Annotated in this window: 47 protein-coding genes and 1 pseudogene (1 of these 48 cut by a window edge); 15 read left to right on the forward strand and 33 right to left on the reverse strand. The window is 68.6% G+C overall.

Annotated elements, in window-relative coordinates:
• Positions 1-1,592 carry the 3' portion of a mechanosensitive ion channel domain-containing protein gene (locus KBZ08_RS09915; RefSeq protein ID WP_254972654.1) on the forward strand. 160 nt of this gene lie to the left of the window's left edge, so only the last 1,592 of its 1,752 coding nucleotides appear in the window; its start codon lies beyond the left edge, outside the window; its stop codon occupies positions 1,590-1,592.
• A gap of 40 nt (positions 1,593-1,632) precedes the next feature.
• Complete coding sequence (locus tag KBZ08_RS09920; RefSeq protein WP_254972656.1) at positions 1,633-2,493, forward strand: dienelactone hydrolase family protein; 861 nt, start codon at positions 1,633-1,635, stop codon at positions 2,491-2,493.
• Between the two features lie 15 nt (positions 2,494-2,508).
• Here the strand turns inward: KBZ08_RS09920 and glmM are convergent, their stop codons facing one another.
• Both glmM and KBZ08_RS09930 read right to left on the reverse strand, forming a co-directional pair.
• Positions 2,509-3,909, reverse strand: a complete 1,401-nt coding sequence (gene glmM / locus KBZ08_RS09925; protein ID WP_254972658.1) for a phosphoglucosamine mutase — start codon at positions 3,907-3,909, stop codon at positions 2,509-2,511.
• 72 nt (positions 3,910-3,981) lie between these two features.
• Positions 3,982-4,206: a hypothetical protein gene (locus KBZ08_RS09930; RefSeq protein WP_254972660.1), complete on the reverse strand. Its 225-nt coding sequence runs from the start codon at positions 4,204-4,206 to the stop codon at positions 3,982-3,984.
• A 53-nt stretch (positions 4,207-4,259) separates the two neighbouring features.
• Here KBZ08_RS09930 and KBZ08_RS09935 point away from each other — a divergent pair, with 53 nt between their 5' ends.
• Positions 4,260-6,299 carry a lytic transglycosylase domain-containing protein gene (locus KBZ08_RS09935; protein ID WP_254972662.1) on the forward strand — a complete coding sequence of 680 codons (2,040 nt, stop codon included), beginning with the start codon at positions 4,260-4,262 and terminating at the stop codon, positions 6,297-6,299.
• Between the two features lies 1 nt (position 6,300).
• Here KBZ08_RS09935 and KBZ08_RS09940 read toward each other — a convergent pair whose 3' ends face one another.
• Both KBZ08_RS09940 and KBZ08_RS09945 read right to left on the reverse strand, forming a co-directional pair.
• Complete coding sequence (locus tag KBZ08_RS09940) at positions 6,301-6,768, reverse strand: hypothetical protein (protein WP_254972664.1); 468 nt, start codon at positions 6,766-6,768, stop codon at positions 6,301-6,303.
• On the reverse strand, positions 6,765-7,175 hold the full coding sequence (locus KBZ08_RS09945) for an NIL domain-containing protein (RefSeq protein ID WP_106220860.1): 411 nt from the start codon (positions 7,173-7,175) through the stop codon (positions 6,765-6,767). Before KBZ08_RS09945 ends, KBZ08_RS09940 begins: the two co-directional genes overlap by 4 nt.
• A 146-nt stretch (positions 7,176-7,321) precedes the next feature.
• On the opposite strand from KBZ08_RS09945, the gene KBZ08_RS09950 reads away from it, so the two are divergent.
• From KBZ08_RS09950 to KBZ08_RS09960, 3 genes are read left to right on the forward strand one after another with little or no spacing between them, the layout of a single operon-like run.
• Entirely contained in the window at positions 7,322-7,906 is a 585-nt protein-coding gene (locus KBZ08_RS09950) for a thioredoxin domain-containing protein (protein ID WP_254972666.1), read from the forward strand.
• A 39-nt stretch (positions 7,907-7,945) separates the two neighbouring features.
• The gene (gene thyX / locus KBZ08_RS09955; protein WP_106220862.1) at positions 7,946-8,671 is read left to right on the forward strand and encodes an FAD-dependent thymidylate synthase; all 726 of its coding nucleotides are present in this window, start codon (positions 7,946-7,948) and stop codon (positions 8,669-8,671) included.
• A gap of 5 nt (positions 8,672-8,676) precedes the next feature.
• Positions 8,677-9,807: a transporter substrate-binding domain-containing protein gene (locus KBZ08_RS09960; protein WP_254972669.1), complete on the forward strand. Its 1,131-nt coding sequence runs from the start codon at positions 8,677-8,679 to the stop codon at positions 9,805-9,807.
• Here the strand turns inward: KBZ08_RS09960 and KBZ08_RS09965 are convergent.
• The 8 genes from KBZ08_RS09965 to KBZ08_RS10000 all read right to left on the reverse strand — a co-directional run bounded on the left by KBZ08_RS09965 (position 9,755) and on the right by KBZ08_RS10000 (position 15,519).
• The gene (locus tag KBZ08_RS09965; protein WP_254972671.1) at positions 9,755-10,486 is read right to left on the reverse strand and encodes a triacylglycerol lipase; all 732 of its coding nucleotides are present in this window, start codon (positions 10,484-10,486) and stop codon (positions 9,755-9,757) included. The two genes, KBZ08_RS09960 and KBZ08_RS09965, sit on opposite strands and share 53 nt — an antisense overlap.
• A 31-nt stretch (positions 10,487-10,517) precedes the next feature.
• Positions 10,518-11,027 carry a VOC family protein gene (locus tag KBZ08_RS09970; protein WP_254972673.1) on the reverse strand — a complete coding sequence of 170 codons (510 nt, stop codon included), beginning with the start codon at positions 11,025-11,027 and terminating at the stop codon, positions 10,518-10,520.
• A 170-nt stretch (positions 11,028-11,197) separates the two neighbouring features.
• A complete protein-coding gene (locus KBZ08_RS09975; RefSeq protein ID WP_254972674.1) occupies positions 11,198-11,773 on the reverse strand; it encodes an antibiotic biosynthesis monooxygenase in 576 nt (191 codons plus the stop codon).
• Entirely contained in the window at positions 11,770-12,693 is a 924-nt protein-coding gene (locus tag KBZ08_RS09980; RefSeq protein WP_254972676.1) for an SMP-30/gluconolactonase/LRE family protein, read from the reverse strand. Before KBZ08_RS09980 ends, KBZ08_RS09975 begins: the two co-directional genes overlap by 4 nt.
• A gap of 125 nt (positions 12,694-12,818) precedes the next feature.
• A complete protein-coding gene (locus KBZ08_RS09985) occupies positions 12,819-13,646 on the reverse strand; it encodes a helix-turn-helix transcriptional regulator (protein ID WP_254972678.1) in 828 nt (275 codons plus the stop codon).
• Positions 13,647-13,852: 206 nt separating this feature from the next.
• Positions 13,853-14,608, reverse strand: a complete 756-nt coding sequence (locus tag KBZ08_RS09990; protein WP_254972680.1) for a class I SAM-dependent methyltransferase — start codon at positions 14,606-14,608, stop codon at positions 13,853-13,855.
• Between the two features lie 10 nt (positions 14,609-14,618).
• A complete protein-coding gene (locus tag KBZ08_RS09995) occupies positions 14,619-14,864 on the reverse strand; it encodes a hypothetical protein (protein WP_254972682.1) in 246 nt (81 codons plus the stop codon).
• A 226-nt stretch (positions 14,865-15,090) separates the two neighbouring features.
• The gene (locus tag KBZ08_RS10000; RefSeq protein WP_254972683.1) at positions 15,091-15,519 is read right to left on the reverse strand and encodes a cupin domain-containing protein; all 429 of its coding nucleotides are present in this window, start codon (positions 15,517-15,519) and stop codon (positions 15,091-15,093) included.
• An 86-nt stretch (positions 15,520-15,605) separates the two neighbouring features.
• Here KBZ08_RS10000 and KBZ08_RS16520 point away from each other — a divergent pair, with 86 nt between their 5' ends.
• Both KBZ08_RS16520 and KBZ08_RS10010 read left to right on the forward strand, forming a co-directional pair.
• Entirely contained in the window at positions 15,606-16,298 is a 693-nt protein-coding gene (locus tag KBZ08_RS16520) for a response regulator transcription factor (RefSeq protein ID WP_254972685.1), read from the forward strand.
• 122 nt (positions 16,299-16,420) lie between these two features.
• Positions 16,421-18,904: a glycoside hydrolase family 9 protein gene (locus KBZ08_RS10010; protein WP_254972687.1), complete on the forward strand. Its 2,484-nt coding sequence runs from the start codon at positions 16,421-16,423 to the stop codon at positions 18,902-18,904.
• Here the strand turns inward: KBZ08_RS10010 and KBZ08_RS10015 are convergent.
• Entirely contained in the window at positions 18,868-19,731 is an 864-nt protein-coding gene (locus tag KBZ08_RS10015) for a CPBP family intramembrane glutamic endopeptidase (RefSeq protein ID WP_254972688.1), read from the reverse strand. The genes KBZ08_RS10010 and KBZ08_RS10015 overlap by 37 nt on opposite strands.
• Before the next feature lie 120 nt (positions 19,732-19,851).
• On the opposite strand from KBZ08_RS10015, the gene KBZ08_RS10020 reads away from it, so the two are divergent.
• From KBZ08_RS10020 to KBZ08_RS10040, 5 genes are all read left to right on the forward strand, one after another.
• Positions 19,852-20,421, forward strand: a complete 570-nt coding sequence (locus tag KBZ08_RS10020; RefSeq protein WP_254972689.1) for a hypothetical protein — start codon at positions 19,852-19,854, stop codon at positions 20,419-20,421.
• Positions 20,422-21,224: 803 nt separating this feature from the next.
• Positions 21,225-22,850, forward strand: coding sequence for a hypothetical protein (locus KBZ08_RS10025; protein WP_254972691.1), 1,626 nt, complete (start codon positions 21,225-21,227; stop codon positions 22,848-22,850).
• Between the two features lie 229 nt (positions 22,851-23,079).
• Positions 23,080-24,486, forward strand: coding sequence for an HlyD family secretion protein (locus KBZ08_RS10030; RefSeq protein ID WP_254972692.1), 1,407 nt, complete (start codon positions 23,080-23,082; stop codon positions 24,484-24,486).
• Positions 24,483-25,751: an ABC transporter permease gene (locus KBZ08_RS10035; protein WP_254972693.1), complete on the forward strand. Its 1,269-nt coding sequence runs from the start codon at positions 24,483-24,485 to the stop codon at positions 25,749-25,751. The genes KBZ08_RS10030 and KBZ08_RS10035 overlap by 4 nt, the downstream gene beginning before the upstream one ends.
• A 3-nt stretch (positions 25,752-25,754) precedes the next feature.
• Complete coding sequence (locus KBZ08_RS10040) at positions 25,755-26,456, forward strand: ABC transporter ATP-binding protein (protein WP_254972694.1); 702 nt, start codon at positions 25,755-25,757, stop codon at positions 26,454-26,456.
• Positions 26,457-26,610: 154 nt separating this feature from the next.
• Here KBZ08_RS10040 and KBZ08_RS10045 read toward each other — a convergent pair whose 3' ends face one another.
• The 6 genes from KBZ08_RS10045 to KBZ08_RS10070 all read right to left on the reverse strand — a co-directional run bounded on the left by KBZ08_RS10045 (position 26,611) and on the right by KBZ08_RS10070 (position 31,185).
• A complete protein-coding gene (locus KBZ08_RS10045; protein WP_315861253.1) occupies positions 26,611-26,997 on the reverse strand; it encodes a cupin domain-containing protein in 387 nt (128 codons plus the stop codon).
• A gap of 108 nt (positions 26,998-27,105) precedes the next feature.
• Complete coding sequence (locus tag KBZ08_RS10050; RefSeq protein WP_254972698.1) at positions 27,106-27,531, reverse strand: GNAT family N-acetyltransferase; 426 nt, start codon at positions 27,529-27,531, stop codon at positions 27,106-27,108.
• 62 nt (positions 27,532-27,593) lie between these two features.
• Positions 27,594-28,280, reverse strand: a complete 687-nt coding sequence (locus tag KBZ08_RS10055; protein WP_254972700.1) for an SAM-dependent methyltransferase — start codon at positions 28,278-28,280, stop codon at positions 27,594-27,596.
• 15 nt (positions 28,281-28,295) lie between these two features.
• Positions 28,296-28,967 (reverse strand): ATP-binding cassette domain-containing protein, encoded by a 672-nt coding sequence (locus tag KBZ08_RS10060; protein ID WP_254972704.1) that lies wholly within the window; start codon positions 28,965-28,967, stop codon positions 28,296-28,298.
• Between the two features lie 14 nt (positions 28,968-28,981).
• Positions 28,982-30,130, reverse strand: coding sequence for an ABC transporter permease DevC (devC, locus tag KBZ08_RS10065; RefSeq protein WP_254972706.1), 1,149 nt, complete (start codon positions 30,128-30,130; stop codon positions 28,982-28,984).
• On the reverse strand, positions 30,127-31,185 hold the full coding sequence (locus KBZ08_RS10070) for an HlyD family efflux transporter periplasmic adaptor subunit (RefSeq protein WP_254972707.1): 1,059 nt from the start codon (positions 31,183-31,185) through the stop codon (positions 30,127-30,129). The genes devC and KBZ08_RS10070 overlap by 4 nt, the downstream gene beginning before the upstream one ends.
• Before the next feature lie 62 nt (positions 31,186-31,247).
• On the opposite strand from KBZ08_RS10070, the gene KBZ08_RS10075 reads away from it, so the two are divergent.
• Entirely contained in the window at positions 31,248-31,913 is a 666-nt protein-coding gene (locus KBZ08_RS10075; RefSeq protein WP_254972709.1) for a TetR/AcrR family transcriptional regulator, read from the forward strand.
• 25 nt (positions 31,914-31,938) lie between these two features.
• On the opposite strand, the gene KBZ08_RS10080 is transcribed toward KBZ08_RS10075, so the two are convergent.
• The 7 genes and pseudogenes from KBZ08_RS10080 to KBZ08_RS10110 form a co-directional block, all read right to left on the reverse strand.
• On the reverse strand, positions 31,939-32,331 hold the full coding sequence (locus KBZ08_RS10080; RefSeq protein WP_254972711.1) for a type II toxin-antitoxin system VapC family toxin: 393 nt from the start codon (positions 32,329-32,331) through the stop codon (positions 31,939-31,941).
• A complete protein-coding gene (locus KBZ08_RS10085; protein ID WP_254972713.1) occupies positions 32,331-32,585 on the reverse strand; it encodes a type II toxin-antitoxin system Phd/YefM family antitoxin in 255 nt (84 codons plus the stop codon). The genes KBZ08_RS10080 and KBZ08_RS10085 overlap by 1 nt, the downstream gene beginning before the upstream one ends.
• A gap of 49 nt (positions 32,586-32,634) precedes the next feature.
• Positions 32,635-32,991 (reverse strand): nucleotidyltransferase domain-containing protein, encoded by a 357-nt coding sequence (locus tag KBZ08_RS10090; RefSeq protein WP_254972715.1) that lies wholly within the window; start codon positions 32,989-32,991, stop codon positions 32,635-32,637.
• A 23-nt stretch (positions 32,992-33,014) separates the two neighbouring features.
• Positions 33,015-33,428, reverse strand: coding sequence for a GFA family protein (locus tag KBZ08_RS10095; protein ID WP_254972717.1), 414 nt, complete (start codon positions 33,426-33,428; stop codon positions 33,015-33,017).
• Positions 33,425-33,853 (reverse strand): hypothetical protein, encoded by a 429-nt coding sequence (locus tag KBZ08_RS10100; protein ID WP_254972719.1) that lies wholly within the window; start codon positions 33,851-33,853, stop codon positions 33,425-33,427. Before KBZ08_RS10100 ends, KBZ08_RS10095 begins: the two co-directional genes overlap by 4 nt.
• Positions 33,843-34,070, reverse strand: a pseudogene (locus tag KBZ08_RS10105) (4-oxalocrotonate tautomerase family protein); the annotation flags it as partial. The gene KBZ08_RS10100 and the pseudogene KBZ08_RS10105, both read right to left, overlap by 11 nt.
• A gap of 333 nt (positions 34,071-34,403) precedes the next feature.
• Positions 34,404-34,631, reverse strand: coding sequence for a type II toxin-antitoxin system Phd/YefM family antitoxin (locus KBZ08_RS10110; RefSeq protein WP_219904189.1), 228 nt, complete (start codon positions 34,629-34,631; stop codon positions 34,404-34,406).
• A gap of 134 nt (positions 34,632-34,765) precedes the next feature.
• Between KBZ08_RS10110 and KBZ08_RS10115 the strand changes: the two genes are divergently transcribed.
• On the forward strand, positions 34,766-36,235 hold the full coding sequence (locus KBZ08_RS10115) for an MFS transporter (protein WP_254972722.1): 1,470 nt from the start codon (positions 34,766-34,768) through the stop codon (positions 36,233-36,235).
• On the opposite strand, the gene KBZ08_RS10120 is transcribed toward KBZ08_RS10115, so the two are convergent.
• From KBZ08_RS10120 to KBZ08_RS10145, 7 genes are all read right to left on the reverse strand, one after another.
• Positions 36,229-36,855, reverse strand: a complete 627-nt coding sequence (locus KBZ08_RS10120; protein WP_254972724.1) for a DUF429 domain-containing protein — start codon at positions 36,853-36,855, stop codon at positions 36,229-36,231. The two genes, KBZ08_RS10115 and KBZ08_RS10120, sit on opposite strands and share 7 nt — an antisense overlap.
• A 14-nt stretch (positions 36,856-36,869) precedes the next feature.
• On the reverse strand, positions 36,870-37,478 hold the full coding sequence (locus KBZ08_RS10125; protein ID WP_254972726.1) for a class I SAM-dependent methyltransferase: 609 nt from the start codon (positions 37,476-37,478) through the stop codon (positions 36,870-36,872).
• A gap of 74 nt (positions 37,479-37,552) precedes the next feature.
• Positions 37,553-38,044, reverse strand: a complete 492-nt coding sequence (locus KBZ08_RS10130) for an ATP-binding protein (RefSeq protein WP_254972728.1) — start codon at positions 38,042-38,044, stop codon at positions 37,553-37,555.
• A gap of 349 nt (positions 38,045-38,393) precedes the next feature.
• Positions 38,394-38,987: a DUF429 domain-containing protein gene (locus KBZ08_RS16640; protein WP_396122403.1), complete on the reverse strand. Its 594-nt coding sequence runs from the start codon at positions 38,985-38,987 to the stop codon at positions 38,394-38,396.
• A 68-nt stretch (positions 38,988-39,055) separates the two neighbouring features.
• Positions 39,056-39,559 carry a gamma-glutamylcyclotransferase family protein gene (locus tag KBZ08_RS10135; protein ID WP_254972729.1) on the reverse strand — a complete coding sequence of 168 codons (504 nt, stop codon included), beginning with the start codon at positions 39,557-39,559 and terminating at the stop codon, positions 39,056-39,058.
• Between the two features lie 424 nt (positions 39,560-39,983).
• A complete protein-coding gene (locus KBZ08_RS10140) occupies positions 39,984-41,186 on the reverse strand; it encodes an aminotransferase class V-fold PLP-dependent enzyme (protein WP_254972732.1) in 1,203 nt (400 codons plus the stop codon).
• 371 nt (positions 41,187-41,557) lie between these two features.
• Positions 41,558-42,493: an alpha/beta hydrolase gene (locus KBZ08_RS10145; protein WP_254972733.1), complete on the reverse strand. Its 936-nt coding sequence runs from the start codon at positions 42,491-42,493 to the stop codon at positions 41,558-41,560.
• Positions 42,494-42,963 lie beyond the last annotated feature (470 nt).

Consider the following 42,963-nt stretch of genomic DNA (forward strand, 5'->3'; position numbering starts at 1 on the left):
ACGCCGCGGTCGACACCGGCGATGCCGGCAGCTTCCGCCTCGGCACGGTGCGGATCCTGGGGGTGCCCGTGATCACCGTGGCCTCACCGGCGGTGGATGCCGGCAGCGGCTCCGGGCCGGAGGCCGCCGAGCGGGCCCGGGTGATCGAGGGCAACCTCAGCCAGCTGTACGAGCCCCGCAATCCCTGCACGCCCGGGGAACGGCTCGGTGAGGCGCTGCTGGATCACCTCAGCCTCGAGGGGACGACGGCCGCCTGCGACCCCAACCATCTGGGGCTGCAGGGGCGGCCGGAGGCCCTGAGGGTGGTGGTCCTTCAGGAGCCGGGTGGAGATCGGCGGCTGGCGGCCGTCGTGCCCGGCCGCGCCAGCCCCTTCCCCCTGCTCACGGTCACCGAGCAGGACGCCCAGTTCAACGGCCTGACGGCCGAGGCGCTGGCCAAGCGCTGGCGCGGCCTGCTGGAACGTCGCCTGCGCAGCGCCCGACGGGTGTTCGGGGAGGAGCAGATCAACGATCGGCTGCGGATCAGCCTGGTCTCCCTGACCGTCCTGGCCCTGCTCATGGCGGTGGTGGTGGTGCTCTGGCAGCGGAGCCACCGGCTCCTGCCGCGCCTGCAGCGTCGCTGTGCGGAGGGTTCCGGACGCCTCGATCCCCTGGCGCTCCAGGCCACCCAGGCCTTCAGCCGGCTGCTGGCGGCACTGGTGCTGCTGCTGGGGGTCGCCATGGGGGCGGTGCTGCTGCTGGCCTGGCCCGGCCAGATCCCGGCCGCCATCGATGTGCTGATGCAGCCGCTGGTGGTGCTGATGAAGGCGCTGCTGCTGCTGGCCCTGGCCGCGGTGCTGCGGGGCCTGGTGGGGCTGCTGCTGACCCAGTGGGCCAGCCACCCGGCGGTGCGCAGCGATCACCGCGCCCGTCGTCGGCAGCGCTACCTCAGCCTGCTGCGGGTGCTGCGGCGGCTGGTGAACCTGGCCTGCCTGCTGCTGTTCGCCCTCTGGACCGTCCGCGGCATCCCTGTCCTGCGGGATCTGTCCACCAATGCCGTGCTGGCCAGCGGCGCCGTGCTGGGCGCCCTGGCGCTCGTGTTCCAGGGGTTGCTGCGGGACTTCGTCGCCGGGCTGGTGCTGCTGCTCGACGATCGTTATGCCATCGGCGACTGGGTGGAGATCACCGGGCGCACAGGGGAGGTGGTGGACGTGGGCGTGCTGAGCACCGAACTGCGCGCCGCCGACCAGCGGGTGGTGGTGGTGCCCAACAGCCACTGCGAGCAGGTGGTGAACCACACCAAGCTGCGCTCGGGAGCGGAAGTGACCCTGCTGCTGTCGCGCCGCCTCACCGATCTGGGGGGCGCCATGGCCGTGGTCGCCGAGGAACTGGCCGCCTTCGGCAGCGATCCGCACTGGGCCGCCCGCCTGCTGGAGCCCCCCCGCCTGCTGGGCATCGAGGCGATGACGGCGGACGACCTGCAGGTGAAGGCCCTGCTGATCACCCAGGCAGGCCAGCAGGGGGAGGCCCGGCGGGCCCTGCTGGGGCGGCTGGTGGAACGGCTGCAGGGCTGGCCCCAGCAGCCCGGCGAGCCGCCGGGATCCGCTTTCTAAGCTGATGCCCCTTCCCATGCCCGCACGGGCTCCCCGGCCGATGGATCCCTTCGCTGTCCCTCCCGGCCCCGGGCTTCGCTTCGGCCGCCGGGAGCTGCTGCTGGGCGCGGCAAGTGCCGGCTTCGCCCTGGCGGTGCGGCCCGTCGCCGCCTCCACCGTCACCACCTCCGCCGAGGGGCTCGACGCCGGCTGGGTGTCGGTGCCGGCGGCTGATGGGGACGTGAAGGCCTACCGGGCCCGCCCGGCCAAGGGCTCAGGCTTCCCGGTGGTGCTGGTGGTGCAGGAGATCTTCGGCGTCCATGCCTACATCCAGGACGTCTGCCGCCGCCTGGCCCAGCTGGGGTACCTGGCCATCGCCCCGAGCCTGTTCGATCGCCAGGGCGATGTCACCGTGCTGCCCGACATCCCTTCGATCCTGCCGCTGGTGGCCACGGTGCCCGATGCCCAGGTGATGGCCGATCTCGATGCCACCGCCGCCTGGGCGGCCGCCAGCGGCGACGGCGATGTCTCCCGGCTCGGCATCACCGGCTTCTGCTGGGGCGGGCGGATCACCTGGCTCTATGCCGCCCACAACCCGAAACTGAAGGCCGGGGTGGCCTGGTACGGCCGCCTGGTGGGCCAGGCCACCGACCTGCAGCCCCTCTATCCGATCGATGTGATCCCCCGGCTCAAGGCGCCGGTGCTGGGGCTCTATGCCGGCGAGGACGACGGCATTCCGATGGCGTCGGTGGAGCGGATGCAGGCGGCCCTGAAGGCGGCCGGCAGCCCCAGCCGCATCGAGGTGTTCCCGGGCCTGCCCCACGGCTTCCATGCCGACTACCGCCCGACGTATCGCCAGGCCGCCGCCGCCGCCGGCTGGACGCAGCTGCAGGCCTGGTTCCGCGCCAACGGCGTGGTCTGAGGGCAGGCGGGGAGGTCAGGCCCGGTTGAGGTGCTCCTCGGCGGCGGCCGCCAGGGACTCACTCCAGTGGTCGACCTGGCTCTGCTCGGCCGCCTCCACCATCACCCGCAGCAGGGGTTCGGTGCCGCTGGCCCGCACCAGCACCCGGCCATGGCCCTCCATGGCCGCCTCCGCCTCAGCCACCGCCAGCCGCAGCGGTTCGCACTGCTGCCACTGCTGGCGCCGCTGCCGGTCGGGCACGGTCACGTTCACCAGGCGCTGGGGGTAGGGCTGGAAGCTGCCGTCCATCCATTCGGCCAGCTTCAGACCACCGCCCTGGATCAGGGTGGCCACCTGCAGGGCGGTGAGCAGGCCGTCACCGCTCATGCCGTGGCGGGCCGAGAGGATGTGGCCGGATTGCTCGCCCCCCAGGCCGGCCCCGAGGGCCTCCATGGCGGCGTGCACGTGCTGGTCGCCCACATCGGTGCGCTCCAGCACCCCGCCGCTGGCCTGCCAGGCCCGCTCGAAGCCCAGGTTCGACATCACCGTGGCCACCAGGCGATCGTCGGGCAGCTGGCCCTCGCGACGCAGGGCCGAACCCCACAGATAGAGGGTGTGGTCGCCGTCTACCACCCGGCCGCGGCCGTCCACCGCCAGCATCCGGTCGGCGTCGCCGTCGAAGGCGAAGCCCATGTCGGCGCCGCTCTCCAGCACCGCCCGCCTGAGGGGCTCCAGGTGGGTGCTGCCGCAGCCCTGGTTGATGCGCTCGCCATCCGGCTCGCCGTGCAGCACCAGCACCTCGGCCCCCAGGGAGCGGAACAGCTCCTCACCGCAGGCGGTGGCTGAACCCCAGCAGAGGTCGAGCACGAGGCGGCAGCCGTCGAGCCGCTGGCCGCCGGTGCTGGCCCGCAGCGCGTCGACGTAGGCCGCCAGCAGGTCGGGCCGCGCCACCTCCCGGCCGCTGCCCGCCAGCGGCGGCGGGGCGGTGCGGCCCTGGAGTCCCGCCTCGATCGCCTGCTGGCGGGCCGCCACCAGCTTGGCGCCGCTGGCTCCGAACACCTTGATGCCGTTGTCGTGGGGGGGGTTGTGGCTGGCCGACACCATCAGCCCCCCGGCGGCCCCCTCACGCCGGATCGTGCCCGGCACCGCCGGGGTGGGGCACAGCCCCAGCTGCCACACCTCGCGGCCGGCGGCCATCAGGCCGGCGCTGAGGGCCGCCACCAGCATCGGCCCGCTGCGGCGCGAGTCCGTGCCGATCACCACCGGCCCGTCGGCCTGGAGCACCACCCCGGTCCAGTAGCCCACCTGCAGGGCCAGGGCCGGGGTGACGCTGGTGCCGACGCGGCCGCGGATGCCGTCGGTGCCGAAGCGGGCCACGCCGTCGGTCAGGGGGGCCCCGAGGGGGAACCCCGCCGCCTGCGAAGCCGCTTTACCCATGCCGCTGCCATCACTGGGGAGCAGGCTACGCGCCGTGCCCGGTGACACCACCGCCGCCGCAGCCGGCGGGGCTCAGCGCCAGCGGGGCGGCCACCAGCGCCAGCGCAGCAGCTCAAGGGTGGCCCAGAGCAGCAGCAGGCCCACGCACCAGCCCGGCAGCAGCCGCAGGGGCCAGAGCGGCCGCAGCAGCAGGCTGAGCAGGGCCACCGCGCTCACCACCACGGCGCGGCGGCGCTGGCCGGCCCCGGGCAGGCGGTCGAACAGCGGCGGCAGGGCGGGGAGGGAGGGCAGTCGCACCGGGGGCGGCGCAGGCGGATGCCCAGAATGCCCCGGACGCCGTCCCCCGGCCATTGGCCCGACTCCCGCTGCTGCTGTCCCTCTCCTGTCTGGGCACCGGCCTGGCACTGGTGGGGGGCCGGGCCCTGCTGGCGCGCCAGCCGGCGCTCACCCCCGCTACCCCCACCGACCGGCTGGAGTGGCTGCAGCACTGGGATGCCGATCCCTGGCGGCGCCGGGAGGCCAGCCTGCTGCTGGCGGCCCGCAGCAAGGATCCCCAGGCGCAGCGCCAGTGGCTGCGGGGCCAGGGCTGGGGTCCCGACCCCCTGGCCGCCCTGGTGCTGAAGCAGGACGCCCTCGCCGCCGCGGCCCTCGACCGCCCCGATACCGCCCAGGCCCTGTGGCGCCAGCTGCAGCGGCGCTTCCCGGGTGATCCGGCCAGCGCCGATGCCCTCTACGCCCTCGGCGGTGACGATCCGGGCAAGCGCCGACAGCTGCTGCAGCGCTTCCCGGCCCACCCCGCCGCCCTGGCCGCCGCCCTCGCCGCCGGCCCGGAGGCGGCCGAACGGCGCCGCGGCGCCCTGCACCTGGCCCGCTGGGGCGCCCGCTGGCCCGGCGCCGAGGCCCGCCTGCGGCAGGTCTGCCAGGAGGACCGCCCGGACCTCAGCGCCCGGCAGCGGGGGCAGCTGGCGGAGGGCCTGGCCGAACTGGGCGATGCCGAAGGGGCCCTGCGCTGCCTGGGCTCCAGCCTCAACGGCCTGGGGGCCAGCGGCGGGCTCAGCCTGGGCCGGGCCCTGCTGGCGGGCAACGAACAGCAGCAGGGCCAGGCCGAGCGGCTGCTGCTGGATCTGGTCCGCAGCGCCCCCACCACCACGGAAGCCGAGGCGGCCGTGCGCCTGCTGGCCCAGCAGGGCAGCCCCGCCGCCGCCGCGGCCCTGGCCCGGCTGCCGCCCCGCTGGCGCGACAGCGCCCCGGTGCTGGCCCGGCGGATCCAGGAGGCCGAACCCACCGGGGACGGCCCCCATCCCGCCACCGACGCCGCTGCCCTGAAGCTGCTGCGCCGCTGGCCCCTCGACCCCGCCAGCCGCACGCTGCAGTGGGATCTCGTGCGGGAGCGGCTGCTGGCCGGCCGCTGGCGGGCGGCCCTGGCGCTGCTGGAGGCCATCCCGACTGAGGAGCTGCCGCCGCCCCTGGCCGCCCGCCAGGGCTTCTGGATCGGCTTCATTCAGCAACAGCTCGGCGACGGCGCCGCCGCCAGGGCCACCTGGGAGGCGCTGCTGCGGCGCCATCCCGGCGGCTACTACGGCTGGCGCGCCGCGGTGCGCCTGGGCCAGGGGGATCTGCAGCTGGACGCCGGGCCCCACCTCCCGGCCACTGCCGACGGCGGCGGCGGCGGCAGTGGCTGGCGGCCCCTGGCCAGCGGCGATGCGACCCTCGATCGGCTCTGGCGGCTGGACCAGCGCACCGAGGCCTGGGAGACCTGGCGCCACCGCCGCGGGCGCCGGGCGCCGGAGGGCAGCCGGGAGCTGCTGCTGGAGGGGCGGCTGCGCCAGGGGGTCGGCGACGACTGGACCGGCTTCGGCCTGCTGGAGCAGGCCAGCCTGAAACTGGACGGCAACCAGTGCGCCCTGGAGCGCGAGCTGGAGCGCAGCCTGCATCCGCTGCGGTTCGAGGCGGCCTTCCGGGCGGCCGCCAACCAGGGCGGGCTGCCGATGGAGCTGCTGCTGGGGGTGGCCAAGCAGGAGTCGCGCTTCACCCCGGCAGTGCGCTCGCCGGTGGGGGCCACGGGCCTGATGCAGCTGATGCCGGAGACCGCCGCCGAGCTGGCCGGCGGGCCGGTGCCGGAGTCGGTGCTGGAGGACCCGGCCGGCAACGCCAGCCTCGGCAGCCGCTACCTGGCGAACATGCTGCGCCAGTGGGACGGCGACCCCCTGCTGGCGGTGGCCAGCTACAACGCCGGGCCCGGCGCCGTGGCCGGCTGGGTGAACCCCCAGCTGCGCAGCGACCCGGAGCTGTGGGTGGAGGCGATCCCCTATCCCGAAACCCGCCTGTACGTGAAGAAGGTGCTGGGCAACGTCTGGAGCTACCAGCAGGGCAGCCAACCGGGCTGCTGAGTCAGCGCACCAGCAGGCGGCCGAAGTTGGCGCCGCCGAGCACCAGCAGGGTGAGCACCCCGGCCAGCACCAGCGGCGGCGGCACCACCCGCACCCGGAGCAGGTCGAGCCGGGCCAGCAGCACCGCCGAACCCATGATCAGCACGTTGGCCAGCACGTTGAGGTGCAGCAGGTAGAGGCCGCCAACGGTGACCAGCAGCAGGGTGACCACCAGGCTCACCACCCGGCTGGCCGCCATCACGATCGACAGCTGCCGGATCACCAGGTCGGGCATGGTGCAGACGAACACGATCAACATGGCCTGCAGGCACTCCGCCGACCAGACCAGGGTGGTGAGCTCCTGCATCCGGGTGCCGCCGGCCTCCAGGGCATGGCTCCAGTGCATCCCCTGGTAGGTGCTCACCCCCATCAGCACCAGCAGCATCGGGGCCTGGATCGGCAGCAGCATCAGCCGGACGACCTCCTTCATGGCTCCAGCACCAGGGTGATGGCCTCCAGCGGGCAGCTGGGGATGCACTGCTCGCAGACCAGGCAGCGGGAGGCCTCGAAGTGGAGCCGCTGGCTCGCCGGGGTGTAGTGGAGGGCGCCGCTGGGGCAGACGCTGGAGCAGATGCCGCAGTCGACACAGCGCTCCGGATCGATGCGGATCTCACCGGGGGCGCGGTTGAGCCCCAGCCCCTGGCTCTCCAGCCAGTCCTCGGCGGCATCGAGCTCGTCGATGTCGCCGGAGAGCTCCACCACCATGGTGCCGCTCTGGTTGGGCGCGATCTGGGCCCGCAGGATCTTGGCGGCGATGTCGAAGTCGACCGCGAGGCGGTAGGTGATCGGCTGGTGCACCGCCTCGGAGGGGAAGTGGAGAGTGAGGCGCCGTTTCACCGCTCCAGGCCGGGAAAGCTGACGCTAGCAACGATGTCCGGAGCCAGCCCCCGGGCCCGCGGGATGGGCGACGCCCGGCGGGAGGGCCGACGCTGACGGTGAGTCGACACTGCCAGAGTGGGCGCCGTTCCGTGTCGCCGCCGCCCATGGCCCCGTCGGGCAGTTCCCCCCCCTCCACCCTCGGCCGCACCGAGCGCATGGTGCTGGCGGCCGTGGCGGCCGTGCTGGTGGTGCTGATGGTGTGGCTGCGGGGCGGCCTGCACCCGGAAGCGCCCCTGGAGCGCCTCGCCCGCCAGTCGCCCGAGTTCAGCGTGGCCCTGGCCGATGGGCGACCCACCCTGGTGGAGTTCTACGCCGACTGGTGCGAGGCTTGCCGCTCGATGGCCCCGGCGATGGAGCGGATCGAGCGCCAGCAGCGGGGCCGGATGGATGTGGTTCTGCTCAACGTCGACAACCCCCGCTGGCAGCCGGAGCTGGAGCGCTACGACGTCAACGGCATCCCCCAGCTGGAGTTCTTCGACGCCGCCGGCGCCCCCGTGGGCCGCTCGATCGGCGCCCGCAGCGGCCCCGAGCTCGAGGCCCTCACCACCGCCCTGGTCGACGGCACGCCCCTGCCCCTGCTGGCGGGGGTGGGGGCGGTGAGCAGCCTGCCGGAGGCGGCCGGGGCCGAGGGCACAGCTCCCCCGGCCGCCGCCCTGCCCACCCAGGCCGGTCCCCGCAGCCACGGCTGATCGGCCGCCACCACGCTCCTCTCCCCCGCACCCCCGCCCATGGATCCCCGCTTCCGGGTCGCGCTGATCGCCGCCACGCCGAACCCGCAGCAGTGCGTCTACGCCGGGATGCACCAGGACTACAGCGAAGGGTTCGTGGCCGCCGACCGGGCCGACTGGCCCGATGAGCGCAAGGCCGGTGAGATCTGCGTCAAGCGGCTGCTGGCCGGCGAGCGCGGCCACTACGGCCCCCTGGAGCACGCCCAGATCGTGCTCAACGTGGGCTGGTTCCCCCATTCGGTCATGCAGCAGGCCCGCACCCACCGGGTGGGGGTGAGCTTCGATGTCCAGTCGATGCGCTACACGGGCGACCGCATCCGCCGGGCCGCCAACGGGGAGCTCGACCTGGAGGAGGTGTTCTACCTGCGGCCGGTGGGGCCCTACAGCGACCGCCAGGGCAAGAAGTATCTGTACGACGAAGGCCAGCGGGCCATCGATCTCGAGCTCTGCCGGGCGGCGGCGGCGCGCTACCGCGACCTGCTCGATGCGGGCTTCGCCGAGGAGCACGCCCGCGGCATCCTGCCCTTCGACTACCGCCAGCACTTCGTGGTCAGCTTCACCCTGCGGGCGTTCCTGCACTTCCTCGACCTGCGGGCCAAGCTCGATGCCCAGCAGGAGATCCGCGAACTCTGCGACCTGATGTGGCCCCACCTGCAGCAGTGGGTGCCGGAATTCGCCGACTGGTACGAGAAGAGCCGGCTGCACAAGGCCAGGCTGGCGCCCTGAGGGCGGTGGTGAAACGCCTCCCCTGGGGCCTCGCCGCCGCCCTCTCCCTGGCCCTGGGCCTGGGCGCGCCGGGCGCGGCGACCGCGGAACCGGTGCTGCGGGTGGGCCTGGTGGACGGCTCGCCGCCCTGCAGCTACCGGGAGGCGGGGGTCTGGCGGGGGCTGGCCGTTGACCTGTGGAACCGGGTGGCCACGCTGGAGGAAATCCCCTACGTGGTCTCCCAGTGGCCCTCGGTGCGGCAGATGCTGGAGGCCAGCCGCGAGGGCCGGCTGGATGTGGCGGTGGGCTGCATCAACGTCTCACCCGACCGGCTGCGGCGCTACCGCTTCAGCCTCCCCTTCCAGGAGGACGGCCTGGCGGTGATGGTGGTCAAGAGCCGGCTGGATCTGGGGCGCTCCTTCCTGAGCGCCCTGCTGACGCCGACGCTGCTGCAGCTGCTGGGCAGCTACCTGCTGGCGATCGCCGTGCTCACCGGCATCACCCTGCGCCTGGAGGTCCACCACCATCCCGCGAGGGACGGCCGGCGAAACTCCCTGCGCCACGTCAGCAAGGTGTTCCAGGTGCTGGCCACCGGTCCGGGCAGCAACACGATCGTGACCACCACCCGCGGCAACGGGGTCGTGATCCTGGCCTACCTGGTGCGGATCGTCTCGGCATCGCTGCTGGTGGGCTACCTCACCGTCAACGTGGCCGGGGAGATCCAGGGCAGGGCCAGCGGCGACATCCGCTCGCCGGCGGATCTGCGCGGCCTGCGGGTGGGGGTGCGCAGCGGCACCGTCAGCGAGTCGCTGCTGAAGGAACTCAACGCCACCAGCACCGGGCCGAAGGCGACGATCGTGCCGCTGGCCAGCATCGGCGAGGGGGGAGCTCTGCTGGCCGAACGCCGGATCGACGCGCTGCTGGGGGACAACCTGCAGCTCAGCTACCTGCTGCTCCAGGAGGAGGCCAAGGGCTTCCTGCCCAGCCTGGCGCTGGAGGGGATCCGGCCCGAGTCCCAGGCCTTCGCCTACGCGCCGGCGCTGCCGGAGGCCACCGCCAACCGCATCGACCAGGCGATCAGCGCCCTCAAGCGCAGCGGCGTGGTCAGCGAGCTGCGCCAGCAGGCGACGACCCGGGGGAATCCCCAGGCGCGCTGACGGCGGCGCTCCACCAGCGCTCCACCACCTCGGGGCTGCCGTACCAGCGGGGGCCGAAGGCGCCGCCATGGGCCACCTCCGGCAGCACCAGGGGGGTGGAGCCCGCCAGCAGGGCCGAGGCCACCGGCACCAGGCCGTCGCCCCGGTCGTCGGGATCGCCGCTGCTGTTGCGGTAGGCGGTGGGGGCCAGGCGCCGCGCCATGGGGGAAGCCTCCTGCAGATCCAGATCCCCGGCCACCGAGACGTAGCGCACCCGATCGGCGAAAGGGGAACCGGGAAGGCGCTCCGCCACCATCTGCCGCAGCACCGTGGCCTTGAGGGCGGTGTGGGGGCTGCCCAGCATCACCAGGGTGTCGGCCAGGGCCTTGCCGTCGTAGCGGCGGCCCTGAAACGGGGCGTCATCCAGAAACAGCCGCAGCATGATGCCGCCGGAGCTGTGGCCGATCAGGGTCACCTTGCCCGTGGGGGAGCGGAGGGCCAGTTCGGCGGCGGCGGCCCGCACCCGATCGAGGATCCCGGCCCAGGCGAAGGCGAAGACGGTGAGCAGCCACTCGGGTTTGCCCACGGGCACCAGCCGCACCGGCTGGCCGCTGAGCTGCTCCAGCCGCGCCACCATCGGGGCATAGGCCTCGGGGCTGATCAGGAAGCCCCCGAGGATCAGGATCGGCTGGCGGGTCATGGGTGAGGACTGGCGGCGCCGCCGAGGGACCCTACCCGCGGCGGGCGGCCTCGATTGCCGCGATGTCGATCCGGGTCATCTGCATCATGGCCTCGAAGGCGCGCCGGGCCGCGGCCCGGTCGGGGTCGGCGATGGCGGCGGTGAGGGCGCGCGGGGTGATCTGCCACGACAGGCCCCATTTGTCTTTGCACCAGCCGCAGGCACTTTCTTCGCCGCCATTGCCAACAATCGCGTTCCAGAGCCGATCGGTTTCGGCCTGGTCGTCGGTGGCGATCTGGAACGAGAACGCTTCGCTGTGATTGAACGCCGGCCCCCCGTTGAGCCCCAGGCAGGGGAGACCGGCGACGGTGAACAATACGGTCAGGACATCACCCTGCTGGCCCGAGGGATAATCGGCCGGCGCCCGGAAGATCTCACCCACCGCAGAGTCCGGGAAGGTTTCGGCGTAGAACGTGGCCGCCTCCAGGGCAGTGCCGTCGTACCAGAGGCAGATCGTGTTGCGAGAGATCGTATTGCGAGAGACCGTGTTGGGGGGCACCATCCTCACGCTCCATGGATCTGTCTGGCGATCCTAGGCGGCGGCTCAGGAACATCGGATACGGCGAAAGACATCACGCCACTCAGCAGAGGTAAGCCGAGAAAAGCCGTGACGGAAGCTGTACACGCTGTACAGGCCTGTTCAGCGGATCATGATCTCCATGCAAGTCGCCATCACAGTCGCCGGGCTGGATACAGCCAGCCCTTGAAGAGTTTCGTCATGCGGGGCATGGCCACATAGGTCATCACGGCGACCACCACCAACGTCACCACCAACGTGCGCAGAAAGGCGGGGAGAGGGCCGATCAGCGGCACCAGAATGACATTGATCAGATTGATCAGCACATAGATCGTGATCCAGGAGACCACCATCATTTTGTAGCGAGGTGGGGCAGGCAGCCCCGGTCGATGGGGCAGGGTGAACCAGGTCTCCAGGCCGGTGAGCATCGCGTACCGGCCCGTGCCCTCCGTGTACTGACGGGCACGGTTCAACAGGCGTTGGCGAATCGGAGACTCCTCCCAATGCTTGAGCCTGCTGATGCGATCGAACTTGAACACAATCCGGTATTCCGGATGGGCCGGATCGGAGGGACGAAACACATTGACCCCCAGATGTCCCTCACAGGCCATGGCCGCTTGAATCAGCTCGGCGAGAACCGCTTCGAAGGCCGCTTCACATCCCGGTTTGATCCGTTGCAGCACATCCACCGTCGTGGGCGGATCAGAATCCAGGTGGTCAGGATCGCTCACGGCGACAGGAGTTGGTGCCCGGCGATGCCGATGTCCAGGCGCACAACTCTGGCAGATTCCAGACCCGAAGGCAGCGGGAACGACAGGCCTCCATTGGTGACGACATAAAGACTGGAGTGGTCGCCCGCACCGGCACCAAAGGCCAGCGCCGTGCTCCCGGCCATCCCCTGCTCTGCCTCGGCAATGATGGTGATCCGGCGATCGGGCGTGATCTTGACCACACTGTTGTAAATGTGGGTGGTGCCATAGAGGATGCCCTCCCGATCAAAGGCAAAGTCATCGAGATTGACGGGTTCGAAAAAGATCTCCGGTTCACCAGGCTGGCCGTTGGGCTGAATCGGTATCTGGATCAACTGCATTCTTTCGGTGTTGGACGCGTAGAGCGTCTGCCCAAAGATCTTGAGTCCGTTGACCGCCGGAAACTCCCGGTCCTCGGAACTGCGCGCCAGCAGAGGATGCTCCAGCCATAGGCCGACCGACCGATCCGCCAGATTCAAGTGCCAGATGGCACCGCGATAGGAGTCGGCCATCAGATAGGTGGATGGCGAAAGGGGTGTCAATCCATTTAGGAAAATGGCCTCGGGCATGGTCGCCAGCAGCGTCACAGCGCCCTGGGGGGAAATCGAATAGACGACAGGAAGGCCGTCGGCGTCCCAGGCTGTCAGCAACAAGTCTCCGGCAGGAGTCAGGGCCAGCCCCGTGGCTTTCCCAGCGATGGCCGCATGCACCATGAGCACACCATCGGCGCCCATCCGAAGCACCTTGCCATCCAGATGGCTGCTGACAAACAACGTGCCATCGGTGCTGACCGCAATGCTTTCCAGGAATGTGCCGGGAGGAAACTCCGCAACCAGATGCGATGGAGCGATCGCCACAGGCACCGCGGCGAAAATCGGCGGCAGTCCGGCTGGGGTAGACATTCAGAATCCTCGCAACGCGAGCCATTGAAATGGAACCGGGGTCAGGCTAGCCATCAAGTCCGCATGGATCTTTCCTGATCTTTGGAAAGATGGCACATTCTTTTGCTCTCGGATGGAGGTATGGGTTATCTCACGGCCATTCGATAGGCCCTGGGGGTCGTGCCCAGGTGCTGGCGAAACACGCGCGTCAGATGGCTCTGGCTGGAGAAGCCACACTGGAGGGCAATAGCGGCGATGGCTGCATCCGAGCACGCCAGCAGCTGCTGTGACCGCTGCAGCCGGCACTGCACGATGAACTGGTGGGGCGACGTCCCCGTGGATTGCTTGAACAAAGTGGCAAAGTAACAGGCGCTCAGTCCCACCAAGGCCGCCAGGTCCGCCAACGAAAGCGCCTGGTCGAGATGGTCCTGGATGTAGCCGGTCACCAGGGCAAGCGTGGACGGCGGCAATGGCCCCGCAGCCGGGAATCGGGGTGGAACCGCCGAGTACGTCTTCAGCAGATGCACGGCCAGACAATTCACGAGCGATTCCACGTACAGCTGATCGCGTCCCCCGTTCAGCTCCAGCTCCGAGCGCAGGGCCAGCCCCAACTGACGAACCAGGGCATCCACCCGTGGCAGACCCGGCACCAGGTCAACCTGATCGGGGCCGATCGCCTCATAGGCCACCCGACCGAGAACATCGGGCCTGAGGGTGAGGATCAGGAACTCCGCGTCCTGATCCCACTGAACCTGATGCGTCACCTTGGCAGGGACGACGATCACCTGCTCGGCAACAACCTGCTCAACCTGGACCCGTCCATTCAACGTCCGTTTGACCTGGAGATCTGCCGGGATATGGGTATGGATGGCAATTTTGTGGTCGGGATAGGCATACTCAGGGGTTTCGAACGGAGGGCAACGGAACTGCTCCAGCGCGATCCCCTGCCACCCTACCCCAGCACTGGAAAGCAAGGGAACGTTCGGCAGAATGGGCGTCAGATTTTCGGTTCTGATGGGGGGTGAATCAGCTCCGGTTGGGGGTGAATCAGCTCTGGTTGTGCGCGAATCAGCCATACCCAGGCCTGAGCCGTCTGCGAAGGCCACGGCAGCGAGTCTATGGATGGTTCCCATCCGTCACTGTGTCTGACCTCACCCGATCGCCGTTCCGTGGAGCCGCTCTACGAGACCCTTCGGGCCACAACCATCCCATAGCCGAAGTGGGAGCCGTGGGCTTCGTAGAGACGGATCTCGTCCTCCACGGCGCTGACGATGGCCCGGGCGGCCTCACTGTGGCCGTGCCGTCGCAGGACATCATCGAAGCGGGCCTGCAGGGGCCGGTAGTAGTGATCCAGCCAGCAGTGCGGCGGCAGCACGACGTAGCCGATCGGCGCGTAGCCATGCCGTTCCAGCAGGGCGATCCTGGCCGAGGCCACGTCGATTTCGGGGTACGCCGCCTGCCAGTGCCGCTGCAGGTCCGCCGGTCGCGCCGCGGTGGTCCAGGTGATGTCGGACACCACCAGCAGGCCGCCCGGTTTCAGGAAGCGGCGCCATCCGGCGATGCCCTTGGCGAAGCCGATGTTGTAGACCGCGCCCTCGGACCAGATGACATCCAGCTCCCCGTCAGCGAAGGGCAGGTTGTCCATGGAGGCGGCGCAGGGGGTGATCGCGCTCGCCACTCCCTGCTGTCGCGCCCGAGCCTGGAGAACGTCGAGAAACTCCGGCCGCAGATCCACCGCCATGATCCGGGCGTTCGGCAACAGGCGGGCCAGCAGCAGGGTGGAGGCTCCGGTGCCGCAGCCGATGTCGGCCAGCCGCAGCGGCGCGGTGCGGTCGACCCCAGCCAGCTGCAGCGCCAATTCCGTCTCCGCGTCCCCTCCCGGCCCCTGCCGCTCCCCATCCCGGTGCAGATCGATCAGCAGCTCGAGAGAGTCCACGGGCTAACGGCTAACGGTTGTGGATCAAACCCAGGGTGGCCTCTTCCACCCGGATGGCCGGCAGGAACAGCCCGTACTCCCAGCCGTCGCCGGGGGGACGGTCGCGCCGGGTGATGAAGTCCTGCCGTGGGGGCCCCTTCCCTTCCGGGCCGCCGTAACGCTCCACGGCGTGGAAGATGGAGACCCGGGCCACGCCGTAGCCCAGTACGTAGGCGCCCAGGAGGCCAGCCAGGAGGGGACGGAGATGCCTGACCAATCGCCCCAGCTCCCTGCGCAGCACTGGGGCCCATCCAACTCCAAACCCGGGGCTTCGAGCGGACGATCTTCCCGGGCGGCAGGGGCTCAACAGGGCAGCGCACAAAGCTGTACAGCCTGTACAGGCCTGCTCCGAGCTCCGAGGGAGACATCAGGGTCGCCGATCAAGCGCCAGAGCCTTTCAGCGCCGCGGCCCCTCGGCAACGGCCCTTCGGCGAGGCCCCCCATCAACGGGCTCGTCCTGTCGCCGGCGCCGGCACGGTGATCGGCTGGCCCTTCACCCCCGCGTAGACCACCACGATCTCGGCGGGTTCGGTGCCGTTGTTGGTGCCGTAATGGGGCTGGTTGACCATCTCGATCAAGCCCTGGCCCGCCTGGAGCTGCACAGTGGCGCCGGCCGCACTGGTCACCAGCAGCTGGCCGCGGATCAGCATGCCGGCGTTGATCACCGGGTGCTGGTGCATGGGCAGCGCCACCCCCGGCGGGATGGTGATGTGCAGCACGGTGACTTCCGGCTGCCCGCTGGGGTAGGCGGGCAGGGGGGTGCCGTTCCACGACCTGGTGGATTGCACCAGCGTCCGCACCGTCACGCCGGCCGGTTCGCCTTCCGCCAGAGCCGGCCGCACGGCCAGCAGCAGGCCACCGGCGAGCAGCATCGGCGCCAGGGCGCGCCGCCGGCTCCGACGTGTCGCCCCGAATCGGTCCATCCCCATAGCCTGCCCCACAGCACCCGCCGGTTCCTGTGGATTTCACCGCCGATCTGCCCGTCGTCCAGGTCCGGCGGGCGGTGATGCGCCGGGCCCTGATCGCCACCGATGTGCCGCCGCGGGTGGCGCTGGCGATGGGCGACGAGCCGCTGCTGCTGCGCTACACGGTGGGGCTGTTCGGCTACGGCCTGATCGGCTGCGCCGTCACCGACGCTGAGAGCTGCCTGCGGCGCCTGGCGGAGCAGCCCCACGGGCTGCTGGTCTGCTCCGACAGCCTCGAGGACGGCGACGTGCTCAGCCTCACCGCCACGGTGAAGGAGCGCCATCCCCAGCTGAAGGTGATCGTGATCGGCACCGCCCCGGTCCAGGACCCGGCGCTGGTGCGGGCGGCCTGGGTGGACGGGCTGGTGGCGGAGCGCGACATGACCTTCCGCAGCGGCGCCCTGCAGGCGGCGGTGCTGGCGGCGCTGGGCGGGCACCATTTCCGCAGCGCCTCGATGCGGGACCTGCCGGTGCCGGCACCGATCAGCGAACTCAGCCCGCGGGACTACGAGATCCTCGAGGGCCTGGCCGATGGCCTCACCGACCGGGAGATCGCCGAGCGGCTGATGATCAGCCCGAGCACGGCCAAGTCGTACACCAAGCGGCTGCTGCAGAACATGGGCGCCCGCAACCGGCTGCAGGCGCTGGTGATGGCACTGCGGCAGGGCCTGATCCGGCTGCGCTGAGCCGCGCGGCCCCGCGCCCTTGCAGCCGATCACCCTCCGGCGCGCCGCCAACCACCCCCCGAAGGGGGTCGCCCCGGACAGGGGGGGCGCCGTAAACCGTTGGGGGTGATCTGTTCTGAACGATGGCGTCCGTCGATCCGGTGACCGGGGTGGGGTTCAACGTCGCCGAGGCCCTGCAGAAAAGCTTCCTCTTCTATGAGGCCCAGCGCTCGGGCAACCTCGACGAGGCCAGCAAGCGGATCGACTGGCGCGGCGATTCCGGCCTGCGGGACGGCCTCGACGGGGTGTACTTCGGCGGCCGCTCGGCGGCCAACCTGCAGAGCGGACTGACGCTCGATCTCACCGGCGGCTACCACGATGCCGGCGACCACGTGAAATTCGGGCTGCCGCTGGCCTCCACCCTCGCCACCCTCGCCTGGGGCGGCATCGAGTTCTCCGATGGCTATGCCGTCACCGGCCAGACCGATGAGCTGCTCGATGCGGTGCGCTGGGGCACCGACTACCTGCTCAAGGCCCACGGCGTCGATGCGGCCGGCACAACGCTCTACTTCGTGGCCCAAGTGGGCGATGCCGGGGCCGACCACGCCCTCTGGAGTTCGCCCGAAAGCCAGACGATCCCCCGACCGGCGATGGCGGTGACGCCCAGCAAGCCCGGCTCCGATGTGGCGGCGGGCTCGGCGGCGGCACTGGCCTCAGCGTCGGTGCTGTTCCGCCAGAACGGCGATGCTGCCTACGCCGATGTGCTGCTCAACCGCGCCCGCTCCCTCTACGACTTTGCCGACCGCTACCGGGGCAGCTACGCCGATGCGATCCCGGAGGTGCGCTCCTTCTACAACTCCTGGAGCGGTTACAACGACGAGCTGGCCTACGGCGCCGCCTGGCTGTCGCGGGCGGTGAGCGCGGCGGGGGGCAACGGCACGGCCTACCGCGACAAGGCCCTGTCGATCTACACCGGCAGCATCGGCGGCCTCTCGCGGGGCTGGACGGGCAACTGGGACGACGCCTCCTATGCCACCGCCGTGATCCTGGCGGAAGACACCGGCTCGGCCCGCATCCAGCAGGACGTGGAGGGCTGGCTGAACAACTGGGTGACCGGCGGCAACGGGGTGACGATCAGCGCCGGCGGCCTGCGCCACATCAGCCAGTGGGGCTCGCTGCGCTACGCCGCCAACACGGCCTTCCTGGCCGATGTCTATGCCGACAACGTGCGCGACCCCGGCGGCGCCTACGGCCGTCTTTCGCAGGGGACGGTGGATTACATCCTCGGCGCCAATCCGCGCCAGTCGAGCTACCTGGTGGGCTTCGGGGTCAACGCGCCCCGGCAGCCCCACCACCGGGCGGCCTCGGGGGTGGGCTGGGACGGGTTCCGCAACGGCCAGCCCAACACCCACACCCTCTACGGCGCCCTGGTGGGCGGCCCCACCAGCGCCAACGACTTCGCCTACCAGGACCGCCGCGACGACTTCGTCGCCAACGAGGTGGCCCTCGACTACAACGCCGCCCTCACCGGTGCCTTCGCCCGCAGCGTCGAACGCCGCGGCGGCGTGCCGCTCACCGATGCCCAGCTCGACGCCCTGCCGGGCATCACGGTGCGGCCGGGCGGTGGCGGAACTCCGGTGACCCCCGCACCAACGCCCACTCCCACACCGACACCCACGCCAACTCCAACACCGACCCCCACACCAACGCCCACCCCGACGCCAACTCCAACGCCAACGCCGACCCCAACGCCAACGCCACCGCCACCGATTCCCACGCCCATTCCCACCCCCGGCGCCCCGCTGCCGGCCACGCTCAACGGCATTCCGCTCACCTCCAGCCCGGATCTGGCGGTGGTGGTGGGGGGCTCGATCTGGACCGGCGGGATGACGGTGCAGCTCACCGTCAGCAATGCCGGCACGGCGGCGCTGAACGGCTGGAGCTTCAGCTTTGAGAGCCCCCACCGACCCAGCGGCACCCCCTGGGGTGTGCGGATCAGCAGCACGGCGCTGGCGGGTGGCCTGTTCCGCCATGTCGTCAGCGGCGACGCCTGGGCCAGCACGATCCAGCCCGGCCGCAGCGTCACCGTGGGCTTCAATGCCAGCCAGGGCCGGGCCCTGGGCCACAGCGGCGCCCTCACGGCGGCGGCCCTGTTCGGTGGTGCCGGCCGGCTGGCCTTCAGCGCCGCCAACCCCCGCTTTCTGACCGGCAACGCCGCTGCCAACACGCTCGCCGGCGGCCCCGGCGCCGACGTGCTCACCGGCCTGGGGGGCGCCGACACCTTCCGGCTCTCCAACCTGGGCGACTCGCTGCTGGCCGCCCCCGACCAGATCACCGATCTGGTGATCGGCAGCGACCGCATCGATGGCCCCCGGGCCGTGTCGGCCGCCGCCCTGCGGGAACTGGGGGCGGTGGCCAGCCTCACCCCCACCGCCCTGGCCGCCGTGCTCACCCCCTCGACCTTCGCCGCCAACGGCGGGGCCACCTTCACCCTGGCCGCCGGCGGCAGCGGCAGCCGCACCTTCCTGGCCCTCAACGACGGGACGGCCGGCTTCCAGGCCGCCAGCGACGCCATCGTCGAGATCACCGGCTACAGCGGCTCACTCACGGCGCTGGCAATCGTGTGATGGGGGCCAGGAATCACCACCGTGTCCCGATCACTTCGGGAGAGGCCCACGTAAACGAGCAGGCCCAGCACCACGAACACCCCCTGGGCGGCCAGGGAGGCCGCCGATAGCCACGGGTAGGCATAGCCACCGGCCAGGAAGGTCGAGATGTCCCAGAGGCCATGGGCCACCATCGCCGGCCAGAGCAGGCCCGTGTAGCGGCGAAACACATACAGCAGGATGCCGCTCAGGGCCGCCAGGACCACCTGGATCGCCCCGACCCATCCCATGCCCATGGCCATGTTGGGGAGGTGGAACAGCCCGAAGCAGACGCCGGTGGTGATCGCGGCGGTGGCTTCCGAGCGGCCCCCCTGGCGCAGGCAGCGCAGGAACAGGCCGCGGAACAGCAGCTCCTCGGCGAAGCCGACACCGACACCGGCGGCGAGGATCGCCACCAGGAGAGCCGGCGGCACCGTGCTCCATCGGATGCCCACCAGGCGCAAGGCAATCATCGCCATCCAGGCCAGCATCGACAGCTTCATCAGGCCCGTGCAGCGCAGCCGCACGGGATCCCGCCAGAGATGGTCCCAGCGGCACCAACGGCTGAAAGCCAGCAGCGCCAGGCCGCCGACGGTGAGGGGGACGACCGCCGTGGCGAAGGCATGGCCGGCCGTCTTGAACCAGTCGGTGTAAGGGATGCCGGCGCGGAACTGCAGCACTCCGGCCAGGAGGCTGTAGGCGAGCCAGAGCGCCACTCCCAGGCGGATCGTCGGGCGGAGGCGCGGGGCAAGGGCGCCCGCCGTGGCGGTGGTCTGCCGTGTGGTGGGCTGCGGTGCGGTGGGCTCCATCAGGGCATGACACCTCTGGGGGCTCTGCTAGCGACACCGGAGGGGCCTGTCACCCTGATCCAGCCAGCGCTGACGCCCGCCGAAACGGTGGATACATTCAAAGCACTGCCAGCCCTGCCGATGCGCCGACTCCCGATCCTTGCCGCCTCCCTGCTGGGCCTGGCCTCCGTGGTGGCGGCGGCTCCGGCGCTCGCCGATACCGTGCAGGCTCGCTGCGATGTCTTCCCCGCCGGTGAGGACAAGGCCACGTCGTCGGGGCTGTGCACCTTCTCCCAGCGGCAGGGATTCGTCAGCATCGAGCTCAAGGGCGGCCAGAGGATCGAGCTCAAGCCCAACGAGAGCACCCCCAACGCCTACTTCGATGGGCGCGGTGAACCGGCCAGGCGGGAGATCCTGGAGGCCAACCGCGGCCAGGTGTACCGGCTGGAGAACCAGTCGATCTTCGTCTTCTGGGATCCCACCCCCTACGGCAAGGAAGCCAGCAGCACCACACCCACCCCGCCCGCGGCGAAACCGCCGGAAATCGTGCAGCTGCTGCTGGGCATCCGCCAGGTGAAGTTCGAGGGCGCCTGCCGGGTCAACTTCAACAAGGCCGGCAAGCAGTTCAGCAAGACCTCCGCCTGCACCCCGGCCCAGGTGACCCAGGCCGAGGACGCCATGCAGCGCTTCTTCCGGGAGCAGGGCCTCTGAGGGCCCTAAGAATTGGTGTTCACCGGCGGCAGTCGCGCCGAGGGTGCGGCCTGGTTTCCCGCGGGAACCTTCTGCTGCTGGCCACGGCACCTTGCCACGGGAGGACCGTGGCTGATGGGCACCCCAACCTGGTGGCGCAGCGAACGTAACGGCCTCGCACGCAGCACGTATTGATCGATTCGCTGGAGCCCCCCGGTGCTGGAGGTGCTCGTCATGGAGCGGCGCGACGTTCCTGGCGGAGGGCGCTGAGGGGATGGCCTGCGACGGCGGGGCCCGCCCATCGGGATGGGGGCTTGCCGCCGGCCGACGTGCCTCCATGAAGCTGCATGGAGGCAGCGAAGATGCTGCGCCGATCAGAGGAGGAAACTCAGGCAATCACTGATGGATTCTCGTCAGTGTTCCATCCATCTGACGCGCCTGGAGCAGATGCTTCGCTCGTGAAGAATCTTTTCCGCAATGGTCGATGACCGATTCGGGGCTCTCACAATCGATCCACGCCCAGATGTGAGCTTGGAGCAAGGACGAAGAAGGGAAGCCGGGGGATTCCCAGGCTCTTTTTCCGCGTCAACCGCCACGTCTTTTCTTCAGGCCCAGGAGTTGCTCCCCATGACGACTTCCATCCATCCCACGCCGTCATCCGCACCGCACCGCAGGTGGTGATCTGAGTGACGCCCGGTCCCAGACCGCGATGCCGCTCAGTGGCACCTGCCCATCTGATCTCCATTCGGTTTCCCATGGCTTGCCCATCTCCTTGGGACTGGAGGGTTGGACCCATGACCCATCGTGCCCATCCCCTCCGGACGGTGCTGCCCCTGATGGTGGGTCTGGTCCTGCAGGCTCCCGTCAGCCTGGCCCAGGTTCAGGGGCCTCCCCTGGATGACAACCTCGGCTCGCACCACTACCCCCTGTCGATCAGGAATCGCCTGGCTCAGGCCTACTTCGACCAGGGGCTCCGTCTTTACTACGGGTTCAACCACGCTGAAGCGATCCGGGCCTTCCGCCACGCCGCCAGCCTCGATCCCCGTTGCGCCCTCTGCCACTGGGGAGAAGCGCTGGCGTTGGGACCCAACATCAACCTGGCGATGGACCGCGAGGCGGGGCTGCAGGCGTGGGCCGCTCTGCAGAAGGCGCGGGCCACCATGGCCACAGCCTCCCCGAAGGAGCGGAACCTGATCGAGGCGCTCACCCGTCGCTACACGGCCGATCCGCCGGTGGAGAGGGGCCCCCTGGATGCGGCCTGGGCCGACGCGCTGGGGAAGCTCGTTCGTCTGTATCCGGACGACATGGATCTGCGCACGTTGCATGCGGAGGCGCTGATGGATCTGACCCCTTGGCAGTATTGGAACAAGGACGGCTCAGCCCGTGAACACACGGCCGAGATCCTGCGTCAACTGGAGACCGTTCTGCGGATCGCACCCAACCATCCGGGGGCCAATCACTTCTATATCCACGCCATCGAGGAAGTGCAGCCCGAGCGTGCACTGAAGGCCGCCGAGCGGCTGGCCGCTCTGATGCCCGGTGCCGGGCACATCGTGCACATGCCTGGTCACATCTATGTGAGGGTTGGACGCTATCGCGATGCCATCACTGCCAACGAACATGCCATCCACGCCGATGAAACCTACATTCGGACATGGCGTCCTGCCTTCGGCGTCTACCTGGCCGGCTATTACCCCCACAATTACGACTTCTTAGCCTTCGCCGCCAGCATGATCGGCCGGCAAGAGCAGGTTCTTGCCGCCACTGAGACGCTGCGCACGCTGTCCCCGGAAGAGATGCTGCGCGCACCGGGGATGACCTTCCTGCAGCATCACCGCACCCGGCATCTGCAGATGAAGGTGCGCTTCGCTCTCTGGGAATCGATCCTGGCCGAACCGGCTCCACCGGCGGACCTCGGCCATGCCCGCGGCATCTGGGCCTACGCCCGCGGTCGTGCCCTCATCGCCCAGGGAAGCCTTGTGGAAGCACGCCGACTCCTGGAGGAGCTGCGGGCCCTGGCTGCAGACCCCGGGCTCTCGGCCCAACGGCTCGAGTTCAATACGTCGGGCACGGTGCTGGCGATCGCCAGAGACGTGCTGGCGGCCCATCTCGCGGCGGCTGGGGGGGATTTTGAATCGGCCAAGAGCCAATTCCAGACGGCGGTGTCGCTCGAGGACGCGATGGTCTACGGGGAACCACCGGAATGGTCGATTCCCGTCCGTCAGGACTTCGGCGCCTTCCTCCTCCGGGTGGGTGAGCCCGCCGCCGCTGAGCGCGTCTTCAGTGAGGATCTGAAGCGCTTTCCGGCGAACGGATGGTCCCTGCACGGGCTGGCCGGCAGCCTCCGCAGCCAGGGACGCCAGCGTGAAGCCGCCTCCACCAGTGCCGAGTTTCGCCGGATGTGGGAGGGCAGCGACCTTCCTTCCTTCGCCACCGCCCGGGGTGGTTGAGGCTGGAAACACCGGATGGCCTTGCCTTGGTGCGCACGTCCTCCCCTCGCATCGCCTTGCCGCCAGCCTCCTGACCTGCAGAGACCAGGCGGGGGAAGCCTGAGGGGACAGGCTGGGTGGAGCCGTGGTCACATCTGCTCACACCTGGGCGACGCCACGTCGCGCCCCAGACACAGGCGAAAGCCATGGTGTGGTCAGAGCCGCCCATGCCCGCCCCAAAGCCTCCCGCATGCTGCAGACCCCCCTGCGCCAGAGTCCCACCCCTCCAGCCTCGGCCAGGCCAGGAGCCGCTTCAGCGCTGTCTCCTGCGGGCACGCCATGGTCACGCTGGAAGCTGATCGCCGCCGGTTCGCTGACGCTCTGTCTGGCCGGGGGCGGTTGGCTGTCCTGGCATCAGGGACAGGTCCGTGCCCGCCAGGCCGCCCTGCTCGCCCAGACGGCGGTGGTGGAGCGCAGCAACGTGGTTCTTCAGGTGACGGCGTCCGGTTCGATCCGCCCCACGACGCCCGTGAACATCAGCCCCAAGCAACCGGGTCGCGTCACGGCCCTGTTCGTGGATCAGGGGGATCGGGTCAAGGCCGGCCAGGTGCTGGCGCGGATGGATGACAGCAACCTGATGGGAACGCTGCAATCGGCCCTGGGAACCCTGGCGGCGGCGGAGGCCAACCTGCAGAAGCTGCGGGCCGGCAACCGCCCCCAGGAGATCGAGGCCGCGCGACGCAATCTGCAGGCGGCGGAGGCCGATCAGATCGCCGTTCGTTCCGCCTACCTCAGCAACCAGCAGCTGTACCGATCCGGCGCGATCGCTCGGGTGAGCTTCGATGCCAGCCGCTCGGCCTTCCTGGCCAGCGAAGCCCGGGTGAGGTCCCTGAGGGCCCAGATGGATCTCGCCAGGGCCGGCAGCCGCGCGGAGGACATCACCACGGCGGCCGCCCAGGTGCTTCAGGCCAGGGGGGATCTCGCCACCATCCAGGCCCAGGTCAATGACACCGTGATCCGGGCCCCCTTTGCCGGGGTGATCAGTCAGAAATATGCCGACGTCGGCGCGTTCGTCACACCCACCACCTCCGCCAGCGCCACCAGTTCCGCCACCTCCTCATCGATCCTGGCCCTGGCCAGCGAACTGGAAGCGGTGGCCAACGTGGCGGAAGTGGACGTGGGCGCCATCCGGCCCGGCCAGCCGGTGGATCTGCAGGTGGATGCCTTCCCTCGCCAGGTGTTCCGCGGAACCGTGCGGCTGGTGGCGCCGGAAGCGGTGGTGGAGCAGAACGTGACCAGCTTCCAGGTGAGAATCGCCCTGGCAGCCGACGCGCGCAGCCAGCTCCGCTCCGGCATGAACCTCACCGCCAACGTCCGGGTGGGCCGGCGCTCCGATGCACTGCTGATCCCCACCCCGGCGATCGTGAGCGAGCGGGACGGCACCGGAGTGATGCGGCCCGGTGACAGCGGGGAGCCCAGCTTCCAGCCGGTGCAGGTGGGCGTCACGATCGGCAACCGCACCGAAGTGCTGCGCGGCCTGAAAGCCGGCGATCGGGTCTACGTGTCCGTGCCGGGCCGGCGTCAGCCCAACGCCCGGCCGGTGTCGGGCGCCTCGCCGTTCCAGCAGCAGCGGGGCCCGGGGAGGATGCCTCGTTGACGGGGCGTCGCCGGGGTGAGCGGGGTGGTGGCGAGCTGGTCGAAACGATCGCGCTCGCCTGGTCGTCGCTGCTGGCCAACCGGATGCGCTCCGCCCTGACGATGCTGGGCGTGATCATCGGCATCGGCGCCGTGATCAGCATGGTGACGATCGGGCGCGGCGCCCAGCTCCAGACGGAGAGCCAGTTGAAATCGCTGGGTTCGAACCTGCTCTTCGTGCAGAGCGGCGTGGCACCCGGCGGCGGCCCCGCCTCACGGGGCGCGGGCTCGGCCACCACCCTCACCTGGGAGGATGCCCAGGCGATCGCCGCGTCCATCCCCGCCGTGGCGGACGTGGCCCCGAATCTGAGCCAACGTACCCAGGTGGTGCTGGCCGATCGCAACACCAACACCACGGTGGTGGGCAGCACCCCGGCCTTCGTGGCGGTGCGCGACTTTCTGCCCCTGAGCGGCCGGTTTTTCAACCAGGCCGAACTCAACCAGGCCGCCAGGGTGGCCGTGCTGGGACAGACCGTCGTCGACAGCCTCGGGTTGACGGACCGCAGCGCCCTGGACCGCACGATCCGCATCCGCGGCGAGACCTTCACCGTCATCGGCACCCTGGAGTTCAAGGGCAGCACGGGCTTCCGCGACCAGGACGATCAGGTGCTGATTCCGCTCACCACGATGGCCGCAAGGATCGTGGGGATGAACACCACAGCCGGCGTGTCGGTGGAGAGCATCGCGGTTTCGGCGCGGTCCGCCGAGGCCATGGAGGCAGGGGAGTATCAGATCACCAACCTGCTGCGGTTACGCCACAGGATCGTGCCGCCCCGAGAGGACGACTTCCTGATTCGCAACCAGGCCGATCTGGTCAACGCCTCCAACGCCGTCGCCAATGTGTTCACGGCGCTGCTGGGCGGATCCGCCGCCATTTCCCTCTTGGTGGGGGGAATCGGCATCATGAACATCATGCTGGTGTCCGTCACAGAGCGAACGCGTGAGATCGGCATCCGGCGCGCCATCGGGGCCCGTTGCAGTGACATCCTGCGCCAGTTTCTGATCGAATCAACGGTGCTGTCCCTGGCGGGCGGCCTCCTGGGGGTTCTGCTTGGTGTGCTGGCGTCGATGGCCATCAATTCAGTCTTTGGCTGGAGCGCAGGGATCGCCCTGGATGCGGTGGGTTGCTCGCTGATCTTCTGCCTGGTGATCGGTGTGTTCTTCGGCGCCTATCCGGCCAGCAAGGCCGCCCAGCTGGATCCGATGACGGCACTTCGGAGCGATTGAACCATGCTGCAACTACGACAGATCACCAAGGCCTATCGCATCGGAGAGATGGAGTCTGAGATTCTGCACGGTATCGACCTGACCATCCTTCGCGGCGAGTACACCGCGATTGTGGGCACATCAGGATCCGGCAAGTCCACCCTGATGACCATTCTCGGATGCCTGGAGCAGCCCAGCAGTGGCCAGTACTACTTCGATGCCCGTGATATCACCCAGCTGAGCGACAATGAACGCACGGACATCCGCAACGTTCGGATCGGTTTTGTGTTTCAGCAATTCAACCTCCTGCCGCGCCTGACAGCACTGCAGAACGTCATGCTGCCGATGGTCTATGCCGGTTACGACCGAGACGAGCGGCGCCAGAGGGCGGCGGCGATGCTGGAGCAGGTGGGGCTGGCGGACCGGATGGCCAACCGACCCAATCAGCTCTCCGGTGGCCAACAACAACGCGTCGCGATCGCCCGCGCCCTGGTGAACCAGCCCGAACTGCTGCTGGCCGACGAACCCACCGGCGCTCTCGATTCACGGACCGGCCAGGAGGTGATCGAGCTGATCTCCGGTCTTCACGCCGATGGGCTCACGATCGTGCTCGTCACCCACGACCCGTCCGTGGCCGAGAACAGCGGGCGGATCATCCGGATCCAGGACGGGCAGATCAGCAGCGACAGCCGACCGCGCTGCCCAGACGACCTGTTTCAGAGCTGAGGGGGAACGGCGTGTAGCTGCTTGGATCCGGTGCCTCCAGCCGCACGTCAGGCACCAGGCAAGCCGGCTGGCCCCTCCCCAGAGCCTGCGGCAGCACCATCGTCCCAAGCGCCCTATACGGCCCTCGGTGCCGTGAATCCTCTGAGGGCGTTCTTCAAGAGCTGAGTGGAGAGGTCGGAATCAAGGCGTCAGGCATCGGTTCAAACCCAGCATCGGCGGGCGAAACAACGGAAATGAAGGAGAGTGGCTCCTGACCGTGATTGCTGACGCCGTGCACACAACCCACGGGAGCGACGACCACATCGCCGGCTGTGATGGCCAGGGAAGAACCCGATGCCTCTGTCTGATACGTGCCATGACCGGAGAGGATCGTCCAGGTGTCCTGCCCGGAAGGATGAACGTGGGCAGCAATCCGTTGGCCTGGCTTGACATACCACGCGACGACCACAGCTTCAGCCGTTTCCACAATCACCGACCGTATCGGTTCATCGTCGGACGGCTGCATGAAATCAACAGCACGAAAGAGGCGATCGCTACCCATGGCAAATCCCTCGCGTGAAGGGGAATGGCTGACGCTGTAGGAAAAGCGGATGCCAACTGTAGGCCAGTCCCCCGGCAGGAGTGTTGAACGCATGACGGTAGCCATTGCTCACATGGGCGGCGCCGGCTGGTGAACGGTGAGGTGGTAGACGCAGAACACCGCATCGCGCTCCCAGCCGGCAGAGGCATAGAGCGCCTGGGCGGCGGCGTTCGTGAGGGCGGTGGAGAGCGAGAGCCGGATGGCCCCGGCCCCACGGCCGTGGTGCACGGCGGCCTCCAGCAGGCGGCGGGCCACCCCCATACGCCGGGCTTCGGGCCGCACGAACAGGTCGTTGAGGATGAAGATCGGCGCCATCGACACCGAGGAGAACGATGGATAGAGCTGGGTGAAACCCACCGCCTGGCCATCGGCTTCGGCGATCAGCAGCACCGAGTCGCCCCGGGCCAGCCGCTCCTGCAGGAACGCGCCGACGCAATCCGGTTCGGACGGCTGGCCATAGAACTGGCGATAAGCGTCGAACAGAGGAACGATCACCTCCAGATCGGCGGGACCGGCTTGACGGACAACTACGGGGGGCAAGAGACAACGTGTGGCGCTCAGCCATCCTCACGCTGAAGGCGCAGCATCTCGCAGGCCCCCCGCTGGAACTCATAGCCCACGCGTTCCAGCGACACCTGGAATCCCGCCGCCCGCAGCGAATCCACCTGTCCGGCGAGATGGGGTGACACCGTCCCGCCCAGCTCCAGCAAGGGAAACACCCTGACCTCCCGGGCCACGCGAGTGAGCTCCAGCAGCGAGGCCTGGTGAAACGCCGCGTCCAGCTGGCGGCTGTAGAGGAACAGCAGGTGGGAGCAGAGCGCCAGGTCGAAGGCGTGATCGGGGAACGGCAGCGACGGCAGTTCGGCGTTCACGTACCGCCCCTCCAGCAGGCCGGCCGGATAATCCTCGAGAAAGGCCTGCATCGCCGCCATGCGGACCTGACCCAGCTCCTCAACGGACGCGATGGTGTCCCAGACGAAGGCTGATGGATTCCGCCGGGTCTGCTCGATGACCTCCGTGTAGGTGGCGTCGATCCGGGAGGCGATCTCGTCCTTCGTGAAGGCGTAGATCGGATCGCAGGAGACCACCGACAGGCCCCGCCTGCTGGCCTCCGCTTGGAAGCCGGCGGGGCCATCCCCACAGCCCAGGATCCGGCCCGCCAGATCGCTGTCGGCCAGGGAGAACATGGCCACGTATTCCTCGAAGGAACGGCCCCAGGGAACGATCTGCTCCAGCGTGAACATCGTCTCCTGGCCCCATCAGCAGAGACGGCCATCCTCCAACGACAGGGTGCGGTCGGCGATGTCGAGGATGCGGCTGTCGTGGGTCACCAGCAGGATCGTGCAGCCCTGCTCCCGCGCCAGCCGCTGCATCAGCAGCACCACCTCGCGGCCGGAGTGGCTGTCGAGGGCGGCGGTGGGTTCATCGGCCAGCAGCAGCGGCGGCTCCCCCACCAGGGCCCGGGCCACCGCCACCCGCTGCTTCTGCCCGCCCGAGAGCTGGTCCGGCTTGACATCGAGGTGATCCCCCAGCCCCACGCTCTCGAGGATCCGCCGGGCGCGCCGGTCCATCTCCCCGTCGCTGAGGGTGCCGCGCATCTCCAGCGCCATACGCACGTTCTGGGCGGCGGTGAGGCTGCGGTGCAGGTTGTGGGCCTGGAAGATGTAGCCGTGCTCGCGGCGGGCCAGGGTGAGCTGCAGCGCCGTGGCCCCCACCAGCTCCCGCCCCAGGACCCGCAGCCGGCCCCCCTGGGCCGCCCGCAGCCCGCCGATCAGGGTCAGCAGGGTGGTCTTGCCGGAGCCGGAGGGACCGGTGAGCAGCACGATCTCGCCGACGGCCACCTCCATCGCCACGTCGAACAGCACCTGGCGCCGCACCGCGCCCCGGCCGAAGTGGTGGTTGAGCCCCTCGATCACGATCGCGCTGGCCATGGCGCCGGTCCCCATCAGAAGAGCTCGGCCGGATCGGCCGCCTGCAGCCGCCGGGTGGCGATCGCCCCGGAGGCCAGGCACATCACCAGCGTCAGCACGAACACCGTGGTGGCCCGCCCCAGGGTCATGGCGATCGGCAGGCTGGTGGCCTTCGCCGCCACCGCGTAGAGCCACAGCGGCATCAGAGCGCCGGGGATGAAGCCCAGGGCCGCCAGGATCAGGGCCTGCTCCACCACCACCAGCAGCAGCCAGCGCTGGCGGAAGCCCATCGCCTTGAAGGTGGCGTACTCCTGCAGGTGGGCGTTCACGTCGGTGGAGAGCACCTGATACACGATCACCACCCCCACCACGAAGGCCATCGCCGTGCCCAGCCCGAAGATGAAGCCCACCGGGCTGGCCACCCGCCAGTAGTTCTCCTCAAACTGCACGTAGTCGGGGTGGCTGAGCACCTGCACATCGTCCGGCAGGTGGCGCCGCAGGGCCCGCACCACCGGCGCCACCGGTTCGCCCGGCGCCAGGGTGAGCAGCCCGACGCTGATGCTGCCGGCCTTCGCCCGCGGGAACATCCGCAGGAACGTCTGGTCGCTGGCCATCAGGGTGGCGTCCGCCCCGAAGGAGGCCCCCAGCCGGAACAGGCCGCCCACGGCGATGGTGCGCCGCTCGATCTCGCTGGTCACGGGCTCGCCGCGATCGAGCCGGGCGATCACCTCGCCATAGCGGCCCCGGGCGCCCCGGTCGAACAGCACCGTGTCGGGCAGCTTGAGGCGATCGGCCTGGGCCCGCACCTCCGGCAGACGCAGCACATCGGCATCCGGATCGAAACCCAGCACCTGCACGGTGGCGCTGCGCAGCGTCTGCGGATTGCGCCAGTTCACCGTGCGGATGTACAGGCCCTGGGCATCCACCACCCCGGGCACATCCAGGGCCTGCAGCAGCCGGCGGCGCGGGAAGGTGGAGAGGTTCTGGAGGTTCAGGGCCTTCGGGCTGATCAGCACCACATCGCCCCGGAAGGCGCGATCCAGGCGGGTGTTGCTGTCGTAGAGGGCCGCCTGGAAGCCCAGCTGCATGAACATCAGCAGATCGGCGAAGGCGATACCGGCGATGGCCACCAGGAAGCGGCCGCGGTCGTGGCGGAGCTGCAGCCAGCCAAGCGGGGTTCTCATGGCCCGATCACCACCCGCACCTGCAGGTTGGTGAACCCCGCCGCCCGCCGGCTGCTCTCCGGCGTGAGCGGGGCGCGCACCTCCACCACCCGGTTGTCGGTGTTGGAGCTCGGATCGGTGTTGATCAGGTTCTGGCGCAGCACGATGGCGCCGATCTGCCCCACCCGGCCCTGCAGCGGCTGGGTCAGGGCCGGGCTGGTGATCCGCACCGGCTGGCCGCGCCGCACCCGCGGCAGATCGCTCTCGTACACCTCCGCCACCGCCTGCATCCGGCTGGTCTGGCCCAGCTGCAGGATCCCCGCGGCCCCGGGGGCCTCGCCCGCCCGGGCGAACACCTGCAGCACGGTGCCGGCGATCGGCGCCCGGATCAGGTTGTCGTCGCGGGCGGCGATGGCGCGCTGCAGGTTGGCCTGGGCCTGCTCCAGCACGCGCCGGGAGGCCTCCACATCCAGGTCCACGCCGCCGGTGCCGGCACTGCTGCGGGCCTGCTGTCGCGCCAGCAGCACCCGGGCCTCCTGCAGCGAGGCGGTGACGGTGTCGAGGCTGAGGCGGCGGTTGTCGCGCTCCTCGGCCGAGACGGCCCCGCTGGTGAACAGGCTCTGGTAACGGGCGGCCTCGGTGGCGGCCGTGCGCTGCTGGGCCTCCAGGGAGCGCACCTTGGCCCGTTGGCCGTCCTCGCCGCTGCCGGCATCGGCGCTGGCGATCGCCAGCCGCGAACGGGCCAGGTTCACCTCGGCCCGGGCCGCCGCCACGGCGGCCTCCAGCTGGGGCTGGTTGTCGAGCAGGGCCAGCAGCTGGCCGGCCTGCACCGCATCGCCGCGGTCGACCAGCAGGGCCTGCAGGGTGGGCTGGCCGGCGCCCGAGAGCGGCGCCGCGATCGTGCGCAGGGCACTGACCGGCTCCAGCCGGCCCAGGGCGGTGACGGTGCGGACCGGCCGCTCGACCACCGGTGGCGGCGGCGGCGGGGTGGCGCGGCGCAGCAGGCCGACGCCGAGGGCCAGCAGCCCGGCCCCGCCCGCCGCCACCAGCCCCAGCCGTGCCCGCCGCCCCACCATCGCCGCCCTTCCAGCTGCAGTTACTATACGGTTCAGTTCAGTTTTTCCGAGCGGGACGCGCCATGCCCCCAGCCGATGCCGGTGGTGACGCAGCCGTCCCTAGGAAAACCTCTGGCCCCAGCGCCCGCGAGCGGCGCAGCCAGCACAAGCGCCAGGCCGTTCTCGACGGCGCCCGGTGCGAGTTTCTGCAGCACGGCTACGCCGCCACCTCGATGGACCGGGTCGCCGCGGCGGCGGGGGTGTCGAAGGCCACCGTGTACGGCCACTTCGCCGACAAGCAGGCCCTGTTCCGCGCCCTCACCGAGGCGATGGTGGGCGAGCGCCTCAGCGAACTGTTCGGCGCCTCGCCCCAGCAGGCCCTGCCGGCCGAGCCCGCCGCAGCCCTGCGGGAACTGGCGGCCCGCTGCCTGGAGTGCCGCCACAGCCAGCCCCAGTTCCTGGACTTTCTGCGGCTGGTGATCGCCGAGTCGGAGCGGTTCCCCGAACTGGCCAAGACCTTCCTGGCCCAGCTGGAGCGCACCGGCGTGGGCCGGGTGACGGCGCTGTTCGAGGCCATCGCCGGAGCAGCGGAGGCGGAGCTGCGGGCGCGGCTGTTCATGGGGGCCCTGGTGCACCTGATCCTGATGCAGGACCTGCTGCACGGCCGCGAGGTGGCCCCGGTGGACCGGGAGGCCTACGCCGAGCTGCTGGTGCGATTGGTGGGCGCGCCGCCGGGGACTCCGGGCTGATTCGGGGGCTCTGGCGGAGGCGGCTTCAGGCGCGGGCGTCCTGCAGCGGGCAGCCATAGGCGGCGAACGCCGCGTCGGCACTGAGCAGGGTGAAGGGGCCGCTGATGGCCTGGGCGACGAGCAGGCGATCGAACGGATCGCGGTGGTGCAGGGGCAGCTGCGCAAGCGCCAGCAGATGGGGAAGGTCGATGGGGAGAAACGCAAAGCCGGATGGCTCCGCCCAGGCGATGGCCTCGCCGGCCGACAGGGGCATGTCGCTGGGGGCGAGGGTGTGCTTGATGGCGATCTCCCAGAGCGACACATGGCTGAGAACCACCGCGCTGGCCCGGTTGGTGATCAGCTCACGGCTGAGGGGCCCCAGCTTCGGGTCATCGATGATGGCCCAGAGAAAGGTGTGGGTGTCGAGCAGCAGCCGCATCAGCCCTGCTCGAACAGATCGGCGATCAGGGGATGGGCCGCATCGATCGACTCGGGCGCCACGAACTGGCCGCGGGCGATACCGAGCCGGCGGGGTCGTTCGGGCGGCTGCAGGCTGGTGAGCCGTGCCACGGGCCGGCCGTTGCGAGCGATCACCACCTCTTCTTCGGCGCCGGTTTCGATCGCTTCCACCAGGCGCGAGAGGTGGGTCTTCGCTTCGAGCATGTTCACCATCCGGCTGGGACGGGACGCCATGGCGACGGGCCGCTCAACCAGACCAGACCAGAAATAGCCACCCGGACGGTCAGGCAGGGACGGATGGCGGATCCGAGCGTCGGTACAGCAGCACGCCGGCCCGCTGGATGTGGTCCAGAAGGGCGGGATGGCTGATGGCGGAGAGTGCGGAAAGATCGATCACCCAGGGCAGGAGCCGATCATCGAGATCGGCATCAATGCGGGCCAGGGTGGCGTTGCTGATGGCGTGACCCGTCAGCGTGAGATCGATATCGGAGGCGGGGCGGTGGCGGCCAAGGGCTCTGGATCCGTAGAGGATCGCGGCCTCCACCTCGGGATAGGTGGCGAGCACCATCTGGATGGCCGCCATGGCGGACTCCGGCAAGCCGATGGCCTGGGCTGAGGCCATCGGGGCACTGCTGATCATGGCCCGAGGGATCCGTTGCCCCGTCATGGAGAATCGCCCTCCCGGCGTGTCTCTGCGTCAGACGCGACATGCCACCACCGCGGCCTGCGCGAGAGGTAGGAGTGGGCCGTCGGGGCCAGATCCTTGAGGTGGGGCTTGTCGAAGGCGCCGGTGGCGAGGGCGACGATCGGCTCGTCGTCGATGGCTCCGATCGTGGTGCCGCAGGTGCTGCAGAAGGACCGGCTGGAGAAGGCGGAGGAACGCCAGGTGGCGGGCCTGCCGCCGGGGCCGATCCACTCGACGCTCGCCGCCGGGAACTCCACCCAGATGAGCGTGAGCGCGCCCGAGTGCCTGCGACAGATGGCACAGGAGCAGGTGTGGGGCCTCTCCGGAACACCGGTGGCTCGGAAGCGGATGGCGCCACAGAGGCAGCCACCTTCGAAGATCCTGGGTTTCATCGACCGGTGCGCAGGGGCGGCGCCTCTGCCGACCTCATGTGCCGCAGGAACTCCCGGCCACAGGCCAGCTTGCCCGCCAGGTCGCTCTCGGGGTCAAGCGCGCGCCAGAACGGCGTGACCGGCTCCACACCGGCCTGCAGGCGGAGGTAGGAGCGCTCGGCCACGACCCGCAGGGCGATCCCGGTCGTGGCCGGACAGGCGTCGTCGGCCCCATGCCGCGCGGTCAGCCTCTGGCGCAGGGTCGCGGCTGCCATCACGGACCCAGGAGCGATCTCGCACACCTCCGCATCGACGATCCGAGGGGTGACGACCAGCATCCGGGCACCGGCGGGGATGCCCGCGAACGATTTCTCCAGCACCTTCACCTTGGGCTCCCGGCTGGCCTGGAACCTTGCCTCCCAATCGGTGGCAGGTCTATCGCCCATGGCTGGATGTCCCCGCCTGCGCCGCCTTCCAGTCGTCCGTGAGCATCCCGGAGAATCCCCAGTTCTCGTCGTCGATCTCCTGGATGACGACATGGGTGTACTCGGGCTTCTTGCCGAGCACACGAACGAGTGAGTCGGTGATGTCCTTGACGATCTCGGCCTTCTGCTGCCGCGATGCACCTCGGGTGATCTGAACGTTCACGTAGGGCAATGTCTTGCTCCTGGAATGGGCGGTGCTTTGGCCTGTTGCCTATTCAAGGCCCCAGCGGCCCGGAGCGATCTGCTGGCGAAAGCCCAGCAGGCCTGCGGCAGCGGCCAATGCAGGAAAAGCGGGCTACGTCCTGGTACCCCTCCAGATCGGGATCACTCCGCTGTTGCGGATGGCCTGGTCATGGGTGGCTAGCACCAACCCGTGGGCCAAACCCGTGGCCACGATCAGCCTGTCGGCAGGATCACCATGGACACGTCAAGGGGCATGATCTGAACAACCGCAGGGGAAGCGGCCTCCTGCAACCAGGTCTGAAACGGCCGATCCAGCCTCAGCCGTCCGTCACCGCAGGGCATCAAAGGCCTGGGCCTCCAGCACGGATTCCTCTGGCTCAGCGTGCAGCACTCCGGAACCGCGCAGGGTCGTCCATGGCTGGGGTCCCTGAGCGGAGCGCGTGGTCGGCGGCATGAGGCGTGCCACCAACTTGCCGTGGCGGGTGATCTCCACCACCTCACCGCCGCTCTCCACCTGCCGGATCAACTCCAGGCACTGGGCACGGAACTCGGTCACGGAAATGTCCATAAAGGCAATTGAAAGGACATTTCGATGGAGGCCCCTCTGTCTGCTCAGGGCCGAACCCCACGAACCGGCGCCGTCCCCTAGCTTTCCGCACCTGAGAGTTCAACATCAGGGCAGCACCGGCCATGGTCCAGGGCAACGCAGCCGTCCAGCGTCCGGGGGAAGCGCCACCGGCCAATCCCGAGCGCTGGTGGACCCTGGCCGCCGTGGAATGCGGCAACTTCGTTGTCTACATGGACGGGTTCATCGTCACGCTGGCCCTGCCGGCGATGGCGCGTCAGTTCGGCGTCGGGCTGCCGGTCCTGAAGTGGGTGATCGTCGCCTACCTGCTCACCGTGACGGTCACCCTGCTGCCGGCCGGACGCCTGGCCGACATCTGGGGGCGCCGGCGCATCGTCGTCATCGGCATGGGCGTCCTGGTGGTGACCTCGGTGCTGTGCGCCTTGGCGCCGACGGTGGAGACCCTGATCGCCTTCCGGGTGCTCCAGGGGGTGGGCGGCGGCCTGGTGCTGGCCAACGTGATGGCCGAGATCACCGCCGTCTTCCCGAAGCAGGAGCGGCGCAAGGCCATGGCCGTCAACGCCTCGATCCTGGCGCTGGCCCAGGTCACGGGGCTGGTGCTCGGCGGCCTGCTGATCAGCCGGTTCGGCTGGCGCTCCCTGTTCCTGGTGATCCTGACGGTGAGCCTGGCCGGACTGATCCTCAGCCTGCGGATCCTCAGGGCCCGCCCCCGCAGCCAGGACCGCACCGCCATGGACTGGACCGGTGCCGTGCTGGCGGTGGTGGCCACCAGCGCCCCCTTCCTGGTGATCGAGCAGCTCTCCCAGGGCGGGCTGCAGCCGGCCAGCCTGGCGCTCCTGCTCGGCGGCGCGGCGGCCCTGGCCCTGTTCGTGGCGGTGGAGCAGCGCCTCCCCAAGCCGCTGCTGACGCTCAGCCTGTTCCGCTCGCGGGCCTACACCTGCGGCTCGGTGGCGGCCGCCTTCTACTTCGTGGCGGCGGTGTCCTGCTACTTCCTGCTGCCGCTGTATGCGCAGCTGGTGCTGGGGCGCTCGCCGGTGATGGCGGGGGTGCTGATCGTGCCGCTCTCGCTGGTGCTCACCGCCACGAGCCTGACGGTGAGCAGCCTGGGGGATCGGGTGGGGGCGCGGACCCTCAGCACGGCCGGCATGCTCTGCATCAGTGCCGGCCTGCTGGGCCTGTCCTGGCTGGGGCCGGACGCCGCCGACGCCAGCATCATCGGCCCGCTGATGCTGCTGGGCATGGGCGGCGGGCTGTTCCATCCCCCCAACAACAGCGCCACGCTCAACACCGTGCCGCCGCAGCATCTGAGTGTGGCCAACGGGTTCCTGTCGACGGCGCGCAACTTCGGCCAGGCGATCGGCACGGCGCTGGCGGCCTCCCTGCTCGCCCACGGCCTCGGCGCCGCCGGGGCCGACGCCGCTCTGGCGGGGGAGGTGGGAGCACGGCTGGGCGGAACCGACCTGGCGGCCTTTCTGGGGGCCCAGCAACTGGCCTTTCGCCTGGCGGCCTCTCTCGGCCTGGTGGGCGCGCTGATCTCCGTGGCCCGCGGCGCCGAGGCCCCGGCGGCTCACTGAGGCACCACGATCCAGCCGCTCTGCGGTTCGCCGTAGTGCACGCAGGCGCCACCGCTGGCGGCATGGTGGGCGGCGAGGGCGCAGAGGGCGGCATCGATCAGGTCGATGCTGGTGAGCGGTGCCAGATCGATCCCCGCCCGCTGCAGCAACTCCCTCCGCTGCGTGCGCTTCTGGGAGGCCTGGGCGTCGCCGCCCCGCAGATGCCAGGTGATGGCGTGGGGGAAGGTTTCGAAACAGCAGGGCTGGCTGCCGATCGGCAGCGCGACGGCGAGCGGATGGCTGGGCTCGAGGGCCTGATAGAGCGCTTCGCCGCGCAGCATCCAGCCGAAATAGTCGGTGGGGTGGGCGACGGCGGCCTGGCGGGTGGGCGAGGCGAAGCAGACAATCCCCTTGTGCCTCAGCTCACGCTCACAGGGACGGGCGCGTCCATCGGCGCTCCAGTGGCAGGGGGCATCGATGGCGATCACGTTCGCCTGCACCACGGATCGGCACCAGTGGGCGAGCTCCTCAGCGTCGCTGGTGGCCAACTGGGTGGCGTAGGTGCCGCCGGTGAGGGCCACGGCATGGAAGCCCTTGCGGGCGCCGCCCACATCGATGCCCACGGTGGTGGTCAGGGGCATGGCGGAATGGTCGATCAGGCCGTGCGTTGGGCGATCACGGCGAGGTGAGTCTGCGGGAACTGATCGAATTCGAGGTGACGACAGACACTTCCGCCGTCCTTGAGGACCTCGAGAAGGCCAGGAATTCCCAGGGTGGCGTAGTAAACCTCCGGTCCCATCGTCGCATCGACGTGCTCGCTCGGCCCGTCCAGTCCTCCGGCGGTGAACAGAAAAACGCCACCGATCTCGAGTGAAGCCATGAGCTTGAGCATCACCGCGCGCTGATGCTGAAGCTTCACGTGCCAGAGGCTGTCCCACGCCGAGATGAAGCGGTACATCCGCGGCGGGCTCCAGTCACAGACATCCGCATGGTGCAGCACGACGGAAGGGTCCGCGTCCTGAGCCAACGCGATCATCCGCTGCGACAGATCAATCCCCTCCAGAAGAAGGCCGTGCTCACGCAGCAAGGGATTGAACCGCGTGTTGCAGCCACAGCCCACACTCAGAGCCCAGCCGGGATCGATGGAGCCCAGAAACGCCAGCGCACGCTGGTGCTGGCGTACGCCATCGACGGTGCTGAACGTATCATCCTGCCACCTGGGAGCGAGTTGGTCGTAGGCGGCGGCAATGGCTGTATGGGTCATGGGAGTGCTCCAGCTGGAAGGCTGATGATCAACGCGGGTACGGCTCCTGGGCCGTCATTCAGGGCGCTGTCAACTCAGATTGAGTGCAAAACCACGGCAAAGTTTTCGGCCTTCTCCGGGGCTGCAAAGAACGAGGAGATGTGGTTGAAGTCGTCCTCCGTCAGTGGGTGGGAGCCTTCCGGTTGCTCCTCATTCCGCCGGGCAATCCGTGCCAGGCATTCTGCATCTGGTGTGTCCACATAATGCAGGCGGTGATCTGAGCCTGCCTCCTCGAACAGGGAACGGAACCAGGCACGCCCAGCCCTAGTGTTGGCCTGAAAATCCAGCACGACAGACTGACCGGATTTCAGGAGGTCCACCACGAGGGGACCCACCACGGTTTTCAGCTTCCTGGAGAAGTGGATGTAGTCCTGGAAGGTCGTCATCTGATCTCCGAACAAACGGGCCATCCAGATGTCCTCCGAGATCAGAAACGCTCCGGTGTCCTGCGCCACAGCCTGGGCAACGGTCGTCTTTCCAGCTCCGGCTTTCCCGCAGAAGAAGTGCAGGGTCGCGGTGGCGGCCATGTGGGGCCTTGGATAGCGGCTTGGGAGCTTAGCAAAATCCTGCGATTCACGTTGGGGAAACATGGTCCCCACAGGATCAGCATGCGTACTGGCGTGAGGCCTGCGCGTTTACGGCCGAATCCCCTCGATCATCGGGAGAAAGTCGATGCCCTGGCCGCCATATGCCTACGAAACCTGCAGGCTTGAGGATGGCGCGGATATCGGACTCCAGAGCCGAACGATTGACGGCGTTCCATAGGGATTCACAGCCCATGAGCAACAGGCAGGTCAGGGCGCTGAAGCAGCGAAGCAGGTTCAACGGGTCAGCGGCGGGAGTCACCTGACGTGGAGAGGCCCACAATGGGTGGGCTCAGGTTCGCTGCTTTGGAAACCAGTAGGCAACCTCCGTACCGCCAGGGAAGAACGGGGAGCGCTCATGGAGAAGAAGATTGTGCCAACCAGCCGTCTGTGTCACAAAGGCGTGGGCAGCATAAGCGGCAAGTGCAGCATCCCGGATATGCTCGCTGAGCCCGGTAAACTCGGGCGCAGACACAAAGGCTCGCGCCGCCGCCGATACCCGCAAGAGCGCCTTGGGATGCGATTCCGTCAGTGGCACGGCGGGCCACTGCTCACGGGATAGCCTGGCAACGAGCACACCCTGAACAAGACAGGCTCCACGCAAGGAGTTGACATGGCTGACAGTGCCGGACTGGCCACCAGCTTCACAAACAAGCCTGCGAACCTGTGCATCTGCGCTGCGATCACCCTCGCATACCCAAAACAATGGAGCGTCGATTCCAACTGCGGCTGGCGCTCCGGGCAACAGAGCTGAAGACTGGGCGACAGCGGAAGGCGCGCCACTCACAACCTCGCCGGCAACAAACCGGAGGCCATCTGTCATGGCTTCGACGACTGCCCAGCCAAACGCCTTTTCGCCACCTGGATCAAACCCTACGAATCGCATGTTGGGGTTGCCATGCCTATCCGATGCGAAAGCCAGCGTAGGCGGTGAGCGTCCGAAGGAGGGAGGAGTCAGGCCTCGGCAGCCAGAGCCATCTGTTCGGCATGGCGTTGCTGGTCAGGGTCGTGGATGACCGGGACCCTTCTGAGCCCATCGATGTACGCGGAAGGGAGATTGTGTACCATGGCACCGGCAACCACCAGGGCCCGATACCAGGCATAGGGCAGAATATCCGGATCGATCCTTGTGGCAACATACGCTTGCACAGCAACGAGCTGACCAGCCAGGTCGACAGTCTTCGTTTGCTCCTCATATCCAAGCCCGAGACCTTCCGCACGATCCAGCCGATGCTTCTCTGCGAGAGGAATCTCATAGACAACCCCGTAAACGAGACGGCTTGAATCGGCCGCCGTCGCGATGTCGCACTTGCCCGATCCATCGTTGGCGACCTTATGCCATTTCAGCTCATGCCCCCGCAGCACCGCCAAGCCGAGCGCACGCGCGGACGGAACCCGTTGACGCAACCTGGCCATGAGCATGTTGGAGCCATAGGCGAAATTCAGACAATGCTCCACGGGACCAAGTCACGCCTGCCCTTTGAGCCTATCAACCCGCCGAGGCAATCTCCCCTCGCCTTGGGATAGATCCCATCACGGGATCAGAAAAGCGGTTGCGGGATGCCTAGGGTTGTCGTAGACCCTGACCATGCTTTCCTGGGCGTACGGCCTGACGACCGCCTCCATCGCCGCTCGACTGACGCCATACCCTGAGAAGGAGACTCGGAAGCCGATGGAGCTCCGGCCGCCAACGTGATTGCGGTAGCGCAGAATCGACTTCGCCGTTTCCAAGTGTGCATCGTCCACAGCGACAACCACACCAAGGCGGCACCTGCGAGGAGAGAGAAAGCGGCGACTACCGTCGGTAGAGCTTCGCGGTCTGAGGCTCTGGGCAAGGGCAATGGACCATAAGGTTCATCGCATGAGCGTCTGGGCCATCTGCTCAGCGGCTGGCGACCAGCACACTCCTGATCACACCATCGATATCCACCGAAGGATTGGCTGCCACCGAACGGGCCCAGGTCTCGCCGTCGAGAACGCACGTCGACAGCATGCCCTTCGGCAAGGCCGCAACAAAAGCATCCGTCTGCCGATCCACCGGACGGAAGACGTTGATCGCTGTCTGCGGGCGCCCCCACAACTCGAGACGCTCACTCGCCTCAATCGCATCCGCCAGCGACTCAGCGACCTCCATCAGGCGGTCGAGCCGCTGAGCCAGTCCCATGCGACCCCACGCCAGCAGGGTCGCCAGCAGCGGGATGGCCGCGGCGGAACGGGAGCCCTGGACGCCGACGTTGGGCCTGGCGAGATAGCCTCCGCCGAAGCTGATCGCGGCATTGGCAGCCTCGAGCTCACGAAACATCACAAGTGCCGAGTCCTTGGGTTGGAAGAGCCACTTGTGAGCCGACACCGCCACTGAATCGGCCGCTTCGATCCCTTCGAGCTTGGAGGCATGCGCGGGGCTGAGTCGCAAGGGGCCGGCCCATGCGGCGTCGACGTGTGTCCATCGCGCCGCGCCAATCAGGTCGAGCGGGTCGATGGAGCCCGTGGCGGTTGTTCCAGCAGTCAGCACAAGACAGGCGGCGTTGAGGTCGGGCAACCGCTCGCGATCCAGCCGTCCGAGCGAATCCACGGGGACCTTCACCAGCTGAAGTCCCAGCAGGCGGCATGCTTTGTCAATGCTGAGATGGGCTGCTTCGGAAGTGACGACCGTCTGCACGCCTGAGGAGTCGCGCGCCGCCCAGAGGGCCGTGAGGTTGGCGATGGTCGAACCCGAGCAAAAATGCCCGCCCTGCATCCCGAAATACGGAGCAAGCCATGACACGACGCGCTCCTCTGCCTGAGTGGCGAAAGGGGACGTCATCTCATGAAGCATGTTCTGGTTGAGACTGGCATCCCAGAGCGCCATGGCCCACGTGATCCAGGGAGTGGGCGGGTCCATGTGGGCCAGCGAGATGGGTGCGCTCAGCTGGGCTGCTTTGCCGAGGACATGGCAGGAGAGCATGTCGAGCGCCTGCCTGTCACCAAGTCCGGTCTCCGGAAGCTCTGGGGGCAAGTCAACCGGCGTACCGGCTGGCGAACGCATCAGCTCCACAGCGGCGTTCAGCCCATCATTGGCCGTGAAGCTGGGGTCTGGCTGAGGCATCTCTGCTCCTCTCCGGATCAGCGGCGGACCATGGCCTTGCCTCATGACCCAGCACGATTGGAGCCGTGCGCCGAATCTTGATGTTAGCCGTCGGCGTGCTCAATCCGGAGCATGTCCCAAGCGCCTCTTTGGCACACGTTGTTCACCCGCTGTATCGATACGTGATACCCAGCTGTACGTGGCGTCCTTGGCAACGCGACATCGCTCCAGCAGGGAGAAATGACGAAACGCCTCCTCCAGCTGATGGCTAGACAAAAAAGAAGGGGCAAGCTGAAAACGAAGTCGACATCGCCGTCAGGGACTGGGTAACAACCAAGCCCAGCAGACGCAAAGAGCCAATGCCACGCAATCCGTCATTCTGGCATGTTCCGTTACAGCGGCTGGCTGGCCCCATGGCGCGTCTCACTAGAATGAATAAACTGACAGATCCCTTCAACGAGTTCAGGCGCAACCGGTAGCGATGGGTCAGAGTAGGAAGCTTTTTGTTGCTGGGGATCCAATGAAACGGTCTTTAAGACGTGATTCATTCCCTCAATGATTCTAAGCTCCGCATCCTGCTTAGCCGATTTCAGGGCTTGCGCCTCTCTGGCAGGCACTTGGCTATCAGTAGTTCCCTGAACAATCAAGACAGGAACAGTGAGTCGAGCAATCTCCTGGGTAGGGATATAGCGGAACCAGGACATGAGGTAGGGCTGGATGCTCGGTCTGTAGAGAGCGTTGAGTTCTGGTGAAATGGAGGCCACTCTCTTCCCTTGCTCCAGAGCAGCAAGAATCTGCTCATTCTCTTGCCATAATGCCTCTGGCAAGCTGGGTCGCAGCTGATCTCTTAAAAGCTGCGATGCAGGTTGGGCAGGTCCGGCGATCGAGACAAGTGCATCTGCCCCGGTTGCTTGGGTTGCCAGCATTCCTATCAGAGAGCCTTCGCTGTGACCAATGACGGTGACGCTCGAGAAACGTGAGTCTGCCTGCATGTGCTGAATCCAGAGTGCAGCATCTTCAACATAGGCATCGAAACGCAGATCAGCTTCTTCCGGTCCTGCGGCTGCGCTGGCTCCAATGCCGCGCTTGTCATAACGGATTGAGGCCATGCCATGATCCGCTAATCCTTCAGCGAGGAGCTTGAGGCTATGATTGGTCCCAGCGAGAGAACTGTCTCCATTGCGATCGGTCGGACCTGAACCCGCAATGATCAGCACCGCTGGCCCTGGCACATCAGACGCTGGAATCATCTGTGTGCCATGGAGTGTGCCCGCTAACGTTTCGATCTCAACCTCGACAGATGTTGAGGCTTGTGTCGTCCAACCCATAGATAGCAGCGATAGAGGTGTAGCGCTTAGATGTGGTTTCCCACCAGGTTGTTCATGCCTGCAGCTGACCAAGCCGCTGCTGGGGGGTAAGGCCACCCAGGGCCATGTGGCACCTGCGGCTGTTGTAGATCTGCAGGTAGGTGGGCAGTAGCTCATTGTGAGCCACTGGGGTGCCGTAGGGCATCGCGTAGGCCCACTCCTCCAGCAGGGTCCACTGCTTCGCAGAAGCCTGCGGCTAGATGAATCGCTCGGCCTTGCCGTTGGTCCGAGGGGTGTAGGGCCTGGTCTTCTTCGGCTTCAATCCCAGGGCCTGGCAGGCTTTTCGCCAGCCATGGGACTTGTAGGCTGTCCCGTGTCAATCAGGTTGACGGGTGGCGTCAATCTGGTTGACCGGTTGAGTCGCTTGTTCGGAGGTCCTCCGGAGCCTGAGATGGCAGTGGGAATCGGGATCGTGACCAGGCTGTCGCCTC

It is taken from the genome of Cyanobium sp. Candia 9D4, from assembly GCF_024346155.1.
Taxonomy (GTDB): Bacteria; Cyanobacteriota; Cyanobacteriia; order PCC-6307; family Cyanobiaceae; genus Cyanobium; species Cyanobium minutissimum.

Excerpts from the sequence above, each read along its gene's own strand:
- KBZ08_RS09920 (WP_254972656.1), top strand. The coding sequence starts at position 1,633 with ATGGATCCCTTCGCTGTCCCTCCCGGCCCCGGGCTTCGCTTCGGCCGC.
- glmM (WP_254972658.1), bottom strand. The coding sequence starts at position 3,909 with ATGGGTAAAGCGGCTTCGCAGGCGGCGGGGTTCCCCCTCGGGGCCCCC.
- KBZ08_RS09940 (WP_254972664.1), bottom strand. The coding sequence starts at position 6,768 with ATGAAGGAGGTCGTCCGGCTGATGCTGCTGCCGATCCAGGCCCCGATG.
- KBZ08_RS09950 (WP_254972666.1), top strand. The coding sequence starts at position 7,322 with ATGGCCCCGTCGGGCAGTTCCCCCCCCTCCACCCTCGGCCGCACCGAG.
- thyX (WP_106220862.1), top strand. The coding sequence starts at position 7,946 with ATGGATCCCCGCTTCCGGGTCGCGCTGATCGCCGCCACGCCGAACCCG.
- KBZ08_RS09965 (WP_254972671.1), bottom strand. The coding sequence starts at position 10,486 with ATGACCCGCCAGCCGATCCTGATCCTCGGGGGCTTCCTGATCAGCCCC.
- KBZ08_RS09970 (WP_254972673.1), bottom strand. The coding sequence starts at position 11,027 with ATGGTGCCCCCCAACACGGTCTCTCGCAATACGATCTCTCGCAACACG.
- KBZ08_RS09980 (WP_254972676.1), bottom strand. The coding sequence starts at position 12,693 with ATGTCTACCCCAGCCGGACTGCCGCCGATTTTCGCCGCGGTGCCTGTG.
- KBZ08_RS10000 (WP_254972683.1), bottom strand. The coding sequence starts at position 15,519 with ATGCTGCTCGCCGGTGGCCTGCTGCTGGCCGTGCGGCCGGCTCTGGCG.
- KBZ08_RS10010 (WP_254972687.1), top strand. The coding sequence starts at position 16,421 with ATGGCGTCCGTCGATCCGGTGACCGGGGTGGGGTTCAACGTCGCCGAG.
- KBZ08_RS10015 (WP_254972688.1), bottom strand. The coding sequence starts at position 19,731 with ATGGAGCCCACCGCACCGCAGCCCACCACACGGCAGACCACCGCCACG.
- KBZ08_RS10020 (WP_254972689.1), top strand. The coding sequence starts at position 19,852 with ATGCGCCGACTCCCGATCCTTGCCGCCTCCCTGCTGGGCCTGGCCTCC.
- KBZ08_RS10030 (WP_254972692.1), top strand. The coding sequence starts at position 23,080 with ATGCTGCAGACCCCCCTGCGCCAGAGTCCCACCCCTCCAGCCTCGGCC.
- KBZ08_RS10040 (WP_254972694.1), top strand. The coding sequence starts at position 25,755 with ATGCTGCAACTACGACAGATCACCAAGGCCTATCGCATCGGAGAGATG.
- KBZ08_RS10045 (WP_315861253.1), bottom strand. The coding sequence starts at position 26,997 with ATGGGTAGCGATCGCCTCTTTCGTGCTGTTGATTTCATGCAGCCGTCC.
- KBZ08_RS10055 (WP_254972700.1), bottom strand. The coding sequence starts at position 28,280 with ATGTTCACGCTGGAGCAGATCGTTCCCTGGGGCCGTTCCTTCGAGGAA.
- KBZ08_RS10060 (WP_254972704.1), bottom strand. The coding sequence starts at position 28,967 with ATGGCCAGCGCGATCGTGATCGAGGGGCTCAACCACCACTTCGGCCGG.
- devC (WP_254972706.1), bottom strand. The coding sequence starts at position 30,130 with ATGAGAACCCCGCTTGGCTGGCTGCAGCTCCGCCACGACCGCGGCCGC.
- KBZ08_RS10070 (WP_254972707.1), bottom strand. The coding sequence starts at position 31,185 with ATGGTGGGGCGGCGGGCACGGCTGGGGCTGGTGGCGGCGGGCGGGGCC.
- KBZ08_RS10075 (WP_254972709.1), top strand. The coding sequence starts at position 31,248 with ATGCCCCCAGCCGATGCCGGTGGTGACGCAGCCGTCCCTAGGAAAACC.
- KBZ08_RS10080 (WP_254972711.1), bottom strand. The coding sequence starts at position 32,331 with ATGCGGCTGCTGCTCGACACCCACACCTTTCTCTGGGCCATCATCGAT.
- KBZ08_RS10085 (WP_254972713.1), bottom strand. The coding sequence starts at position 32,585 with ATGGCGTCCCGTCCCAGCCGGATGGTGAACATGCTCGAAGCGAAGACC.
- KBZ08_RS10090 (WP_254972715.1), bottom strand. The coding sequence starts at position 32,991 with ATGATCAGCAGTGCCCCGATGGCCTCAGCCCAGGCCATCGGCTTGCCG.
- KBZ08_RS10095 (WP_254972717.1), bottom strand. The coding sequence starts at position 33,428 with ATGAAACCCAGGATCTTCGAAGGTGGCTGCCTCTGTGGCGCCATCCGC.
- KBZ08_RS10100 (WP_254972719.1), bottom strand. The coding sequence starts at position 33,853 with ATGGGCGATAGACCTGCCACCGATTGGGAGGCAAGGTTCCAGGCCAGC.
- KBZ08_RS10115 (WP_254972722.1), top strand. The coding sequence starts at position 34,766 with ATGGTCCAGGGCAACGCAGCCGTCCAGCGTCCGGGGGAAGCGCCACCG.
- KBZ08_RS10120 (WP_254972724.1), bottom strand. The coding sequence starts at position 36,855 with ATGCCCCTGACCACCACCGTGGGCATCGATGTGGGCGGCGCCCGCAAG.
- KBZ08_RS10125 (WP_254972726.1), bottom strand. The coding sequence starts at position 37,478 with ATGACCCATACAGCCATTGCCGCCGCCTACGACCAACTCGCTCCCAGG.
- KBZ08_RS10130 (WP_254972728.1), bottom strand. The coding sequence starts at position 38,044 with ATGGCCGCCACCGCGACCCTGCACTTCTTCTGCGGGAAAGCCGGAGCT.
- KBZ08_RS16640 (WP_396122403.1), bottom strand. The coding sequence starts at position 38,987 with ATGCGATTCGTAGGGTTTGATCCAGGTGGCGAAAAGGCGTTTGGCTGG.
- KBZ08_RS10140 (WP_254972732.1), bottom strand. The coding sequence starts at position 41,186 with ATGCCTCAGCCAGACCCCAGCTTCACGGCCAATGATGGGCTGAACGCC.
- KBZ08_RS10145 (WP_254972733.1), bottom strand. The coding sequence starts at position 42,493 with ATGGGTTGGACGACACAAGCCTCAACATCTGTCGAGGTTGAGATCGAA.